This is a genomic window from Roseicyclus salinarum (assembly GCF_029624655.1).
Lineage (GTDB): Bacteria > Pseudomonadota > Alphaproteobacteria > Rhodobacterales > Rhodobacteraceae > Roseibacterium > Roseibacterium salinarum.
Window position 1 is genome coordinate 1 of the sequence record NZ_JARRSA010000009.1, and the last position, 55,514, is coordinate 55,514.

Annotated in this window: 53 protein-coding genes and 1 pseudogene; 15 read left to right on the forward strand and 39 right to left on the reverse strand. The window is 69.0% G+C overall.

All coding sequences use genetic code 11. The features are described 5' to 3' along the window. Positions 1 to 77 precede the first annotated feature (77 nt). The gene (locus P6F26_RS07790; RefSeq protein ID WP_278028108.1) at positions 78 to 299 is read left to right on the forward strand and encodes a ribbon-helix-helix domain-containing protein; all 222 of its coding nucleotides are present in this window, start codon (positions 78 to 80) and stop codon (positions 297 to 299) included. 8 nt (positions 300 to 307) lie between these two features. Here P6F26_RS07790 and P6F26_RS07795 read toward each other — a convergent pair whose 3' ends face one another. The 3 genes from P6F26_RS07795 to P6F26_RS07805 are packed head-to-tail and all read right to left on the reverse strand — an operon-like array spanning position 308 to position 3,705. Continuing rightward, positions 308 to 1,669: a cytochrome P450 gene (locus P6F26_RS07795; protein ID WP_278028109.1), complete on the reverse strand. Its 1,362-nt coding sequence runs from the start codon at positions 1,667 to 1,669 to the stop codon at positions 308 to 310. Then, positions 1,666 to 2,904 (reverse strand): hypothetical protein, encoded by a 1,239-nt coding sequence (locus P6F26_RS07800; RefSeq protein WP_278028110.1) that lies wholly within the window; start codon positions 2,902 to 2,904, stop codon positions 1,666 to 1,668. The genes P6F26_RS07795 and P6F26_RS07800 overlap by 4 nt, the downstream gene beginning before the upstream one ends. 45 nt (positions 2,905 to 2,949) lie before the next feature. Then, a complete protein-coding gene (locus P6F26_RS07805) occupies positions 2,950 to 3,705 on the reverse strand; it encodes a cytochrome c biogenesis CcdA family protein (RefSeq protein ID WP_278028111.1) in 756 nt (251 codons plus the stop codon). A gap of 120 nt (positions 3,706 to 3,825) precedes the next feature. Between P6F26_RS07805 and P6F26_RS07810 the strand changes: the two genes are divergently transcribed. Then, a complete protein-coding gene (locus P6F26_RS07810; RefSeq protein WP_278028112.1) occupies positions 3,826 to 4,056 on the forward strand; it encodes a sulfurtransferase TusA family protein in 231 nt (76 codons plus the stop codon). Between the two features lie 78 nt (positions 4,057 to 4,134). Here P6F26_RS07810 and P6F26_RS07815 read toward each other — a convergent pair whose 3' ends face one another. From P6F26_RS07815 to P6F26_RS07855, 9 genes and pseudogenes are all read right to left on the reverse strand, one after another. Then, positions 4,135 to 5,238, reverse strand: coding sequence for an ABC transporter ATP-binding protein (locus P6F26_RS07815; RefSeq protein ID WP_278028113.1), 1,104 nt, complete (start codon positions 5,236 to 5,238; stop codon positions 4,135 to 4,137). Then, positions 5,235 to 6,041, reverse strand: a complete 807-nt coding sequence (locus P6F26_RS07820) for an ABC transporter permease (RefSeq protein WP_278028114.1) — start codon at positions 6,039 to 6,041, stop codon at positions 5,235 to 5,237. The genes P6F26_RS07815 and P6F26_RS07820 overlap by 4 nt, the downstream gene beginning before the upstream one ends. A 197-nt stretch (positions 6,042 to 6,238) precedes the next feature. Continuing rightward, positions 6,239 to 7,096 (reverse strand): annotated as a pseudogene (locus P6F26_RS07825) (ABC transporter permease); the annotation flags it as partial. A 112-nt stretch (positions 7,097 to 7,208) separates the two neighbouring features. Further along, positions 7,209 to 7,526 carry a heme-degrading protein HmuQ gene (gene hmuQ, locus P6F26_RS07830; RefSeq protein ID WP_278028115.1) on the reverse strand — a complete coding sequence of 106 codons (318 nt, stop codon included), beginning with the start codon at positions 7,524 to 7,526 and terminating at the stop codon, positions 7,209 to 7,211. Between the two features lie 163 nt (positions 7,527 to 7,689). After that, the gene (gene rpsI / locus P6F26_RS07835; RefSeq protein WP_278028116.1) at positions 7,690 to 8,196 is read right to left on the reverse strand and encodes a 30S ribosomal protein S9; all 507 of its coding nucleotides are present in this window, start codon (positions 8,194 to 8,196) and stop codon (positions 7,690 to 7,692) included. A gap of 2 nt (positions 8,197 to 8,198) precedes the next feature. Beyond that, positions 8,199 to 8,660, reverse strand: coding sequence for a 50S ribosomal protein L13 (gene rplM / locus P6F26_RS07840; protein ID WP_278028117.1), 462 nt, complete (start codon positions 8,658 to 8,660; stop codon positions 8,199 to 8,201). A 265-nt stretch (positions 8,661 to 8,925) separates the two neighbouring features. Then, positions 8,926 to 10,053 (reverse strand): AI-2E family transporter, encoded by a 1,128-nt coding sequence (locus P6F26_RS07845; protein ID WP_278028118.1) that lies wholly within the window; start codon positions 10,051 to 10,053, stop codon positions 8,926 to 8,928. Between the two features lie 78 nt (positions 10,054 to 10,131). Then, positions 10,132 to 11,127: an SLAC1 anion channel family protein gene (locus P6F26_RS07850; RefSeq protein WP_278028119.1), complete on the reverse strand. Its 996-nt coding sequence runs from the start codon at positions 11,125 to 11,127 to the stop codon at positions 10,132 to 10,134. Positions 11,128 to 11,222: 95 nt separating this feature from the next. Beyond that, complete coding sequence (locus tag P6F26_RS07855) at positions 11,223 to 11,645, reverse strand: PaaI family thioesterase (protein ID WP_278028120.1); 423 nt, start codon at positions 11,643 to 11,645, stop codon at positions 11,223 to 11,225. A gap of 77 nt (positions 11,646 to 11,722) precedes the next feature. On the opposite strand from P6F26_RS07855, the gene P6F26_RS07860 reads away from it, so the two are divergent. Further along, entirely contained in the window at positions 11,723 to 12,520 is a 798-nt protein-coding gene (locus P6F26_RS07860; protein WP_278028121.1) for an enoyl-CoA hydratase, read from the forward strand. 19 nt (positions 12,521 to 12,539) lie between these two features. Here P6F26_RS07860 and P6F26_RS07865 read toward each other — a convergent pair whose 3' ends face one another. The 3 genes from P6F26_RS07865 to P6F26_RS07875 all read right to left on the reverse strand — a co-directional run bounded on the left by P6F26_RS07865 (position 12,540) and on the right by P6F26_RS07875 (position 16,090). Further along, positions 12,540 to 14,012, reverse strand: coding sequence for a carboxypeptidase M32 (locus P6F26_RS07865; protein ID WP_278028122.1), 1,473 nt, complete (start codon positions 14,010 to 14,012; stop codon positions 12,540 to 12,542). Continuing rightward, positions 14,009 to 15,148, reverse strand: coding sequence for a heme A synthase (ctaA, locus tag P6F26_RS07870; RefSeq protein ID WP_278028123.1), 1,140 nt, complete (start codon positions 15,146 to 15,148; stop codon positions 14,009 to 14,011). Before ctaA ends, P6F26_RS07865 begins: the two co-directional genes overlap by 4 nt. Positions 15,149 to 15,346: 198 nt before the next feature. After that, positions 15,347 to 16,090 (reverse strand): RNA methyltransferase, encoded by a 744-nt coding sequence (locus tag P6F26_RS07875; RefSeq protein WP_347403034.1) that lies wholly within the window; start codon positions 16,088 to 16,090, stop codon positions 15,347 to 15,349. Positions 16,091 to 16,238: 148 nt separating this feature from the next. On the opposite strand from P6F26_RS07875, the gene P6F26_RS07880 reads away from it, so the two are divergent. Then, positions 16,239 to 16,859, forward strand: a complete 621-nt coding sequence (locus P6F26_RS07880) for a thiamine phosphate synthase (protein WP_278028125.1) — start codon at positions 16,239 to 16,241, stop codon at positions 16,857 to 16,859. On the opposite strand, the gene olsA is transcribed toward P6F26_RS07880, so the two are convergent. From olsA to P6F26_RS07895, 3 genes are all read right to left on the reverse strand, one after another. Continuing rightward, positions 16,856 to 17,692 carry a lyso-ornithine lipid O-acyltransferase gene (gene olsA, locus P6F26_RS07885; protein ID WP_278028126.1) on the reverse strand — a complete coding sequence of 279 codons (837 nt, stop codon included), beginning with the start codon at positions 17,690 to 17,692 and terminating at the stop codon, positions 16,856 to 16,858. The two genes, P6F26_RS07880 and olsA, sit on opposite strands and share 4 nt — an antisense overlap. Beyond that, positions 17,689 to 18,480: an L-ornithine N(alpha)-acyltransferase gene (gene olsB / locus P6F26_RS07890; RefSeq protein WP_278028127.1), complete on the reverse strand. Its 792-nt coding sequence runs from the start codon at positions 18,478 to 18,480 to the stop codon at positions 17,689 to 17,691. Before olsB ends, olsA begins: the two co-directional genes overlap by 4 nt. A gap of 228 nt (positions 18,481 to 18,708) precedes the next feature. Next, positions 18,709 to 18,873 (reverse strand): DUF3553 domain-containing protein, encoded by a 165-nt coding sequence (locus P6F26_RS07895; RefSeq protein WP_278028259.1) that lies wholly within the window; start codon positions 18,871 to 18,873, stop codon positions 18,709 to 18,711. A 48-nt stretch (positions 18,874 to 18,921) separates the two neighbouring features. Between P6F26_RS07895 and P6F26_RS07900 the strand changes: the two genes are divergently transcribed. Then, on the forward strand, positions 18,922 to 19,545 hold the full coding sequence (locus P6F26_RS07900) for a histidine phosphotransferase family protein (RefSeq protein WP_278028128.1): 624 nt from the start codon (positions 18,922 to 18,924) through the stop codon (positions 19,543 to 19,545). A 10-nt stretch (positions 19,546 to 19,555) separates the two neighbouring features. Here P6F26_RS07900 and P6F26_RS07905 read toward each other — a convergent pair whose 3' ends face one another. The 3 genes from P6F26_RS07905 to P6F26_RS07915 are packed head-to-tail and all read right to left on the reverse strand — an operon-like array spanning position 19,556 to position 21,650. Then, positions 19,556 to 20,077 (reverse strand): gamma carbonic anhydrase family protein, encoded by a 522-nt coding sequence (locus P6F26_RS07905; protein ID WP_278028129.1) that lies wholly within the window; start codon positions 20,075 to 20,077, stop codon positions 19,556 to 19,558. Next, complete coding sequence (gmk, locus tag P6F26_RS07910; protein ID WP_278028130.1) at positions 20,074 to 20,745, reverse strand: guanylate kinase; 672 nt, start codon at positions 20,743 to 20,745, stop codon at positions 20,074 to 20,076. The genes P6F26_RS07905 and gmk overlap by 4 nt, the downstream gene beginning before the upstream one ends. Beyond that, a complete protein-coding gene (locus P6F26_RS07915) occupies positions 20,742 to 21,650 on the reverse strand; it encodes a YicC/YloC family endoribonuclease (protein WP_347403035.1) in 909 nt (302 codons plus the stop codon). Before P6F26_RS07915 ends, gmk begins: the two co-directional genes overlap by 4 nt. Positions 21,651 to 21,790: 140 nt before the next feature. Between P6F26_RS07915 and P6F26_RS07920 the strand changes: the two genes are divergently transcribed. Then, the gene (locus P6F26_RS07920) at positions 21,791 to 22,516 is read left to right on the forward strand and encodes a PAS domain-containing protein (protein ID WP_278028131.1); all 726 of its coding nucleotides are present in this window, start codon (positions 21,791 to 21,793) and stop codon (positions 22,514 to 22,516) included. Between the two features lie 18 nt (positions 22,517 to 22,534). Here the strand turns inward: P6F26_RS07920 and P6F26_RS07925 are convergent, their stop codons facing one another. Then, positions 22,535 to 23,938, reverse strand: coding sequence for a class II 3-deoxy-7-phosphoheptulonate synthase (locus tag P6F26_RS07925; protein ID WP_278028132.1), 1,404 nt, complete (start codon positions 23,936 to 23,938; stop codon positions 22,535 to 22,537). Between the two features lie 178 nt (positions 23,939 to 24,116). Here P6F26_RS07925 and P6F26_RS07930 point away from each other — a divergent pair, with 178 nt between their 5' ends. Next, a complete protein-coding gene (locus tag P6F26_RS07930; protein WP_278028133.1) occupies positions 24,117 to 25,112 on the forward strand; it encodes a GlxA family transcriptional regulator in 996 nt (331 codons plus the stop codon). A 12-nt stretch (positions 25,113 to 25,124) separates the two neighbouring features. Here the strand turns inward: P6F26_RS07930 and P6F26_RS07935 are convergent, their stop codons facing one another. After that, a complete protein-coding gene (locus tag P6F26_RS07935; protein ID WP_278028134.1) occupies positions 25,125 to 25,400 on the reverse strand; it encodes a hypothetical protein in 276 nt (91 codons plus the stop codon). Then, a complete protein-coding gene (glnE, locus tag P6F26_RS07940; RefSeq protein WP_278028135.1) occupies positions 25,384 to 28,200 on the reverse strand; it encodes a bifunctional [glutamate--ammonia ligase]-adenylyl-L-tyrosine phosphorylase/[glutamate--ammonia-ligase] adenylyltransferase in 2,817 nt (938 codons plus the stop codon). The genes P6F26_RS07935 and glnE overlap by 17 nt, the downstream gene beginning before the upstream one ends. A 120-nt stretch (positions 28,201 to 28,320) precedes the next feature. Here glnE and P6F26_RS07945 point away from each other — a divergent pair, with 120 nt between their 5' ends. Beyond that, the gene (locus P6F26_RS07945) at positions 28,321 to 28,794 is read left to right on the forward strand and encodes a YbaK/EbsC family protein (protein ID WP_278028261.1); all 474 of its coding nucleotides are present in this window, start codon (positions 28,321 to 28,323) and stop codon (positions 28,792 to 28,794) included. A gap of 6 nt (positions 28,795 to 28,800) precedes the next feature. Here the strand turns inward: P6F26_RS07945 and lpxB are convergent, their stop codons facing one another. From lpxB to pyrH, 13 genes are all read right to left on the reverse strand, one after another. Continuing rightward, positions 28,801 to 29,970, reverse strand: coding sequence for a lipid-A-disaccharide synthase (lpxB, locus tag P6F26_RS07950; RefSeq protein ID WP_278028262.1), 1,170 nt, complete (start codon positions 29,968 to 29,970; stop codon positions 28,801 to 28,803). A gap of 2 nt (positions 29,971 to 29,972) precedes the next feature. Next, entirely contained in the window at positions 29,973 to 30,764 is a 792-nt protein-coding gene (locus P6F26_RS07955; protein ID WP_278028136.1) for an LpxI family protein, read from the reverse strand. Positions 30,765 to 30,768: 4 nt separating this feature from the next. Beyond that, a complete protein-coding gene (gene lpxA / locus P6F26_RS07960; RefSeq protein ID WP_278028137.1) occupies positions 30,769 to 31,572 on the reverse strand; it encodes an acyl-ACP--UDP-N-acetylglucosamine O-acyltransferase in 804 nt (267 codons plus the stop codon). Continuing rightward, the gene (gene fabZ / locus P6F26_RS07965; protein ID WP_278028138.1) at positions 31,569 to 32,072 is read right to left on the reverse strand and encodes a 3-hydroxyacyl-ACP dehydratase FabZ; all 504 of its coding nucleotides are present in this window, start codon (positions 32,070 to 32,072) and stop codon (positions 31,569 to 31,571) included. Before fabZ ends, lpxA begins: the two co-directional genes overlap by 4 nt. Positions 32,073 to 32,178: 106 nt before the next feature. Beyond that, positions 32,179 to 32,826 (reverse strand): OmpH/Skp family outer membrane protein, encoded by a 648-nt coding sequence (locus P6F26_RS07970; protein ID WP_278028139.1) that lies wholly within the window; start codon positions 32,824 to 32,826, stop codon positions 32,179 to 32,181. Positions 32,827 to 32,833: 7 nt separating this feature from the next. Next, positions 32,834 to 35,182 (reverse strand): outer membrane protein assembly factor BamA, encoded by a 2,349-nt coding sequence (bamA, locus tag P6F26_RS07975; protein ID WP_278028140.1) that lies wholly within the window; start codon positions 35,180 to 35,182, stop codon positions 32,834 to 32,836. 267 nt (positions 35,183 to 35,449) lie between these two features. Further along, positions 35,450 to 35,587, reverse strand: coding sequence for a hypothetical protein (locus P6F26_RS07980; protein WP_278028141.1), 138 nt, complete (start codon positions 35,585 to 35,587; stop codon positions 35,450 to 35,452). A gap of 136 nt (positions 35,588 to 35,723) precedes the next feature. Further along, the gene (gene rseP, locus P6F26_RS07985) at positions 35,724 to 37,052 is read right to left on the reverse strand and encodes an RIP metalloprotease RseP (RefSeq protein WP_278028142.1); all 1,329 of its coding nucleotides are present in this window, start codon (positions 37,050 to 37,052) and stop codon (positions 35,724 to 35,726) included. A 3-nt stretch (positions 37,053 to 37,055) separates the two neighbouring features. Further along, positions 37,056 to 38,231, reverse strand: coding sequence for a 1-deoxy-D-xylulose-5-phosphate reductoisomerase (gene dxr / locus P6F26_RS07990; RefSeq protein WP_278028143.1), 1,176 nt, complete (start codon positions 38,229 to 38,231; stop codon positions 37,056 to 37,058). Between the two features lie 10 nt (positions 38,232 to 38,241). Then, positions 38,242 to 39,033, reverse strand: coding sequence for a phosphatidate cytidylyltransferase (locus tag P6F26_RS07995; RefSeq protein WP_278028144.1), 792 nt, complete (start codon positions 39,031 to 39,033; stop codon positions 38,242 to 38,244). A 5-nt stretch (positions 39,034 to 39,038) separates the two neighbouring features. After that, complete coding sequence (gene uppS / locus P6F26_RS08000; RefSeq protein ID WP_278028145.1) at positions 39,039 to 39,749, reverse strand: polyprenyl diphosphate synthase; 711 nt, start codon at positions 39,747 to 39,749, stop codon at positions 39,039 to 39,041. A gap of 114 nt (positions 39,750 to 39,863) precedes the next feature. After that, positions 39,864 to 40,433, reverse strand: coding sequence for a ribosome recycling factor (frr, locus tag P6F26_RS08005; RefSeq protein WP_278028146.1), 570 nt, complete (start codon positions 40,431 to 40,433; stop codon positions 39,864 to 39,866). 116 nt (positions 40,434 to 40,549) lie between these two features. Beyond that, positions 40,550 to 41,236: a UMP kinase gene (pyrH, locus tag P6F26_RS08010; protein WP_278028263.1), complete on the reverse strand. Its 687-nt coding sequence runs from the start codon at positions 41,234 to 41,236 to the stop codon at positions 40,550 to 40,552. Positions 41,237 to 41,454: 218 nt separating this feature from the next. Between pyrH and miaA the strand changes: the two genes are divergently transcribed. From miaA to P6F26_RS08045, 7 genes are all read left to right on the forward strand, one after another. Then, positions 41,455 to 42,327 (forward strand): tRNA (adenosine(37)-N6)-dimethylallyltransferase MiaA, encoded by an 873-nt coding sequence (gene miaA / locus P6F26_RS08015; protein ID WP_278028264.1) that lies wholly within the window; start codon positions 41,455 to 41,457, stop codon positions 42,325 to 42,327. Between the two features lie 80 nt (positions 42,328 to 42,407). After that, positions 42,408 to 43,214: an AraC family transcriptional regulator gene (locus tag P6F26_RS08020; protein ID WP_278028147.1), complete on the forward strand. Its 807-nt coding sequence runs from the start codon at positions 42,408 to 42,410 to the stop codon at positions 43,212 to 43,214. 311 nt (positions 43,215 to 43,525) lie between these two features. Further along, positions 43,526 to 45,193: an ABC transporter substrate-binding protein gene (locus P6F26_RS08025; protein WP_278028148.1), complete on the forward strand. Its 1,668-nt coding sequence runs from the start codon at positions 43,526 to 43,528 to the stop codon at positions 45,191 to 45,193. A 116-nt stretch (positions 45,194 to 45,309) separates the two neighbouring features. Then, entirely contained in the window at positions 45,310 to 46,398 is a 1,089-nt protein-coding gene (locus P6F26_RS08030) for an ABC transporter permease (protein ID WP_278028149.1), read from the forward strand. A 19-nt stretch (positions 46,399 to 46,417) separates the two neighbouring features. Further along, positions 46,418 to 47,842 carry an ABC transporter permease gene (locus P6F26_RS08035; protein WP_278028150.1) on the forward strand — a complete coding sequence of 475 codons (1,425 nt, stop codon included), beginning with the start codon at positions 46,418 to 46,420 and terminating at the stop codon, positions 47,840 to 47,842. Continuing rightward, entirely contained in the window at positions 47,842 to 48,333 is a 492-nt protein-coding gene (locus tag P6F26_RS08040) for a hypothetical protein (protein WP_278028151.1), read from the forward strand. Before P6F26_RS08035 ends, P6F26_RS08040 begins: the two co-directional genes overlap by 1 nt. Positions 48,334 to 48,390: 57 nt before the next feature. Beyond that, positions 48,391 to 50,508: a dipeptide ABC transporter ATP-binding protein gene (locus tag P6F26_RS08045; protein WP_278028152.1), complete on the forward strand. Its 2,118-nt coding sequence runs from the start codon at positions 48,391 to 48,393 to the stop codon at positions 50,506 to 50,508. Positions 50,509 to 50,554: 46 nt separating this feature from the next. On the opposite strand, the gene P6F26_RS08050 is transcribed toward P6F26_RS08045, so the two are convergent. Further along, on the reverse strand, positions 50,555 to 51,094 hold the full coding sequence (locus P6F26_RS08050) for a hypothetical protein (protein ID WP_278028153.1): 540 nt from the start codon (positions 51,092 to 51,094) through the stop codon (positions 50,555 to 50,557). 329 nt (positions 51,095 to 51,423) lie between these two features. Then, positions 51,424 to 55,092: a vitamin B12-dependent ribonucleotide reductase gene (locus P6F26_RS08055; RefSeq protein WP_278028154.1), complete on the reverse strand. Its 3,669-nt coding sequence runs from the start codon at positions 55,090 to 55,092 to the stop codon at positions 51,424 to 51,426. Positions 55,093 to 55,514: the final 422 nt, after the last annotated feature.

Sequence of the window (55,514 nt, forward strand, 5' to 3'; positions counted from 1 at the left end):
AGGGCCGAGCGCGAGGCCGAGGCCACGCGCGCCGCGAAGGAGGACGCGCGCCTCGAAGGCCACAAGCGGGACGAGGAATGAGCGGCCGGCCGGCAAAGCGGTCCCTGACCCTGCGCGGCCACCGCACCAGCGTCTCGCTGGAGGATCCGTTCTGGGACGAGTTCCGCCGTCTGGCCGACGCGCGCGGCCAGTCCGTCAACGACCTCGCCGCCGAGATCGACGCGGGCCGGGGCCTGACCTCGGGGCTTGCCTCGGCGATCCGCGTCTTCGTGCTCGCGGAGGTGAAGGCCGGCCGCTGACGCCCGCCTCAGCGCCGCGACACGCGCAAGCGGATGCCGTCCCGCGCGCGCACGGTCAGGTGCGCCACCGGCACCGGATCGTCGCCCGCCACCCTCTCGAAGCGGAACGCGCGCACAAGCAGCGCAAGCAGAAGCGGTCCCTCGACCATCGCGAAGCCCGCGCCGGTGCAGGCGCGCGCGCCGGCCGAGAACGGGATGAACGCCTCGCGCAGGCACGCCTTGCCGTTCTCCGTCCCGAAGCGGCCCGGATCGAAGGCGTCGGGCCGATCCCAAAGGCGGGTGTGCCGGTGCAGATGCCACGGCGAGACCACGATCTGCGCAGCCCTGGGGATGTCGCGGTCGCGGAACCGTTCGGGGCATGTCGTTTCGCGGACCATCATCGGCACGGGCGGATACAGCCGCAACGCCTCGCGGAACACGTCGCGCGCGACCCGCAAGGCCGCGATGTCGCCAAAGGCGGGCCGCGCGCCCAAGGCCCCGGCCTCCGCGGCGACGCGGTCCTGCCATTCGGGATAGCGCGCAAGTAGATAGAGCGCCCAGCTTGCGGCGCTGGCGCTGGTCTCGTGGCCCGCGAGAAAGAAGATCGCGACCTGGTCGACCATCTCCGAGGCCGAAAGGCGCGCGCCCGTCTGGGGGTCGCTGGCCGTCAGGATCTTGGTGGCGAGGTCGTCGGGCGCCCCGCCCTGCGCGATGGCCTCCGCGCGGGCCGACACGAGATCGGCAAGGGCCGCACGGATCCGCCGCGCCGAGGCGCGCGTGGCGGCGCGGTGGCCGCGCGGAAACCAGCGCGGCAGCGGCAGGAACGCCCCGAGGTTCAGGATCGGCTGCGTTCGCTGAAAGATGCGGAACTCGCGATAGACGCGCGCGGCCATCCCGTCCTCGATCGGGATCGAAAAAAGCGTGCGGAAGATGACGTCGGCGGCGGCATGGCTCATCGCCTCCTCCATCTCCTGAACGCCCTCGCCCATGCGCGCGACGGCGGCCTCGGCGGCCTCGAGCATCGCGGGATAGGTCTCGCGCAGGCGGCCGCCCTCGAAGGCGGGGTCGATGATCCGCCGCTGCCGCGCCCATTCCTCGCCGTTCGTCACGAAGACCGAATTGCCCAGGAGCGGCCGAAGCCCCTCGCCCACGCGGTCCGACTTGGGAAAGTCCATCGGCCGCGCCCTCAGGACTTCTTCTACAAGATCAGGCTGGTTCAAGAGGAAGGAGCGAAAGAACGGCGTGCGGAATTCGGCCATCCACGCGCCATAGAGCCGTTCCGGCTGCGCCGAGAGGATATCCTGCCGGAACAGACGCATGTACCGCCAGAGCGAAACGCGCGCCGCGCGGGCCATCGGTTTCGGGGGAAGGTCGTTCCCGCCGCCCGTCATGCGGCCCGGTCGGTGTGGCGGCTGAGCGCGCGCTCGATCCGGCTTTTCGACGGACGGCGGGCGGCGAAGCGGTCGGACAGGGTGCGCGGTCCCGCGGTGATGGCGAAGTAATCGTATTCGCCCGGATCGCCCGAGAGGTTGTCGAAAGCGTTTAGATACTGGAAGTGCCGTTCGAGAAAGCGCCAGCGCAGGGCCGATTGCGCATCGGCCGACAGGGTCCGGCTGAAGGCCGCCGAGATCACGAGGGGCCAGCGCTTGTCGGGCGGCGCGACGCCCGAAACCGCCACGGGATCACAGAGCGCGAAGGTGCATCCGTCGCCCGGCGCGGAGACGTCGATCCATGTCAGGCGCGCGCTTGCCGACAGGAGCGCGAGGTCCGCCCGCAGCCGCCGCGCACCAGGCAGGAAGCTGACCATCGGGATGACCTGCCCCAGCGTGAGAAGACCGAGCGCCGGCCCGTCGCAGGGCACGCGGCCCGCACGGATCAGGTCGGCGATCACCGAGACGGCGAGATAGGCGCCCGAGGAATGGCCCACGACGAGAACCTCGTCGGCCTCGCCCCCGAGCGCTCCGGCGATGCGCTCGGCGAATTCGGCCATCCGCGCCTCCTGCGCGGCGGGATAGGCACCGTCGTGGCGGGCCGAGAAGGCGTAATCGTGCATCAGGTACCACGCAAGCAGGTGGTCGCGCCGGCGGAACCAGCGCACGAGCCCGTATCCCGCACCGGACGCGGGCACGAGCCCCAGAAGGCCGTAGCCCGCCGGCAGGACGGCCGCGGTCCCCGCGGCGACCCCGAGGAAAACACCCGCGGCGGCCAGAAGCTGCAGCAGAAGGACCGCCAGGGGGAAAAGCGCCGCGATCACCGGCCCCTTCCTCAGCCGGGCGAGGCGGAACAGCGTGCCCGACCTGAGGTAAATCCACGCCGTGCGCAGAAGCTGGCCATAGGTCGCGGCGATGCCCCCGCCCATGGAGGACCTGACGATATCGGCCCAGTGCAGCACTTCGACCTCGGTCTGCGTGGCCGCGCCCTCGATGCGCGCGCTGACGCGCCAGCCAAAGCGCGCATCGCCGCACGGGGGCGACAGGGCGATCTCGTGGCCCGAAAACCCGGCCTGACGCGCGGCCTCGCGCCGGTAGCGTTCGCGATACTTGCGCGGCGGCACGGGATCGTATCCCGGCACATAGAGCACGATGCGCCGGCGGACGGGTCGCGCGTCTTGGCCGGGTCCGCTCATGCGGGCACGATACAAGGCAGGTCCCGGCCGCGGCCAGCGCTCAATTCAGCCCAGAAGCGCAAGGGCGGGGAACGTTTCGAGCAGCCAGAAGGCGAAGGCCGAGAAGGCGCCGGTGATCAGCGCCGTGCCGACACCGATCAGAAGGATGCCCATCGCCCGCTCGATCGCCTTCATGTGCCGCTTGAGCCGTCCCAGGACCGCCATCGCCCGGTCGATGAAGGCGGCGGCAAGCAGGAACGGGATGCCGAGGCCGATCGCGTAGATCCCCAGAAGCGCCGTGCCGCGCTCGACGCTCGCCTCGGTCGCCGCGATCGACAGGATCGCGCCCAGCTGCGGGCCGATGCAGGGCGTCCAGCCGAAGGCGAAGGCGAGCCCCAGGATGTAGGCCCCAAGCGCGGATCCGCCCCGGTCGCCCGCATCGAGCCGCGCCTCGCGGTTGAGGATCGGGATATTGATGATGCCGAGGAAATGCAGCCCGAAGACCACGATCACGACGCCCGCGACACGGCCGAGCAGGATCTGGTTCTGCAAGAAGAACTGCCCGAAGATCGACGCGGTGAAGCCGAGGAAGACGAAGACCGTGGACAGCCCCAGCACGAAGAACAGCGCCGCGAGGAGCGCCTTGCGACGGGCCGCGCGCGGCGATGCGCCCATCTCCTCGATGGTGATGCCGCCCATGTAGGCGAGGTAGGGCGGCACGATCGGCAGGACGCAGGGGCTGAGAAAACTCAGCGCGCCTGCGGCCAGCGCAACCAGCATCGCGGGCAGAAGCGACGCGTCGAAGAGATCGATCCCGAACATCGTGTCACAGGTAGACGCTTTTGGAGGCGCCGTCACGAGGGCGCTGCGTCACATTCACTCGATACGGCCGCACGACGAGGGGCGTGGACACCGCGCGTCACCCGCCTTAGGCCATGACGCATGCAATTGGATCTCGAGATCGACGCAACGGGCCTGAAATGCCCCCTGCCCGTCCTGCGCCTGCAAAAGCGCCTCGGCGAAGCCGCGCCGGGACAGGTCGTGCGCCTTCTGGCGAGCGATCCGATGGCGGCGATCGACGTCCCGCATTTCTGCGCCGAAGCGGGCCACGCGTTTCTCGGGACCGAGGACGGCGGCCCCGTTCCAGCGTTCCTCGTCCGGAAGGGCGGCTGAAAGCGCGCCCCCCGAGGCGGCGCCGCCGCCGCCCGCGCCCGCGCGACGCGTATTTGGAGAAAGATGAAGGACGCCCCGTCAGCGAAACAGCGTCAGCGCCCTTGGATCCCAGGCCAGCATGGTGCGCTCGCCCCGGTCGAGAACCCTTCGGCCCGGCATGTTGCGCGCCGAGACCGAAACCGTGGAGGGTGCGCCCTCGAGCGCGATGTCGTAGTAGGTCATGTCGCCGTAATAGGTGACCTCGTCCACGCGGCCCTCGATGCGGCGTGCGCCCGCGCCGTCGCCCTCGAAGAGGACCGTCAGGCTTTCGGGGCGGAGGCCGACGGCGGCAGGGCCCGGAGCCGCGCCGCCGGGCGCCTGGATCCGGTCGATCTCGGCCCGGCCGAGACCGGCGATGTCGGCCTCGACCCTGTCGCCATGGACCGCGACGACCTGGGCGGGCAGGAAGTTCATCATGCCGATGAACTCCGCCACGCGCCGCGAGGCGGGACGGCGGTAGAGCGTCTCGGGATCGTCGAGCTGGGCGATGCTGCCCTCGAACATGACCGCGATGCGGTCGGACATCACCAGCGCTTCCTCCTGGTCGTGGGTGACGAGGATGAAGGTGATGCCGACCTCCCGCTGGAGCTTGATCAGCTCGACCTGCATGACCTGGCGCATCTTCTTGTCGAGCGCCGAGAGCGGCTCGTCGAGCAGGAGCACGCGCGGCTTCAGGATGAGCGCGCGCGCGAGCGCGACGCGCTGGCGCTGGCCGCCCGACAGCGCATGTGCGGCGCGCGCGCCGAAGTCCGACAGACCCACCATCTCGAGGGCCTCGCCGACAGCGCGGCGCTTTTCCTCGGGCGACTTCCCTGACCTGCGCAGCCCGAAGCCCACGTTCTGGGCCACGGTCAGGTGCGGGAAGATCGCGTAGGACTGGAACACCAGGTTGGTGGGGCGGCGGTTCGGGGGCACGCCTTCCATGTCGCGGCCATCGAGGCGGATCGTGCCCGACGAGATGTCCTCGAAGCCCGCGATGGCGCGCAGGAGCGTGGTCTTGCCGCAGCCCGAGGGGCCGAGGAGCGAGAAGAACTCGCCCGAGCGGATCTCGGCGGTGATGCCGCGCAGCGCATGGTAGTCGCCGTAATACTTCTCGACATGGTCGAGCGTCACGATCTCGGGCGGGGGTGTGGTGTCTCTCACAGGAAACCTCCTGAATCCTTGACGCCGGCGCGGCGCAGGCCACGGCGGCGGAAGGTCTCGGCGATGACGAGGAGCGCGATGGACAGGATCACGAGGATCGTGCCGAGCGCCATGATCATGGGCAGGCGGGCCGGAAAGCGAAGCTGGCCCCAGAGGTAGACCGGCAGGGTCGGCGCGTTGCCGGAGAGGAAGAAGGCGATGATGAACTCGTCGAGCGAGATCGTGAAGCAGATCAGGAGCGAGGCCACGATGCCGGGCGCCACGAGCGGCAGGGTGACGAGGCGGAAGGTCGACCAGGGCGTCTCGCCGAGGTCGATCGAGGCCTCCTCGAGGCTTTGATCCATGTTGGCGAAGCTGCCCTGCAGGATCGCGATGGCGAAGGGCATGCACAGGAGCGTGTGACCGAGCACGATCGACCACAGCCCGCTTTCGAGGCCGAGCTGCATCAGCACCACGAGCAGCGAGATCGCGACGATCACCTCGGGCAGCACGAGGGGCAGCATGATGAACCCCATGATCCCCGTCTTCGCCGGAAAGCGGTAGCGCGTGGCGGCGCGCGCGGCGAAGAGCCCCAGGCACGTGGCGAGGATCGCGACGGAGACCGCGATGACCAGCGAGTTCCGCGTGGCCTGGTGCAGCGCCGGCGTCTCGAGGAGCAGGCCGAACCATTGCGTCGTGAAGCCCTGCAGCGGGAAGGCGATGATCGTGCCGTCGTTGAAGGCGAAGATCGGCAGAAGCAGGATCGGCGCGTAGAGGACGACGAGATAGAGGAGGGTGAACAGGACGAGGGGACGCGCCTTCATATGCCCGCCCTTCCCTTCGGCACCTTCGCGAAGACGAGGACCGAGCCCGCGGTGGCAAGGCCGAGAAGGCCAAGCACCGTCGCGGCGGCGCCAACGAGGCCGGGCCCGAGGGTGAAGATCGCGCGGATCACGATGATCTCGGCCACTGCGAGCCCGAGCGCCACCCAGAGGCCGCGCGTCTCTGCCAGCCACAGCCAGAAGCGGAGGCGGCTGACGAGCCAGAGCAGCGACAGCGCCACGATGGCCATGGCAAGCACCGCGAGCGTGGCCCCCATCGGCCGGTCGTTGAGGTCGAAGATCTGAGCATAGATCATGTTGGCGATCATGGTGCCGCCCGAGCCGCCGACGAGGCGCGGGGTGACGTAGTCGCCGACCGTTGGGATCGAGACGATGAGCACGGCAGCCAGCACGCCCGGCATCGCGAGGGGCAGCGTGACGCGCAGGAAGGTCATGGTCTTGCTCTCGCCCAGATCGCGCGCCGCCTCGAGCAGCGAGCGGTCTATCTTCTCCAGGCTGACGAAGATCGGCAGGATCGCGAAGGGCGCAAAGGCATGGGCGAGCGTGATGATGACCGCGTTGGCGTTGTAGAGGATGAAGGAAAGGGGCTCGTCTATGACGCCGAGCGCCAGAAGCGAGCCGTTGACCGGCCCGTCATAGGCCAGGATCACGCGCCACAGGAACACGCGGATCAGGTAGCTCGTCCAGAACGGGATCGTGATGAGGAACAGCCAGAGCGATTTGCGGTCGGGCGTGACGTGGAACGAGATGAAGTACGCGACCGGGAACGCCAGCACGACCGTGACCGCCGTGACCATCGCCGAGATGCGCAGCGAACGCAGCATCAGTTCGCGGTAGAGCGGGTCGGTCAGCGCCTCGGCGTAGTTGCCGAGCGTGAAGGTGCGGTCGATGGTCAGGAAATTCTGCGTCCAGAAGGAAAACAGCACGATCGTGGCCAGCGGGGCCGCAAGCAGAAGAATCGCGTAGGCCAGCGGAGGGCCGACGATCACAATGCCCTTGCCGTTTTCGCTTCTGAGCGCGCGCGAGATGGCGTTCATGCAACTCCCCCGGACCCTGACCCGGTCCCTCCGGACGGGGCCCAATCTGCGCCCGCGGGAACCGACAGTGCAACCGATGCGGCGCTGCCGCAAGAGGTGTTCGCGCCCGCATTCAGGTCGCGACGATCTCCTGCACGCTTTCGAAGCATTCGAGAACGGGCGGGCCGTCATACATGGCGCCCGAGGATTTCGCCCCCTTGTGCGCGGCACGGAACGCCTCGGACCTCGTCCAGGCCTCGAAGGCATCGCGGCCCGACCACAGCGTGTGCGAGACATAGAGGCGCGCACCCTCCTCCGCCGCGCCGCGCATCAGGTGGAAGCTGACGAAGCCGGGGACGGATTTCAGATGGCTGTCGCGGCTGTTCCACATGGCCTCGAAGGCCTGTTCCTGGCCAAGGTTCACGCGAAAACGGTTCATGGTGAGGTACATGGAGGTGGCTCCTTCGGACGAATGGGGCGGCCTTGCGGCCGGAGCACCGCGGCCGCGGCCGCGCTGCGAATGCGCGTTGCGGATCCTTTCGCGGGGACTGGCAGATGCCAAGCAAGAAAAAGGCCGCCCGAAGGCGGCCTTTTCCCGAAGATCGTCGCGCCGATCAGCGCTTGGAGAACTGGAAGCTCCGGCGCGCCTTGCGCTTGCCGTACTTCTTGCGCTCCACCACGCGGCTGTCGCGGGTGAGGAAGCCTGCCGCCTTGAGCGCGCCGCGGAACGACGGTTCGTAAAGCTGCAGCGCCTTGGAGATGCCGTGCTTGACCGCGCCGGCCTGCCCCGAGAGGCCGCCGCCCTTCACGGTCGCCATCACGTCGAACTCGCCCTCGACGCCGGTGATCTGGAAGGGCTGGCGCAGGATCATCTGCAGCACGGGACGCGCGAAGTACGTGTCGATCGGCTTGCCGTTCACGGTCACGACGCCCGAACCCGGCTTGATCCAGACGCGGGCGACCGCGTCCTTCCGCTTGCCGGTGGCGTAGGAGCGCCCGAGCGCGTCGCGCACGGGTTCACGCGGGATTTCCTCGAAGGCGGACGCGGCAGGCGCGCCGGTCGCCGGGGTGCCATCGACGGCGCCCTTGAGCTCGTCGAGCGAAGAAAGGGTCTCGGCCATGGTTATGCCTGCCTCGTGTTCTTGGGGTTCATCGAACGGACGTCCAGCACCTTGGGCTGCTGCGCCTCGTGCGGGTGCTCCGCGCCGGCATAGACGCGCAGGTTGGTCATCTGCTGGCGCGACAGGCGGTTGCCGGGCAGCATCCGCTTCACGGCCTGGAAGACGACGCGCTCGGGGTGCGGCCCCTCGAGGATCTCGCCGGTCGTGCGCGACTTGATACCGCCCGGATAGCCGGTGTGGCGGTAGTTTGGCTTGTCGCGCTTGTCGCCCGTCACCTGCACCTTTTCGGCGTTGATGACGATGACGTTGTCGCCCATGTCCATGGACGGCGTGAAGCTCGGCTTGTGCTTGCCGCGCAGCCGCATGGCGATGATCGAGGCGAGACGGCCCAGAACGACGCCCTCGGCGTCGATCAGGATCCATTCCTTCTCGATATCCGCCGGAGTGGCAGAGAAGGTTTTCATCACTTAACCCTTTTCGGTCCTGTTCGGGGGCCTCGGCGAACACCTCGGCCGGAAACGCGAGGGGACACGCGCCAGATTGATGGCTTGCATCCCCGTTCGGATTGCGCCCTTCTAAGCTATTCCGCGCCAGCGTCAAGCCTGTCGAAGCCGCGGGAATCGTTATATAACAATGGCTTGCAGTTAGGGTATCATTTTACCCCACACCTGATCGCCGCCAATGGCGACGCAGATGGCCGCGACCGCCGGGCGCGACCGCCGCGCACAGTTAGGACCGGGCCGCCACGGGCTTGGGCCCCTCGCTCGACAGGAACGCGGCGATGGGCGACAGGGCGGGCACGGTTTCGCAGATGACGCGCGCGGCGATCATCATCGGAACGGCGAGGAACATGCCGATGAACGACCATGCCCAGCCCCAGAACGCCACCGACAGGAACACCAGAAGCGGGTCGAGCTTGAGGTTCCGGCCCACCGCGTGGGGCGTCACGAAGTTTCCCTCGATCGTGGTCATGGCGAAATACGCGCCCGCCGCCAGCGCCGCCTGCCCCACCGTGTCGAAGGTCACGATGCCGATCGCCGCCGTCACGGTGATGCCCACGATGGCGCCGAGATAGGGCACGAAGTTCAGCACGGCCGCCATCACGCCGAACAGGACCGGGTTCGGCATTCCCGCCGCCCACAGGGCCATGCCGACGGCGAGTCCCAGAGTGACGTTGATGGCCGCGACCGTCAGGAAATACCGGCTGAGCGTGCTCTCGATGCTCTGCACGATCTCCACGGCGCGGCGCTTGTCCGTCCGGTTCGGCAGGACGGCAACGAGCTTGCGCTGCAGAAGGTCGCCGGAGGCGAGCAGGAAATACAGCAGCACGAGCGTGAACACGATCTGCCCCGCCACGAAGGGCGCCGTCATCGCCATGCGCGTCAGAAGGCCGGGGCCTGTGGAGACGACGACCTCCTCCCCCTCGCCCGTCACGGGCGCGCCGGGCGGAATGCCGCGCGGCTGGTCGTCGCCGGCCGCGACCCGGCTCAGTTCCTCTCCGGCGTCCGAGACCGTCTCGATCGCCTCGGAGACGCCGCGAAGCTTGCGCTCGACATCCGCCGCGATCGCCGGGGCATTCTCGAGGTAGGTCTGCACGGGGCCTGCAAGCACGAAGATGAGCACGCCGATCGCGACGAAAAGCGCAAGCACGAGCGCAATCGACGTGAGGGCCGCCGGCACGCCCCGGCGTGAGGCCCATTTGCGGATCGGCGCGAAGGTCAGGGCCAGCAGGATGGCCAGCATCACCGGCATGAGGAACGTGCGCGCAAGCACGACCACCGCCATGACGGCGAGGACCGCAAGGACGGCGAGGACCGCCGACGGTGCGACGATCGGGGAGGAACGCGACTCTGACACTGGGGCTGGGGATCCTGCAACTTCGAGCATGGACAACGCCGCATCCGCCGGGAAGTTTCCGGGCCTCGGCCCGCCGCCTCAGTCGGGCCGGCAGATCTCGCCCCTCAGCGCCGCCACCACCGTGCGCACGGCAAGGCCCGCCACGACCAGTACCAGCGCCGCCAGCACGACGAGGCCGATCGCCTCGTGAAGCGGGCTGGCGATCGCGCGGCCATAGGTGAACGAGGCGATGGACAGGGCGGCGAGCGGAAAGCTGAGCGCCCACCACGACAGCGCGAAGGGAAGCGTGCGCAGCTTCGGCACCTGCACGAGCACCAGCGCCGTGAAGGCATAGGCCATGCTGACCAGCATCTTCGCCGCAGGATCCACGCCGCCAGTAAGGCGGACATAGGCCACGAACGCCAAGGCGGGCGGGGCGATCAGGATGACCATGGTCGGAAACAGCCGCGCGGGGATCGGATCATGGAAGATCAGGCGGTTGAACACCAGCGTCAGCAGCACCACCCAGAAGATCATTCCCGCCGAGAAGAACAGCCACGAGGTCTCGGTCCAACCCAGCTCGACCCCGGCCAAAGGCACGATCACGTTGCCGACGGCGGGAATGAACCAGGCCGGCGTCAGGTGCCCCACCTGGAAGGCGCGGTGGCTGATCCAGCCCGAGATCACGGCGATCGTCAGCACCCCCTGCCCCGTCATGCCCACGATCCAGACCGGCTCGGCGATTGCGGGATAGGACGACGCGAAGGCCGTCGACATCAGCAGAAGCGAGATCGAGATCGTGGGGAAGAAGGCGATCTTGACGGGATGGCGCCATTCCGCGGCGACGGCGCCGGGATGGCGCAGCGTCTTGGCGACGTAGAGTGCTGCGATGAGCACGAATGTCGCGAGCCCGGCCCAGAGCATCGCAAGCGCAAGGGGCGCGGCGAAGGCGAAGCTCGCCGAGGCCGCGTGAAACGCGAGCGTCAGGCCGAACAATCCCATCAGGACCGCGAAGAATGTCACGGGAAGATGCTCCAGCCAGTGCCCCGCCGGCTCCATCGCCGCGTGGGTGGCCTCGCCTCCGGCTTCGGTCATCTGCTCGCCCCTACAAGTTGCACTTGTCAATCATCTACGCCCGCCACCGCCCGAATGCAGCGGCGCGTCCTGTCGCAGGGCGCGCGGCGCCCGCGTCAGCGCTCGGGCGGAATCGAGTAGGTCAGCGACGCCCGCGCGACGGGCGCCTCCATCCCCTCGGAGAACAGCTGGCACTCCCCCACCGCCAGCACACGGCCAAGCTTAAGCAGGCGGCACTCGCAGATCAGGTCCGCGCCCGCGGCGGGCTTGCGCATGAAGTCGATCGAACAATTCGTGGTCACCGCCAGCGCCTTGGGTCCGATCATGGTGAGGATCGCGAGATAGACCGCGACGTCGGCCAGCGCGAACATCGAGGGGCCCGATACCGTCCCGCCCGGCCTGAGATGGCGGTGCGCGACTGGCATCCGCACGCGAATGCGCATCTCGCCCGCCTCCTCGATCACGAAATCGCCGGCGGTCTGCGGAAACTCCGCCTCGAGAAACCGCGCCAGCGCGGCCTCGTTCATTTCCAGTCCCATGTCCCTGCCTGTTCCCCCCCGCCTCATTTCCCGCTAAGTTGCCGGCCGGTGGAACGACTGGCAAGGGAGAGACCGGGGTGGCCGACGACATTCTGCTGCGCGAGGATCGCGGCGCGGTGACATATCTCACGATGAACAGTCCGGGCAACCTGAACGCGCTGTCGGACGCCATGCTGGCCGAGCTGACGGGCGCATTCGGCGATCTCATGGCCTCGGACACGCAGCGGGTGATCGTCCTGCGCGGAGCGGGCAAGGCGTTCTGCGCCGGGCACGACCTCAAGGAGATGACCAACAAGCGCCAGGCCAACGACGACGGCGCTTCGGCGATGCGCGACCTGTTCGACCGCTGCTCGAACATGATGCAGATGATCTCGCGGCTGCCGCAGCCGGTCATCGCCGAGGTGCACGGCATCGCTACCGCCGCCGGCTGCCAGCTGGTCGCGTCTTGCGACCTCGCCGTTGCGGCCGAGGGCACGCGCTTCGGCGTCAACGGCGTGAACATCGGCCTGTTCTGCTCGACGCCCATGGTGGCGCTGTCGCGCAACGTGCCCCGAAAGCAGGTCTTCGAGATGCTGACGACGGGTGAATTCATCGATCCGCACCGCGCGCGCGAGCTTGGCCTCGTCAACCGCGTCGTCGCGCCCGAAGCCCTTTCGGAGGAGGCCGAGGCGCTCGCCACCAAGATCGCCTCGAAGCTCGGATCGGCCGTGCGGATCGGCAAGCGCGCCTTTTACGAGCAGATCGAACTGCCGCTCGACCAGGCCTACAGCCTCACGGGCGCCGTCATGGTCGAGAACATGCTGAACCGCGACACCGCGGAGGGCATCGCGGCCTTCCTCGACAAGCGCGCGCCAGACTGGTCGCAGGACGGCTGAGGCGCCGCGACAGGCGGGGTCAGACCCCGTAGATCGCCCCGAACTTGGCGTCGAGATAGTCGAGAAGCGGCGCCTCCGACACCTTGCGCCCCGCCGCGTGCTCGATCGTGTCGCGCGGCGGGCGCAGGCCGCCATGGCGCTGCAACCTCTCGCGCAGCCACGCGGTTGCGGGAGACGGATCGCCCTTGGCCAGCGACGCGTCCAGATCCGGCAGATCCGCGCGCAACGCCTCGTGCAGGACGCCCGCGTAGACGTTCCCCAAGCTGTAGGTGGGGAAATAGCCGAACAGACCGACGGACCAGTGCACGTCCTGCAGGACGCCGTGCCTGGGCTGATCGACCGACACGCCGAAATCGGCACGGAAGCGGTCGTTCCACGCGGCCTCCAGATCCCCGACCGCCAGATCGCCCGAGATCAGCGCGCGCTCGAGGTCGAAGCGCAGCATGACGTGGAGGTTGTAGTGCACCTCATCGGCCTCGGTCCGGATATAGCCCGAGGTCACGCGGTTCACGGTGGCGTGGAACGCCTCCGGCCCATCGACGCCGATGTCGCCGAACATGTCGCGCATCCGCCCGTAGAGCCACCCGGTGAAGGCGGCGGACCGGCCCAGCTGGTTCTCGTAGATGCGGCTCTGGCTTTCGTGCACGCCCATCGAGACACCCTGCCCGAGAGGCGTCAGCGCATAGTCGCGCGACACGTTCTGCTCATAGGCGGCGTGGCCGACCTCGTGGATCGTGGAATAGAAGCACCCCAGCGGCTCCATCTCGTCCACGCGCGTGGTGATCCGCACGTCCGCGCCCGAACCCGACGAGAACGGGTGCACGGCCAGGTCGATGCGCCCATGCTCGAAGTCGTAACCGAAGGCCCGCGCGATCTCGGCCGACAGCGCAAGCTGGATGTCCTTGGGAAACCGTCCCGCAAGCGCCGGCGGGGGCGCGCCCCCCGCAAGGATCCGCGCGCGCAGATCGACCAGCCGCGGGCGCATCCGCCCGAAAAGCGCGCCAAGCTCCGCCGCCGTCATCCCCGGCTCGAAATCGTCCACGAGCGCGTCGTAAAGGTCGCTCCCGCCGGCCAGCGCCTCGGCCTCGACACGCTTCAGCCGCACGACGTGCGACAGCGTCGGCAGGAAGGCGGCGAAATCGTCCGCCGCCCGCGCCCGCGCCCAGACGCCCTGCGCCACCGACGTCACCCGCGCCAGTTCGGCGGCCAGATCGGCGGGCACCTTCGTGGCGCGCCGATGGGCGCGCTCGATCAGTCTCAGCTGCGCGGCGTCGGCCTCGGTCCCCGGCTCGGCCAACGCCAGCATCTCGCCCACCCAAGGGTCCGAGCGGCGCGCGTGCAGGACGCTCTCGAGCGCCCCAACCTCCTCGCCACGCTGCTCCGCGGCGCCGGGCGGCATCATCGTCTCCTGGTCCCACCCCAGGCGGCCCATGACCTGCGCCAGCGCCTCGGTCTGGCGCTGATGGGCGAAAAGCTCGGACATGGCGCTCATGCGGTTCCCCTCACGGATTGGCGCAGCGGGTAGATCGAGACGAACCGCGCGCGCAGGATCAGGACGATCAGGACGACCGCCCCGAACTGGTGGGCGATGGCGAAATACCAGGGCGCCGAATAAAGCACGGTGACAATCCCCAGCGCGATCTGCAGAAGCATCATCGCCATCATGGCGTGGAAGGCCCCCCGCGTCGCGGTCCGCGCCGAACGGCGCCCCGCAAGCCATGCGGCGACCGCTACGGCCAGCAGCAGGTATCCGGCCATGCGGTGGATGAACTGCACCGTCCCGTCATTCTCGAACAGGTTGCGCCACCACGGGTCGAGCGCCCACATCGCGGGCGGCGTGAAGCCTCCCGCCATCAGCGGCCAGTCGGGATAGTTGCGGCCCGCGTCGATCCCGGCGACCAGCGCGCCGATCAGGATCTGTGCGAAACTCAGGTGCAGGACGCCCGTGGCCATCCCCTTCAGCCTGCGGTCTCCCTCGCGCCGCGCCGACATCAGGTCCGCCTCGTCCCGCCCGAGCCGCAGGACGAACCACGCGATCAGCGCCAGGATCAGGAATGCGAGGCCGAGGTGCACCGCAAGCCTGTAGGAGGCCACGTCGAGCCGCCCCTCCGTCAGCCCCGAGGACACCATCCACCAGCCGATCGCCCCCTGAGCGCCCCCGAGCGCCCCCAGAAGCAACGCGCGCCCCGTCCATCCCGGCGGCATCATTCGCGTCGCCAGAAGCCCCACGAAGCCAACGGCCCAGACCAGCCCGATGAACCGGCCCAGCTGCCGGTGGCCCCACTCCCACCAGTAGATGAACTTGAACTCCTCGAGGCTCATGCCCCGGTTCTGCAGCTGGTACTCGGGGATCTCGCGGTAGGCGTCGAACTCCGCCTGCCAATCCTCGGCCGATAGCGGCGGCACGGCGCCCGTCACCGGCGCCCATTCCGTGATCGAAAGCCCGCTGTCGGTCAGACGCGTCAGCCCACCGACCGCGATCATCACCACGACGAGCGCGAAAAGCGTCATGAGCCAGACGCGCAGGAAACGCCGCCCGCGGCCCCGGTCGCGGCTCACGCCGCCGGGGCTCGCCGCCTGCTTCCTCGTCTCGCCGACCTCTTCGAAGATGCTGCGCTTTCCGGCCATCGCCCGTCCCCCGTCGATCTCGCACCCTGACCTATCGCGGCGCCCCAGCCCCTTCAAGCGCCTGCGACCGCATGGACCCGCGCACACACCCCCGGGGCCATACCCGCGCGCGTCTCCTTCATCTTTCCGCAAATACGCAAACGCCCGCCGGGCGCCAGCGGCGGGGCGGGCTCGATGCCCGTCCCGGCGCTTCCCCCCTCAGGTCCGGTCGTCGCGTCCCGCCCACCGCACCATCTGGCGCATCATCCCGTGCAGGGTCTGAACGTCCGCCCGCGTCAGCGGGAGCCGCGACCAGAGGTTGCGCAGGTTCGTCTTCATGCCCGCCGCCTTGGCCTCAGGAAAGAAGAACCCGGCCGCCTCGAGCCGGTCCTCGAAATGATCGCCGAGCGCCGCGATCTCGGCGCCCGTGGCGAAATCCGTTCGCGCCATCTCCATCACGGCCTGCGGCGTCTCCACCGTCGCGCGGCGCCACTCGTAGGCGCACAGGAGCACGCATTGCGCGAGGTTCAGCGACGGAAACTCGGGGTTCACGGGCACCGACACGACCGCGTTCGCCCGCGCGATGTCGTGGTTCTCCAGCCCCGCGCGCTCGGGCCCGAACAGGACGGCGACGCGACCGCCCCGTGCGATCATCTCGCGCGCCTCGATCATGGCGCGCTCCGGCGTCACGACGGGCTTGGTCAGCCCCCGCTCGCGCGCCGTCGTCGCGTAGACGTAGGTGCAGTCCCCGATGGCCGAGGGCACGTCGTCGAACAGCCCCGCCCGGTCCAGGAGCCGCCCCGCCCCGCTGGCCAGCGCGACCGCGCGTTCGTTGGGCCAGCCGTCCCGCGGATGCACGACGCGCATCCGGTCGAGGCCGAAGTTCCACATCGCGCGCGCCGACGCGCCGATGTTCTCGCCCATCTGCGGGCGGACGAGGACGAAGGCGGGCTGGCTCGCCATGTGGGGGGATGTCTCCTGCATGGGCAGCCCGATACATCCCGCGCCTGCCTGCGGCAAGGCCGGGCTTGGGCGGCTCCGCCCGCGCGGGCCTTGCGGGGCGCCACGCGACGGCGTAGTGACGGGCCGCACCCCAGCCGAGGCACCCGGAATGGCCGAGACCGAAACGCCGCAGATCTACCTGATCACGCCCGCAGCCTTCGAGCCGGACGCCTTCGCGCCCATCCTCGCCCGCATCCTCGACGTGACCCTGGTCGCCTGCCTGCGCCTCGCGCTCGCCGACACCGATGCCGACGCGCTCGCGCGCGCCGCCGACGCCTGCCGCGAGATCGCTCATGCCCGCGACGTGCCGCTCGTGATCGAGCGTCATGCCGGCCTCGTCGAGCGCCTCGGCCTCGACGGCGTGCACCTGACCGACGCGGCGCGTTCGGTCCGGGCCACGCGCAAGGCGCTCGGCGCGGATGCGATCATCGGCGCGGGATGCGGCACGTCCCGGCACGACGGGATGAATGCGGGCGAGATCGGCGCCGATTACATCAGCTTCGGCCCGGTCGGCGAGACCGGTCTCGGCGAGGCCGAGCTTGCCCCGCGTGACCTCTTCGCGTGGTGGAGCGAGGTGATCGAGCTTCCCGTGGTGGCCGAGGGCGGGCTCGATCCCGCCCTCGTCGAAAGCTTCGCGCCGGTGACGGACTTCTTCGCGATCGGCCCCGAGATCTGGCGCACCGAGGATCCGCTGAAGGCGCTTCTCGCGCTCACGGCGCCCCTGCGCTAGGGACGGCGTTCCACGCCGCTCTCGAAGCCTGCGCGCACGGCCGCTTCCGCCGCCGCGGCAAGCGCCTTCCTGTCGCCGAAGTCCGCGACGCGCAGGGGGGCGTGGTAGACCACGCGCACCGATCCCTGACGCCGCACCGCCAGAACCGCAAGCAGGCTCGATCCGAAGCCAGCCCCGCCCCACCAGCCGTAGAAGGACGCAGGCTCTCCGTCCGGGGCCGCGTAGACGATGCTGACCGGCTGGATCTGCAGCGTCTCGCGCAGGCCCGGCGCGAAGAAGGCCGCGAAAAGCGTCGTGCGGAACGGCAGCACCCGCAAACCGTCGGTCGAGGTGCCCTCGGGGAAGAACAGAAGCCTGTGCCCCGCCTCCAGCCGCTCGGCGAGAAGCCTCGCCTGCCGCGCGGCGTCGGCCCTGTCGCGCCGGATGAAGACGGTCCCCGTCCCCCGCGCCAGCCAGCCGATCCCGCCCCAGCCCGCGACCTCGTCCTTCGCCACGAAGTAGAGGCGCTTGGAGGCATTCAGCACGAAGATGTCGAGCCAGCTCACATGGTTGGCCACGTAGGCGCCCATGCCGCGCATCGGCCGGCCCTCCACCCGGAGGGTCAGGCCGAAGAGGCGGCAGGCCGCGCGGCACACGCCTTGCGTGATCCACGGCGTCACCGGCCGCTCCGCGCCCCAGACCATGCGCTCGGCCGGACGCAGAAGCAGCAGAAGCGGAAAGCCCGTGGCCAGCAGGAGCAGCAGCGGCGCGGCCCGCCGCGCTGCCCTGAGCCTGTCGCGCAACGACAGCCGGGGCGGGTCCGGCGGCGGCGCGCCGTCCCATGTCATGCTCATGCGCGGCCCTCGCGCGCCAGCGCGCGGTCGCGCGCGTAGATCGCCCTGTGCCGGTCCGACATCCGCGCGACGTCCATCACGAGGCAGACGTCGATGCAGTTGAACGGAACGTCCACGAACGCGCCCTGCCCGACGAAGCCGCCGAGCCGCAGATAGGCCTTGATGAGCGCGGGCGTGGCACGGATCGCCGCGGGACGGTCGAGATCGGCCTCGGCGACCAGGTCCATGCGCTGGAAGCCCTCGGGGCGGGCGCGCGGCCGGATGTCCTGCGGCGCGAGATGCCGGTGATGCAGGAGCGACAGGGGGGCCGCAAGCGGCGCGGGATCGGTGCCGTGGAAGCTTGCCACGCCGAACATCACCTCGATCCCGTGCGTCGAGATGTAGTCCGCCAGCCCGTTCCAGAGATGCATCATCGCCGTCCCGCCCCGGTAGTGGGGATGCAGGCAGGACCGGCCAAGCTCCAGAAGCCTGCGCCCGGACGCACGCAGGGCCGAGAGGTCGTATTCGTCCTCGGAATAGAACTGGCCCGCGGCCTCGGCCTGCACGGCACGCATGAGGCGATAGACGCCCACCACGCGGTCGCCCTCGGCGCGGCGGGTGTCGCGCAGGAGCAGGTGGTCGAAATGGGGGTCGAAGCGGTCGGCCTCGAGGCGGGCGGCGTGATCGACGAGCGGCCCGTCGCCGCCAAGCTCCTCGACAAAGACGGCGTAGCGCAGTCGCTGGGCCTCGCGGACCTCGGCCTCGTCCGCGGCGAGGCGCAGCTCGAAATGGGAATCGTCGATGTGCATCCGCCAGCCCGTTGCCGCGCCCCTTCCAGCAGGTGGCGCAGATCGCCTCGCGATCGGGGTTAGCCGCGCGCCTGCCGCGATGCAAGCGGCGCCTCGGCCGATGCCGTGGACACGGCCGCCGACCGTTTTAAAGCCTTGTTAACCTTCCTCGCGGTAGGCAGGCTTTTCAAGGGGTCCGGCCGCCATCGCCGGGCACAGGGGAACCGGGCGCGGATCGCCCGCGACGCTTCAGGACAGGAATTCGATGATCAGAGTGACGCGCCTTCCGTCGAGGACGACCTTGCCCTCGTTCTCGAAATTAACCGTCAGCCTGCCGCCGACGTTGGACTGCACCTGTCCCAGCCCCCAGTCCGGCCGTGCGGGATGGCGCACGAACATGCCCGGCTCCAGCATCGCGTTCAGATCTTCGGACAATGGACCCCCGGCCGGTTGGAGCGCGTGATGGATGACAGGATGCATCCCGAACCGCAGAGCCTTGCGGACCTCGTGGGGTCGCGGCTCTGCCACGATCTAAGTAATCCCCTCGGCGCGATCGGCAACGGGGTGGAGCTGCTGGAAATGACCGGCGACGCGAAGGGCCCCGAGCTGGAGCTGATCGGCGACGCCGTCGCGGATGCGCTGGCGCGCGTCCGCTTCTTCCGCCTCGCCTTCGGCCATGCCGGCCCGGACCACATGACCAGCGCGCGCGAGGCGGCGGCGGCGCTCATGGACCTCTATCGCCGCGCGCGTGTCGCGCCGTCCTGGAAGCCGCAGAACGACCTTCCGCGGCGGCAGGTGAAGCTTGCCTTCCTCATGATGCTCTGCGCCGAGACCGCGCTGCCGATGGGGGGCGAGGTCGCGCTTACGATGCCCGCGGCCGGCCAATGGTCCCTCGTGGCCGAGGCCGACCGTATCGTGCTGGAGGAGGGATTGTGGGCTGTCCTGCGCTTCGGGCCCGGCGCGGCGGGCCGTCCGCTTCGCCCCTCCGAGGCGCAGTTCCTCGCCCTCTACGAGACCGCCGGGGTGATGGGCCTCACGGTGAACTTCGTCCAGGGCGACGGCGTCCTGCGCATCTCGACCGCCTGAGGGGCGCCGTCTAGCGCAGCGGCGTCAGGCCGTCGCGGAAGCGCCGCATCCGCTCGCGGTAATGCGCCGCCGAGGCCAGGAGCCCCGCCCGCGCCGCCTCATCGAGATCGCGCACGACCTTGCCAGGCATCCCCATCACGAGCGATCCGTCCGGGATCTCGCGCCCCTCGGGGATCAGCGCGCCCGCCCCCACGAGGCAGCCCGCCCCGATCCGCGCCCCGTTCAGCACCGTGGCGCCCATGCCGATCAGGCTTCCCTCGCCGATCGTGCAGCCATGCAGCATCGCCTTGTGGCCAATGGTGCAATTCGCGCCGATCGTCAGGGGATAGCCCATGTCGGTGTGGAAGACGCAGTTCTCCTGCACGTTGGAGCCCTCGCCCACGCGGATGTCCTCGTTGTCGCCCCGCAGCGTCGCGCCGAACCAGACCGAGGCTCCGGCTTCGAGGACGACGCGGCCGATGACGTTGGCGTCGGGCGCGACCCAGGTGTCGGGGTCGATCCGGGGGGCGATGCCGTCGAGCGCGTAGATCATGGCGTGGCGCCCTCCTCGAACTGGTCGTGAAGCGTGCGGACATGTGCGGCGAGGCCCGGTTGCTGCTCGCGCCGTAGCCGCTCGGCCGTGACGATGGTGCGCAGTTTCTCGAACGTCGCGTCGAGATCGTCGTTCACGAGGACGTAGTCGTAGCCGTCCCAATGGCTGATCTCGTCCCAGCTGCGCTGCATCCGCTTGGCGATCACGTCGGGCCCGTCCTGCCCGCGGCTGACCAGCCTTCGGTGCAGTTCGGGGATCGAGGGCGGCAGGATGAAGATCGACAGCGTATGACGCCCAAGGACCGAGTTGCGGATCTGCTGGGCGCCCTGCCAGTCGATGTCGAACAGCACGTCGCGCCCGGCCTCGATCGCGGCGCGCACGGGCGCAACGGGGGAGCCGTAGAAATTCCCGAAGACATGCGCGTGTTCCAGCATCGCGCCGTCCGCCACCAGCTTCTTGAACTCCGCCTCGCCGAGGAAATGGTAATGCTCGCCGTCGGCCTCTCCGGGACGCGGCGCGCGCGTGGTGGCCGAAACCGAGAACCTGAGCGAGGGGTCCCAGTCCATGAGCCGCCGCGCCAGCGTCGACTTGCCCGCGCCCGAGGGCGAGGACAGGATGATCAGAAGTCCCCGCCTCGGGGGGATGGGCGCGTCGACAGGCATGTTCATTCCACGTTCTGGACCTGTTCGCGGGTCTGGTCGATGGCGAGTTTCAGGTCAAGGCCGATGGCCGTCAGCGCCGCATCGCCCGACTTGGAGCACAGCGTGTTGGCCTCGCGGTTGAACTCCTGCATCAGGAAGTCGAGCTTCCGGCCCACGGGCCCGCCGGCCGCGAGCAGGTCGCGCACGGCGCCGACATGGGCGCGCAGGCGATCGAGTTCTTCCGTCACGTCCGATTTCACCGCAAGAAGCGCGAGCTCCTGCGCGACGCGTCCTTCGTCGAGATCGGCGGTGTCGAGGATCTTGCGGACGTTGGCGCGGAACGTCTCGGCCTGGCTGACCGCGCGCGCCTCGGCGGCGGTGCCGGCGGCCTCGGTCAGCGCCGCGATGCGCTCGATCTGTGCGGACAGGACCTGCGCGAGGGTGCGCCCCTCCGCCAGCCGCATCGCCGCGAAGGCGTCGATCAGGGCGTCGGCCTCGGCGAGAAGCGCCTCGGCCTCGGGCAGCTCGGGTGCGGCGGTGCTGTCGGCCATCCCGCGAAGCGCGAGAATGTCGGCCGGCGAAGGATGGGCCATCGCCATGCCCCGCGCCTCGGCGGCCGCGCGGATCTGCGTGAGCGCGGCCAGCGCGGCCTCCAGCGCCGCGGCATCGACGCCGGTGGCCGTGGCGTCCTCCGACCGCGTGGTCCGCAGGCTCACGCTGAGCGATCCGCGCGCGAGGCGGTCGGACAGCCGCTTGCGCAAGGGCGCTTCCAGCGCGCCCAGCCCATCGGGCAGCCGCAGCCGGATGTCGAGACCGCGCGCGTTGACCGAACGGATCTCCCATGTCCAGCGCAGGCCCGGCGCGGACCCCTCGGCGGTGGCGTATCCCGTCATGGAGGCGATGGCCCCGGCGCCCTCCGGTTCGTTAACCACTTGAAAACTCTCCCCCTGCCCGTCGCATTCGAACGACGTTATTAAGGATTGGGAAAGCAAAACCACGACAGGGTCAACCCGAGCCACGAGCCCCGAGCCTCTGGCCCGGCCCTGTCCCGATACCGAACGGAGGCCATGCCATGAACGGACCCATCTCGAACGCCCCGGCCGAATGCCGGCTCGACCGGATCGTGAACGATCTCGCGCTGCGCTCGGCGATCGCCTACTGGGACAGCCTCAGGGGCAAGCGGCTGGTCCCGGCGCGCATGGCGCTCGACCCGGCGGACCTGCGGCCGATCCTGCGGCAGTCCGCGATCCTGGAGAATCCGCGCCCCGGCACCCTGCGCATCCGACTGGGCGGCGCGCGGATCAGCGCGCTGATGGGGATGGAGGTGCGCGGCCTGCCGCTCAGGGCGCTGTTCGATCTCGCCGATCGCGGGCGTATCACCGCCGAGGTCGAGCGGGCGCTCGAGGAGCCCTCGATCCTTTTGCTCGACGTGGTGTCGCCCGCGCCCCGCCACCAGGGCCAGGAGGTCTTCGCCACCCAGATCGCGATCCTGCCGATGACGGACCGGGACTACTCGATCTCCCGCGCGCTCTACGTGATGGGGGCCCTGCGCGGCGCGGACGGCACCCAGGCGGAGGACATGGCCGAGATGCCGCAGCGCTGGAGCGTGGCGCGGGTGGAGCATGTGCCGGTGCGCGTCGGCGTGCCCGTCCTAACGCCCGGAGCGGCCGACCTGCGGCGCGCGGCGCCTGAACGCCCCCAAGAGACCCACGCGCAGGACGCCGACGAGGACGCCGTCGAGGCGCGCGGTCCGATGGCGCGCGCCCGTTTCCGGGTGATCGAGGGCGGGCTCGCCTGAGCCCGCCCGCGCGGGCCCTCAGCCCGCCGCCCGCAGCGCCTCGCGGCTTTTCTGAAGCTCCTCGGCCACGAGGAACGCCAGTTCCAGCGACTGCGAGGCGTTCAGGCGCGGGTCGCAGGCGGTGTGATAGCGCGAGGACAGATCCTCGTCCGTGAGCGCGCGCATCCCTCCGGTGCACTCGGTCACGTCCTTGCCCGTCATCTCGAAATGCACCCCGCCGGGCACGGTGCCCTCGGCGCGGTGGATCGCGAAGAATTCCTGCACTTCGCGCAGGATCGAATCGAAGGGCCGCGTCTTGTAGCCCGTGGACGACTTGATGACGTTGCCGTGCATCGGATCGCAGGACCAAAGCACCTTCGCGCCCTCCGCCTCGACCGTGCGGATCAGGCGCGGCAGGTGGTCGCCGACCTTGCCCGCGCCGAAACGGGCGATCAGCGTCAGGCGCCCTGCCTCGTTCGCAGGGTTCAGCTTTGCCATCAGGACCTTGAGGTCCTCCTCGGTGGTGGTCGGGCCGCATTTCAGGCCAATGGGGTTCTGCACGCCGCGGCAGAACTCGACATGCGCGCCGTCGGGCTGCCGCGTGCGGTCGCCGATCCAGATCATGTGCCCCGAGCCCGCCAGCCACTTGCCCGACGTGCTGTCGAGACGGCACAGCGCCTCCTCGTATTCCAGCAGAAGCGCCTCGTGGCTGGTGTAGAAATCCACCGTGGACAGCTCGTGGTTCGTCTCGCCGGTCAGCCCCGCCGCGGCCATGAAGTCGAGCGCGTCCTGGATGCGGTTCGCAATCTCGCGGTAGCGCTCGGCGTCGTCGCTGTCGGTGAAGCCGAGCGTCCAGGAATGCACCCGGTGGATGTCGGCGAAACCACCCGTCGAGAAGGCGCGCAGCAGGTTCAGCGAGGCCGCGGCCTGCGTGTAGGCCTGCAGCATCCGGCGCGGATCGGGCATCCGGGCCTCCAGCGTGGGCGCGATGTCGTTGATGATGTCGCCCTTGTAGGACGGCATCTCGACGCCGCCGACCATCTCCATCGGGGCCGAGCGCGGCTTGGCGAACTGCCCGGCCATGCGGCCGACCTTCACCACGGGCACCTTAGCGCCGTAGGTCAGGACCATCGCCATCTGCAGCATCACCTTGAAGGTGTCGCGAATCGTGTCGGCCGAGAACTCGGCAAAGCTTTCGGCGCAGTCGCCGCCCTGCAGCAGGAACGCCTCGCCCCGGCTGGCGGCCGCAAGCTCGGCCTTCAGGCGCCGCGCCTCGCCCGCGAAGACGAGCGGCGGATATTTCGAAAGCTGGGCCTCGGCCTCGGCCAGCGCCGCGGCGTCGGGATAGTCCGGCATCTGGATGCGCGGCTTCGCGCGCCAGTCCGTCTTGGTCCAGCTTCCGGTCGAGGTTCCGGTCGTTGTCCTTGCTGTTGCGGCGGTCATGGCAGGCCTCCTATGGCGTCTCGAGGAGCGTCTATACGCGAGCCGTCACGGCGGGCCAATCCCGCAATTCGGGAGCGACGGGGATTGCTCTCGCTTGGAAATGGTGCTTTCCGTGGAAAACCATTGGAAAGAACCAGTCCGCCACGGCGGTCGGGCCCCAAAGCACGGACGACACACCATGGCCGAACCGATGCGGCGAACCACCGGCGAAAGCCAACCGCGACGCTTCGTGTTCGTCCTGCTCGACCAGTTCACCATGCTGTGCTTCTCCAGCGCCGTCGAGGCGCTCAGGATCGCCAACCGCATGTCGGGACAGGAGCTTTATTCCTGGCGTCTCGTGGGCGAAGGCGGCGACGTCGCGTGGTGTTCGGCCGGGATCGGCTTCCGGCTCGATGGCGACCTCGAGGAGATATCGCGCGACGACACGGTGCTCGTGTGCGGCGGGATCGACGTCGGGGCGGCCACCACGCGCCGGGTCATAAGCTGGCTCCGGCGCGAGGCGCGCAAGGGGGCGGCGATGGGCGGGCTGTGCACGGCGGGCTATTCGCTGGCCAAGGCCGGGCTTCTCGACGGCAGGCGCGCGACCATCCACTGGGAAAACCAGGACAGTTTCTCCGAAGAGTTCCCGGACGTGATCCTGACGAAGTCGGTCTTCGTGATCGACGGCAACCGCATCACCACGGCGGGCGGCACCGCGTCAATCGACCTGATGCTGAAGATCATCGCGGACGAACATGGCGAGGACCTCGCCAATCTCGTCGCCGACCAGCTCATCTACACGTCCATCCGCACCGACCAGGACACCCAGCGGCTGTCGATCCCGACCCGCATCGGCGTCCGCCACCCAAAGCTCGGGCAGGTCATCCGCATGATGGAGCAGAACATCGAGGACCCGATCAGCCCCGCGCAGCTGGCCAAGGAAGTCTCGATGTCCACGCGCCAGCTGGAACGGCTGTTCCGGCGCTACCTCAACCGAAGCCCCAAGCGCTACTACATGGAGCTTCGGCTGGCCAAGGCGCGGAACCTGCTGATGCAGACCGACATGAGCGTCATCAACGTGGCGCTGGCCTGCGGCTTCGCGTCGCCGTCGCATTTCTCCAAGTGCTACAGGGCGCATTACGACACCACCCCCTACCGCGAACGCGGCAGCCACGCCGCGCGCGTGAAGGCCTGAGGCAAGCGGCCGTCAGCCGTCGGTCACGCGGGCGCGGCGTCCGCCCCGCCGCCGTCCCGGGGGCGGGGCGTCCATACCGCCCGCAAGCACCGCGCGCATCGGATGCCCGGCGGGCGCGTCCGCATGGCGCGCCAGAAGCGTCTCGATAAACGGGCGCGGATCGGCGGCCTCCACGCTCAGCGCCCAGTCCACGAAGATCGACCGGCATTCGGCCTCGGTGATGCCCTCGATGTTGAAGGCCTCCCGGATCAGGCCCTTGGGGTCGGCGGGGTCATGTGTCTGGGGCATCTTCGCTCTCCTTCGGCGGGGGCAGCGCGGCGTCGATGATCCGCGCGGCGTCGTCTCGGGCCGTATCCAGGCGCAGGGCCAGTGTCCCGGCATCGGGCGCGCCGGCCCGCTCGGCGAGAAACGCGCGCCCGCCAACCCCGACCTCGGCGGCATCGAGCGCGCCGTCGCTCAGAAGCCGCCCGGACTGGTTCACGCATGCGAAGAGGGCGTGCGCCTCGGCAAGCCTGCCCGCGTCCTCCTGCGAAAGCCAACCCGCCTCGGCGGCCGCGGCAAGCTGGCCCGCGCAACGCCGCTCGGGCACGCCCGCGACAAGCGCGCCGGCCTGCGAGACAAGCTCGATGTCCTGCATCCCGCCCGGCCCCTCCTTGACCGCCCAGGTCGCCCCGCCCCGCCCTGCCGAGGCGATGCGCGCGCGCATGACGGCCGCATCGGCCACGATCGCGTCGCGGTCCGGCACCTTGATGATCACGTCGCGGCGGATCGCCTCGATCTCCTCGGCCAGCGCCGGGTCGCCCGCCAGGACGCGCGCGCGGGTCAGGGCCATGTGCTCCCATGTCCAGGCCTCCTCGCGCTGGTAGCGGTCGAAGGACGACAGCGCGGTCGCCACCGGCCCCTGCCGCCCCGAGGGACGCAGGCGCATGTCCACCTCGTAGAGCTTGCCGGCCGCGGTTGGCGCCGACAGCGCCGTGACCAGCGCCTTCGTCGCCTTGGCGAACCAGTTCCTGGGGTCGATCGGCCTGCGGCCGTCGGTGAACTCCACCCCGCCGGCGTCGTATATCACGATGAGGTCCAGGTCCGAGGCCGCCGTCATCTGGCCCGCCCCGAGGCTGCCCATCGCGACCACGGCCCCGCCACGGCCCGGCGCCGGGCCGTGCTTCTGGGCGATCTGCGCGCAGACGGACGGCCAGAGGGCGGTGACCACCGCATCCGCGAGATCGGTGTAATGCGCCCCCGCCGTCTCGGGCGGGACGAGGCCGCGCAGCTGATGCACGCCGATGCGGAAATGCCATTCGTGCTGCCAGCGCCGCGCGGTGTCGAGCTGCGCCTCGTAGTCCTGACGTTCCATCGCCTCGGACAGCTCGCGCGCCAGTGCGTCCCGGCCCGGCCAGGGTGCGAAGAAGCGTCCGTCGAGGACGGCGTCCAGCACCTCGGAATGACGCGACAGGTAGCGCGACAGGCGCGGCGCGGTGGCCGAGATGTCAACGATCAGGTCCACGAGCGGCGGGTTCGCCTCGAACAGCGAGAAAAGCTGGACGCCGGCGGGAAGGCCGCGCAGGAACCCGTCGAAGTTCTGAAGCGCCTCCAGCGGCCGCGCGGCCCGGTCGAACCGCGCGAGAAATCCCGGCTTCAGCCGCTCGAAGATGGCCTGCCCGCGCGAGGACCGAAGCGCGGCATAACTGGGCCAGCGCGCGACGATGGCTGCGGCCTCCTCGCTGATCTCGGGGGCGGCGGCCTCGCGTTCCGTGGGGGCGAAGAACTCGCCCGTCAGCGCCTCCACACGCTCCAGCCGGTCCGACAGCGCGCGGCGGAACGCCTCCGTGTCGCCCTCGCCGCAGAAACGCGCGAGCCGGTCGAAACCCTCCTGCGACTTTGGCAGGGTGTGGGTCTGCGCGTCGTCGATCATCTGCAGGCGATGTTCGACCTCGCGGTGATGGGCATAGAGGTCGGCCAGTTCGCCCGCCTCCTCGCGCCCGATCCATCCGCCCCGCGCCAGCGCGGCAAGCGCCTTGACCGTGCGGCGGCGCCGCAGCGAGGGATGACGCCCCCCCGCCACCAGCTGCCGCGTCTGGGCGAAGAACTCGATCTCGCGGATGCCGCCCGCGCCGAGCTTGATGTTGTGCCCCTCCAGCGGGATGGCGCCGCCGACGCGCACGAGGCCCTTGTGCTCGCGGATGCGTTTTCGCATGTCCATCGTGTCCTGAACCATCGCGAAGTCGAGATGGCGCCGCCACACGAAGGGCGCGAGCGTCTCGAGAAAGCGCTCGCCGGCCGCGATGTCGCCCGCAGCCGCGCGCGCCTTGATGTAGGCCGACCGCTCCCACGAACGGCCCTCGGCCTCGTAGTAGCGCTCCGCGGCCTCCATCGAGATGCACACCGGCGTCACCGAGGCGTCGGGCCGCAGCCTGAGGTCGGTGCGGAAGACGTAGCCCTCCACGCCGGTCTCCGACAGCGTCGCGGTCATCTTGCGCGTGGCGCGGATGAAGCCCGCGCGCGCCTCCATCACGTCGGCGTCCTCGAAGCGCGTTTCGTCGAACAGGCAGATGAGGTCGATGTCGGAGGAATAATTCAACTCCCCCGCCCCGAGCTTGCCCATGGCCAGCGCCACCATCCCCGCCCCGTCGCGGAACGCGTCCTCCTCGGTCTGGCCGGGGATGCGCCCGCGCCGCGCCTCCTGCGCGACATGGTGGGCGAGCGCCGCCGACATGCAGGCATCGGCGAAGTCCGACCATGCCTGCGTGACCATGTTCAGCGCCCAGACCCCGCCCAGATCGGCAAGCGCCACGATCAGCGCCGCGCGCCGCTTCAGGCGCCGCAGCCCCGAGGCGAGGTCGGCGGCGTCGATCTCGCCCGTCTCGCGGATGATCGCGGCGATCGTGTCCTCTGGCGGCTCGGCCAGAGCGTGGGACAGCCACGGGCCTTCCTTGCGCACAAGTCCCGCAAGATAGGGCGCGCAGCCCGCCGCCCCCTCGACCAGGGCGCGGACCTCCGGCGCGAGGTCGTGGACATGCTCCAGCGCCTCCGCCGCGCGTTCGGGTGAATACGGAATGGGATGCCGCGTGATGCGGGCGGCGAAGCTCACGACGCGCCCGCCCCCGCCTTCGCTGATCGCGCCTGTCTCATGTGTCTCGCCTTTCGGCCTCCCTTGTCCGCCGCGCCGATCCTTGCAAGTGTCCGCCGTCGGGAACAAGGGGCGATGACCATGTCGAAAAACGTGAAGCGGGTGGCGCGGGTGCTGGAGGAGGCTGGGATAGGCGCGGACATCGTCGAGATGCCCGACAGCACCCGCACCGCCGCCGAGGCCGCAGCGGCCGTGGGATGCACGCTCGACCAGATCGCCAAGTCGATCATCTTCCGCGCCGAGGCGCATGGCACGGCGGTCCTGTTCATCACGGCGGGAGGCAACCGGGTGGACGCGGAAAAGGCCAGCGCGCTTGCCGGAGAGCCCCTCGGCAAGGCCGACGCGAGCCTGATCCGGGCCCAGACGGGCTTCGTCATCGGGGGCGTCGCACCCGTGGGCCATCTGAACCCGATCCGCGCGTGGTTCGATCCCCGCCTGCTTGCGTTCGGCACCGTATGGGCGGCGGCGGGCACGCCCCGCCACGTCTTCGCGATCCCGCCGGACGCGCTTCTGCGCCTGTCGGGAGCGGTCGAGGCCGACTTCACCGCCGCCTGAAGGGCGTCAGATCGCCCGCAGCACCGAGCGCGCCGCGCGCAGGCCCGGCGGCTCACCCCCGCGTCCAAGCCTCTGCATCGTCAGCGACATCGCCTCGAGCTGTGCGTCGCGCGCCCGCTCGTCCGAGATGAGGCGCCCGAGCGCATCGGCGATCGGCGCAGGACGGCAGTTCTGCCCGAGAAACTCGGGCACCGCGCGGGTCTCCGACACGAGGTTCACCAGCGTCACGGTATCGACCCGCAGAAGCGCGCCGATGATCCGCCGGCTCAGCCAGCTCATGTCATAGGCGACCACCATCGGCGTCGCGGACGCCGCCAGCTCGAGGCTGACGGTCCCCGAGGCCGCGAGCGCCACGTCTGCCGCCGCGAAGGCCGCGCGCTTTTCGGCGAGGAAGGCCTCGGCAGGCTGTCCGCGCGGATCGAGGACGATGGGCGGGGCGGGCCAGTCCTTCAGCTTGGCGGCAAGCTCGTCCACGACGTTCGCGGTCGCGGGCAGCACGAGGCGCGCGTCCGGGCGGGCGGCCAGCACTGGCCCCAGGGCAGCGCCGAAGACGGGCGCGAGGCGGCCCACCTCGGACCGGCGCGAGCCCGGCAGGACAAGGATCAGCGGATCCTGCGCGCCGATGCCGTGGCGGTCGCGGAACGCCGCCGCCTCCCGCGGGGTGGCCACGGGTTCCGTCGTCACCGGATGGCCGACGAAGTCGCAGCTCATCCCTTCGGCCTCCATGTAGGGCGGCTCGAACGGGAACAGGGCCAGGACGTGGTCGATCGTCCGCGCCATCTTGCGCGCGCGCCCCGGACGCCACGCCCAGACCGTCGGCGCGACGTAGTGGACCGTCGGCACCTGCTCGGCGCGGGCCTTGACCTTCGCCGCCACGCGCAGGGAAAACTCGGGGCTGTCGATGGTGATCAGGGCGTCGGGGTTCAGCCGCACGACGGCCTCCGCGGTCTGCGAGACCCGCGCCAGAAGGCTGCGCAGGCGCGGCAGGATCTCGGTCAGGCCCATCACCGAAAGCTCCTCCATCGGGAAAAGCGACGTCAGCCCCTCGGCCTGCATCAGCGGGCCGCCGATGCCGTGCAGCTCCAGCTCGTCCCCCGAGACCTCGCGCAGCCCCCGGATCAGCGCCGCCCCGAGCCTGTCGCCCGACGCCTCGCCGGCCACGAGGAACAACCGCAGCGTCACGGCGCGGCCCAGAGGGAGAGGCCGGTCTCGGCGCAGGCGGCGAGAACCTCGTCGGGGCCGAGCAGCAGGACCTCACCCGCCGAGATCTCGATCCCTCGAAGGCCCGCGCGCGCGGCGGCGCGGACTGTTTCGGGTCCGATCGCGGGCATGTCGAGGCGCAGGTCCTGCCCCGCCTTAGGACGCTTCACCAGAACCCCGCCGCTGTCGGGCGCGGTTTCGGCCACGAAGCGCAGCATGGCGTCCGTCCCTTGCAGCGTCTCGATGCCCAGAACCTGCCCGCGTGCCGCGACCGCGCCCTGCCCCACGTCGAGCGGCCCGAGCGCGTCGAGCACGGCGCGCGCGCGGGCGACGTCGGCCTCCGGCAGGGGCGCACCCGCAAGGCGGCCGGGCCTCGCCACGAGGTCTCCCCGCACCTCGCGCGCGCCAAGAACGGCAAGGCCGCGCTCCTCGAACAGCGCCGCGACATCGCGCAGGAGCGCGTCGTCCCCGCGTGACATCGCCTGCATCAGCCGGGGTACGAGCGCCTTCGTGACCTCGTCCATCGCCGCAGGGTCGAGGGGCGGGCGTGTCATCGCGCCGGCAAAGCACACGTCGCGCACGCCTGCAGCGGCGAGATCGGCGAATAGCTGCCCCAGACGTTCGAACCGCGCATCGATCCGGCCCGCGCCCTGCGCCGCGACCGGGACCCCGGCGAAGGCCACCACATAGGCAGGCCCCGCCTCCAGGAGGAGGTCGGGCAGGACGCCCCTGCCCGCGACGATCGCCCGTTCGGGTCCGCGAGGCGCCACGCCCTCAGCCCGGCGTCAGGTAGGAACGGTCGGAATCGCCCAGCACGAACTCGACGATCTCGCGGACGTAGTCCGACCGGCCCTCGTCGCTTTCGCCGAGGCGGCGGGCGCGGTCCTGGAAGGCGCCCTCGCCCTGCGCCAGCGCCTGGAAGGCGGCGCGCAGGGCGGTGATGTCGGCACGGTCCACGCCGCGCCGCTTCAGCCCCACGAGGTTCAACCCGTCGAGGACGCCGCGCGGCCCCTGCACGAGGCCGTAGGGGATCACGTCGTTCGTCACCATCGTGACCGCACCGATGATCGCGCCGCGCCCGATCCGCACGAACTGGTGCACGCCGGACAGGCCGCCCACGATCACGTCGTCGTCGATCACGCAATGCCCCGCGATCGCGGCGTTGTTCACGAGGATCACCCGGTCGCCGATGCGCACGTCATGGGCGACGTGCGCGCCGGCCATGAACAGCCCGTCGTCGCCCACCCGCGTCACGCCACCGCCGCCCGACGTGCCGGTGTTCATCGTCACGCCCTCGCGGATGCGGTTGCGCCGCCCAACGACCAGCCGCGACTTCTCGCCCGCGTATTTCAGGTCCTGCGGGATGTCGCCGATGTTGGCGAAGGGAAAGATCTGGGTCTCGTCGCCGATCTCGGTCCAGCCGGTGACGATGGCGTGCGACCTCATCATGACGCCGCGCCCAAGCGTGACGTCCGCGCCGACCACGCAGAACGGCCCGATCTCGCAGTCCGGGCCGACATGCGCCCCGTCCTCGATCACCGCCGAGGGATGTATGCGTGCCGAGGGATCGACGCTCATTCCGAGGCCCCGTCCCCGGCCGGCGCGTCCGCTGTCATGTCCATCATCGCGGTGAACTCGCATTCCGCCGCAAGCTCGCCCTCCACGGTGGCGCGGCCCTGGAACTTCCAGACCTTGCCGCCGGGCTTGCCGCGCGTGACCGAGATCGCCAATTCAAGCACGTCGCCCGGCACCACCTTGCGCCGGAACTTCGCGCGGTCGATCCCCATGAAGTAGACCAGAAGATCGCGGTCCGCGTAGTTCGAGGACACGCCCACCATCACCGCTGCGGTCTGGGCCATCGCCTCGACGATGGTCACGCCCGGCATGATCGGGACGCCGGGGAAGTGGCCCTGGAAATGCGGCTCGTTGCAGGTGACGTTCTTGATCCCCGTGGCCGAGACGAAGGGGACGATGTCGCGCACCTTGTCGATCATCAGGAACGGGTAGCGGTGCGGCAGAAGCCGCTGGATCATCTGGATGTCGGCGCTGGTCGGGACGGTCTCGGCGGCTTGGGTCATGCGGACGCTCTCTTTCGTGCTCGATCGGCCGGGATGCGCGGTCACGCGCCCCTGGGCTTCCCGCGGGATTATCAACAAGCCGACGCAGCGGCAAGGCGCGCACGGGTCAGTCCGCCGCGCCTTCCGTGTCCGGCAACGGGGAGGTCAGCGGAGCATCGGCCGACGCACCGCCCTCGACGGAAATGATCGGCTCGGCCCCGCCATCGCCTAGGGTCGCGTCGATCTCGGCGATGGCAGTCTCGGTGATGTCGACCCGGTCCGCGGACAGAAGCACGGCGCGGCTGTCCATCAGGACGGCGGCGCCGCGGTCGCGCACGATTTCGAGAAGCACGGGGGCTGCGCGCTCGAAGAACTGCACCTGCGCGGTGTCCGCCTGTTCCGAGATGTCGCGGGCCTTTGCCTCCTGCGCGGCGCGGATCGCCTCGACGCGGGCGTCGAACTCGTCGGCCAGCCTGCGGAATTCCTCGGGCGTGAGCGTGTCGCGCAACTCCGTCAGGTCCAGCTCCTCGGCCGTAAGCCGCGCCTCGATGCGGCGGTTCTCGGCGGAAAGCTCGGCCGAGGCAGCCTCCAGCTCGCGCTGGATGCGCTGGCCATAGAGGCTTTGGGCGATCAGCCGCTCCTGGTTGACGACAAGGACGCCTGCCCCGGGTTGCGCCGGATCCTGCGCCTGCGCGACGGATGCAGCAAGCGCAAGGGCCGCCGCGGCGAGGAGACGCCCGAGCCGTTTCGGGACGCTTGCGCCGGGGCGCGTCACGACCGGCTCAGAAGCGGGTTTCGACCGTGAAGTCGAAGTCGCGCGTCCGGTCATAGGGCTGCTTCTGAAGGGCGCGGCTGAAGTTGAAGCGGAGCGGGCCAAGCGCCGTGTCCCAGAACACCGAGAAGCCGACGGCCGAGCGCCAGTAAAGGTCGTCGTCCACGGTGTTGCCGCCGAAGCCCGCCGTGTTGTCGAGGCCCCAGACCGACCCGATGTCGTAGAAGACGCCGCCGGAAATTCCGTATTCCTCTGGCAGGCCGAGCGGGAAGGACGCCTCGAGCCGCGCCACGGCGAAGTAGTTGCCGCCAAGCGCATCGTCGTTCGGCGCACCGGTGTCGCGCGGGCCGAGGCCGAAGGAATCGAAGCCGCGCATCTGCCTGGAGTTCAGGAAGAAGCGGTCGTTGTAGTGGCTGTCGCCATTGAGCGATTCGACCATGCCGCCCTCGACGGTCGCGCGCAGAGTGACCTCTTCGCGCATCACCGCACGCTCCGCGATGGCGAGCGCGCGCGCCCGCAGATATTCAGCGTCGCCGCCGAGGCCCGCGTATTCGCCAGCCAGCTCGAGGCGGACACCGGCGTTGGGATTGAGGCCCGTATCGCGGTTGTCGAAGGCGTAGCGCAGCTCGACCGCCGAGGTGATGCGATCCCCAGCGTCGCCGGTGATGATCGGCGAGGAGTTAGCAAGCGCCTCGTCGCCGAAGATCAGCTCGCGGCGGTTGATGTTGTAGCTGAGGGCGAAGCGGCCATTCTCGCTTGCCGGGAAGCTGAACGTGGTGCCGAAGCCGTAATCCTCCGTGTCGAAGGACCGGTCCTGAGCCTGCGTCTGCTCGTAGAAGGCGTTGAAGCCGAGGCCAACGTCGCGCGCGAGGAAATTCGGCTCGTTGAAGGCGAAGGTGAAGCTCTGGCCACCCTCGACCGTGCTGAGCCCGAAGCGCAGGCTCTGCCCACGTCCGAGGAAGTTCCGCTCGGAGAAGTTGACGGCGAAACCGGCGCCTGCGTCGGTCGAGTAGTTGAGCGAGAAGCCGAGCGAACCGGTGGGCTGCTCCTCGACGTTGACGTCGACCACGACCTGGTCGGGCGAGGACCCGGGACGCCCTTCGACGGCCACGTCCGCGAAGAAGCCCGTGGCGCGGATGCGCTCGGCGGCCTGGCGCACGGCGCGCGGATCGAAGGGGTCGCCCTCGACGGTGTCGAACTGGCGGCGAATCACGCGGTCGAGCGTGGTCGCGTTGCCCTCGATGTCGATCCGCTCAACGAAGACGCGCTCGCCGGGGGTGATCACGAACTCGACGTCGAGCGTCAGGTCCTGCGGGTTCCGGGTGATGCGCGGCTCGATGCGGACGAAGCGCAGGCCCTCCTGCGTCGCGAGGTTCTCCATCCGGGTGATGGCGGTGTCGACGAGGCGGGGCGAGTAGGTCACGCCCTCGCGGATGCGCAGGGTCGCGGCATACTCCTCGGCCGGGGCCTCGAAGATCTCGGAGGTGACGGTGATGTCGCCGAAACTGAAGCTCTGGCCCTCGCGGATGTTGAAGGTCACGAAGTAGGCGTCGCGCGCGCGGCTGAGCTCGGGCGTGACGGACAGCACCTCGAAGTCGACATAGCCGCGGTCGAGGTAGAAATCGGTCAGCAGCTGCCGGTCGAGCGCGATGCGGTCCTCGATGAAGGTGTCCGAGCGGATCAGGATCGAGAACAGCCCGGCCTGCGTGCTTTCGAGGACGCGGCGCAGGCGGCGATCTGAATATTCGCGGTTGCCAACGAAAGCGATGCGCTGCGTCTCGACGACGCGCCCCTCGGTCACTTCGAAGACGAGGTCGACGCGATTCTCGCCGCGGCGGATGATGACGGGGTTAACCGTGGCTGTCAGGCGGCCCGACATGCGGTAGGCCTCGGCGATCGCTGCGGCGTCCTGCTCGGCGGTTGCGGGGGAGTAGACGCGGCGCGTCTGCGATTGCAGCGTCGCCATGAGGGCGTCGTCGTCGAGGCGGCGATTGCCTTCGATCGCGATGCGGTTGATCGTGGGATATTCGCGCACCTGGATCACGAGCGTATTGCCGCGCGGAATGACCTCGACCTGTTCGAAAAGTCCCGTGGCCTGAATGTTCTGCAGCGCGTCGTTGACCTGCGCGGCGGACACGGCGGTGCCGGGTGCGATGCCGGCGTAGGTCAGGATCGCCTCGTCGCTTATGCGCTGATTGCCCTCGACGAGGAAGCTGGAGAACCGGAAGGACTGCGCGTGCGCCGCCGGCGCGGTCGCGGTGAGGGTCATGGCCGTCAGCGAGGCGATGGCAGCACCTTGCAGAGGAACCATGAGCATGGCGGTCAGGACCGCCGACGATACGCGCACTTGTCGGATCATCGAATCCAACCCCTTGGTTTTCCCTGCAGACGCAATCTGCGTATCGGAGGGATATGGGGTTGTCAAAACGATGATGCACAGGATGTGGACACGGGCGCCCGTTTTTCGGGACCTGTGTCGAATCCGATACGTCGGCGGAGAATCGCGGACCGTATGAAAAAAGGATGAAGAAGTGAGCGGTTCCGGCAGGTGGAGGCCGTCGGCCGTGCCGCTGCGAGGGGCGCGGGCGGTCCGGTCAGCGCACTGAGCGGCGCCGCCCTGGCGCGCTCAGAACGCCTGGAGGAGCGACACGAGCCATGCCGCCAGCGTCAGGGACGCAACGATAAGGACCGGCATCAGGAAGCGGTCGGTGTTGATGGCCACGACGAGCGAAAGGCCACGGTAGCTTTCGTTGAGGAATTTCATCTCGCGCTCCCGCCTTCTTGGCATGGGCTCCATTTCAGTGGCGAGAAATGCCCTCCGATTGTGGCGCCTTTGGGACCGGGCGAAGGACTTTTTTGGGTGCGCGCCGGCCTTGCCCGCGCGACACCGCGCGCCGGGGTCAGGGGCAGAAGATGTCGTTTGTCAGCGCAAAGAGCATCAGCGACAGAAGCAGCGTGAGGCCCGCCGTCATGAACACCCGAAGCGCCTTTTCCGACGGGGGTTTGCCCGAGACCGCCTCGTAGGCGTGGAACAGCAGGTGTCCCCCGTCCAGGACCGGGATCGGGAACAGGTTCAGCAATCCCACCGCGGTCGACAGGACGGCGATGAACCAGATGAAGTCGTCGATGCCCTGGCTCGCGGCGGCCCCGCTCGTCTCGGCGATTCCGATCGGGCCCTGCAGGTTGCACGACGAAATCGCGCCGGTGATCATGTGCCACAGCCCCGACAGCGAGGACCGGATGATGAAGCCCGTCTGCTCCACCCCGGACCACAGCGCGTCGCCCGGCCCCACGCGCACCGTCTCGGGCGAGAAGATGAGGCCTCCGGTGATCCCGATGAGCCAGCGTGTCTCGAAGCCGCCATCTGCGGTCGGCAGGTCGGTGCGCCTCGGGCTGAGCGTGACGTCCACCACCTCCCCTTCGCGCCAGACCGACAGCGAAAGCGGGGCCCCTCCGCTTGCGTCGACCGCGTCGCGCAGCTGCGAAAACGCGTTGATGGCCGTGCCGTCGACGGCGCGGATCACGTCGCCCTCCTGCAGGCCCGCGGCCATGGCGGCCGATTGCGGTGCGACCGACTGCACGATCGGCAAGAGCGGGAAGGAGGCCGCGATCTCGGACGTGGCGCCGTCACGCTCGACGACATAGGCCACGGTCCGCGACGGCTCGAGGTCGCGGGCAACGGTGTAGACGTCGGCAAGCGTGTCGACGGGCCTCCCCTCGATCGAGGTGATGAGGTCGCCCGCCCGAAGCGTCGCCATCTCCGCCGGCAGCGCCGCGGGCTCGCCCACCACGGGCGCCTCGGCGGGGCGCCCCGCAAGCATCAGGACGGACGCGAAGATCAGGATCGACAGGATGAAGTTGAACACGGGGCCAGCAGCGACCGTCGCCGACCGCGCCCAGAGCGGCGCGCCGTGCATCGAGCGGCGGCGTTCGTCCATGTCGAGCGCATCGATGGCGGCGGCGTCAACGCCGCTTGCCGCGTCGGCGTCACCGAGGAACTTGACGTAGCCGCCGAAGGGAAGCGCCGCGATCTGCCAGCGCGTTCCGTGCCTGTCGGTGCGGGAGAACAGGACGGGGCCGAAGCCGATGGAAAACACCTCGGCGTGGATGCCGGACCAACGGCCGACGATGTAGTGGCCGTATTCGTGGATCGCCACGATGATCGAAAGCGCCGCGATGAAGGCGACGAGCGTAAAGGCCAGACCTCCGAAATCGGGAATGAATTCCATGTGTCAGGCCGTCTCCCGTGTTGCGATCACCGCCGTCGCGCGTTTCCGTGCCATTTGGTCCACCGCCAGCACTTCCTCAAGGTCGGATGGCGGAATTGTCAGGCCAAAATCCGACGACATTGCGTCAAGGGTCGCCTCGACCACGCCGGACATGTCCATGAAGCCGATGCGCCCCGCGAGAAACCCGTCGAGCGCGACCTCCTTGGCCGCGTTGAAGACGCAGCCCGCGCGCCCACCCGTCTCCATCACCGCGCGCGCGATGGCAAGGGCGGGATAGCGCCGCGGATCGGGGGCGCGGAATTCAAGCGTCGCGATCTGCGCGAGATCGATGCGCGCCACCGGCAGGTCGCGCCGGTCCGGCCAGTTCAGGGCGTAGCCGATCGCGTGGCGCATGTCCGGCGCGCCGAGATGCGCCATCAGCGCCCCGTCGCAGAAACCGACCAGCGCGTGCACGATGGATTGCGGATGGATCACGGCCTCGATCCGGTCGGGGTCCACGCCGAAGAACTCCCGCGTCTCGATCAGCTCCATCGCCTTGTTGAACATCGAGGCGCTGTCGATCGTGATGCGCTGGCCCATCTCCCAGTTGGGATGCGCGCCCGCATCGGCGACGCTCGCCGCGCTCAGCGCCTCGAGGGGCCAGTCGCGCAGGCCGCCGCCAGACGCGGTCACGATGATCTTCTCGACGCAGGAGATGTCCTCGCCCACGAGGCCCTGGAAGATCGCCGAATGCTCGCTGTCCACGGGCAGGATGGTTGCGCCGTGCCTGCGCGCCTCGGCCAGCAGGAGCGGCCCGGCGGTGACGAGGCTTTCCTTGTTGGCGAGCGCCAGCGTCGTGCCGTGGCGCAGTGCGCGGAAGCCCGGCGCAAGGCCGGCTGCGCCCACGATGGCCGACATGATCCAGTCGGCGGGGCGGTCCGCGGCCTCGACCAGCGCCTGCGGCCCGGCCGCGGCCTCGATGCCCGTGCCGGCGAGGGCCGCGCGCAGGTCGTCGAGCCGCTCGTCGAAGGCCGTCACCGCGACCTCCGCGCCAAGCCGCCTTGCGTCGCTGGCCAGCTGCGCGATGTTGGCGCCGCCGGTCAGCGCGACCACGCGGTAGTCCTGCGGCGCGCGCGCGATCAGGTCGAGCGTGTTCTGCCCGATCGACCCCGTCGCCCCGAAGACGCTGACCTTGCGCACGGCGTTCCTTTCAGACCGAACCGGACGGAAAGCTCGAGACGCTTTCCACCACAAGCAGGAGCAGCGAGGCGCCGAGCATCCCGTCGAAGCGGTCCCAGAGCCCGCCGTGCCCCGGCAGAAGGCGCGAGCTGTCCTTTACGCCCGCGCGCCGCTTCACCGCCGATTCCGCGATGTCGCCCATCTGGCTCGCCATGCTGAGCGCGACCGAGATCGCGATCAGCTCGGGCCCCATCCCGGTCACGGCCATGAAGGCCCAGCCCACCAGCCCCGCCGCGATCCAGCCCGCCACGGTCCCCGACCACGTCTTCTTGGGACTGACGCGCGGCCAGAATTTCGGCCCGCCCACGGCGCGCCCGGCGAAATAGCCGCCGATGTCGGTGACGGCCACGACGAGGATCAGCCAGAACATCCATGTCAGGCCGAACGTGTCGCGATGGGTGATGAGGCCGAAGCTCGCCAGCATGATGAGGGTCGTGATCACGAGGAAAAGCGTGCGGTTGCGCGTCAGCGCGCCGAAGCCCGCAAGCCCCGTCAGCGTCAGAAGCGGCAGACCGAGGCCCACGGGCACGAGCTTGGCCGCCAGAAGCAGCGCGCCCCCAAGGATGCCGAGCGCGAGGCTGGCCCGGCGGGATGCGCCCAGCATCCGCGACAGCTCCCACACCAGCACGCCCACGATGCACGCCACGAGGCCCGTGAACCACGGATAGCCCGCCCACACCGCCGCCAGCCCCACGGCCGCGACGGCGGCCCCGGTCGTGATGCGGGTGGCAAGATCGGAGAAGCTGCCTCGCGAGAGGGACATCTGCCTCAGACCGGCACCGCGCCGAAGCGACGCTCGCGCTTGCCGAAGCGTGCGAGGATGCGGGCCAGCTCGTCGGGCGTGAAGTCAGGCCAGAGGGTGTCCACGAACTCGTATTCCGAATATGCGGACTGCCACAGCAGGAAGTTCGAGATGCGCGCCTCGCCGCTGGTGCGGATCACGAGGTCGGGATCGGGCAGCACGTAGGTGTCGAGGTAGCGCGGGAAGGTCTCATCGGTGATCGACATCGGGTCGAGCTTGCCGGCCTGCACGTCCTGACCGAGCCTGCGCGCGGCGCGCGCCACCTCGTCGCGGCCGCCGTAGTTGATCGCGATGGTCAGGTTGACGCCGTCGTTGCCGGCCGTCATCAGTTCCAGCCCGTCCATCAGGTCGACCAGTGCCGGCTCGAGGCGGACGCGGTCGCCGATGAAGCGCACGCGCACGTTCTCCTCGAACAGCGAAGCCGCCTCGCGCCGGATGTAGCGCTTGAACAGCTTCATGAGGCCCGCCACCTCGGTCTGGGTCCGGCGCCAGTTCTCGGTCGAGAAGGCGAAGATCGTCAGGTATCCGACGCCGAGATCGGGACAGGCCCTGACGATGTCCTTGACCCGCCGCGCGCCCTCGTGGTGCCCGAAAAGCCGGGGACGGCCGCGCAGCTGGGCCCAGCGGCCGTTTCCGTCCATGATGATCGCCACGTGGGTCGGCGTCTGGTCTGTCATAGGCTGGGCAATCCTCGTTCCTGCAAGATACCGGTGCGCGCGGTGGCCGCGGGCGCTTCGGCCGGGAGCCTTGGCGCAGCAATGTGGCACGAGCACGACGGCCCGCGCCGGATCTCACACCTGCATGATCTCCGCCTGTTTCGACTCCAGCGCCTGATCGACCTTGGCGATATGCGCGTCGGTCATCTCCTGCACCTCGGCCTCCCAGAGCTTCTGGTCGTCCTCGGACATCCCCTGCCCCTTCGCCTTCTTGATCCGGTCCATCCCGTCGCGGCGGACATTGCGGATCGCGACGCGGGCGTGTTCGGCATACTGCGCGGCCACCTTCGTCAACTCGCGGCGCCGCTCCTCGTTCAGCTCGGGGATCGGCAGCATGATGATCGTGCCGTTGAGCTGCGGGTTGATGCCGAGGCCGCTTTCGCGGATCGCCTTCTCGACCTTGCCGACCATCGACTTGTCCCAGACGTTGATCGTGACCATCCGCGGCTCCGGCACGTTCACCGTTCCGACCTGGTTGATCGGCGTCGGCTGGCCGTAGGCATCCACCATCACAGGGTCCAGCATCTGAGCCGAGGCGCGCCCCGTGCGCAGCGACGCGAACTCGGTCCTGAGCGAGGTCAGCGCCCCGTCCATCCGCCTTTGAAGGTCGTCGACATCGATATCCAGCTCGTCGTCTTCCGCCATGTCAGCAGCCCGCTCTCTCTCGTTGTTTTGGTGGTGATACCCCGGCGGGGGCAAAGATTCCAGAACTCGATTGCCCGCGGCGGAACATGCCGATCCAGGCCCCGGGCGCCCTGCGCTCACTGCACCTTGGTGTAGGTGCCCATCCCCGCAAGGATACCGCGGAAACCGCCCGGCTCGTCGAGGCTGAAGACGATGATCGGCACGTCGTTCTCGCGCGCCAGCGCGATGGCGCTGGCGTCCATCACGCCCAGGTGCTGCGCCAGCACCTCGTCGTAGCTGACCGTGTCGTAGCGCCGGGCGTCGTCGTGCTTGTTGGGGTCCTTGTCGTAGACGCCGTCGACCTTCGTGCCCTTGAAGATCGCCTCGCACTTCATCTCGTTGGCGCGGAGCGTGGCGGCGGTGTCCGTCGTGAAGTAGGGATTGCCCGTGCCTGCCGCGAAGATCACCACGCGCCCCTTCTCGAGGTGGCGCACGGCGCGGCGGCGGATGTAGGGCTCGCAGACCTGGTCCATGGGAATGGCGCTGATCACGCGGGTGTAGACGCCCATGGATTCAAGCGCCGACTGCATGGCGAGCGCGTTCATCACCGTGGCGAGCATCCCCATGTAGTCCGCCGTGGTGCGCTCCATCCCCTGCGCGCTGCCCTGAAGGCCGCGGAAGATGTTGCCCCCGCCGATGACCATGCAGATCTCCACGCCGAGATCGCTCACCGACTTGACCTCGCGTGCGATGCGCTCGACCGTCGGCGGGTGCAGACCGAAGCCCTGGTCGCCCATCAGCGCCTCGCCCGAGATCTTCAGCATGACGCGTCCGTATTTCGGCTTGACCGACTGGGCCGTTTGCGGGGCCGGGCCCTCGGTGGTCTGCGGATCGGTGTCGGGCATGGGGCGCGGGGTCCTGTGGCTGGGGTGCGGCGGCGGGCAAGGCAGTTGCGGTGGCCGCAACATGAGCTAAAACCGGAGCCGGTTCAACGCCTGCGGCCGCCACACCGGCCGATGCCTGAAGAACGGGATGCAATACACTGTTTTCCTTGCGAGACATACCAAGGGACGCGCCCGTTCTCATCGCCGGGCCGACGGCTTCGGGCAAGTCGGCCCTCGCGCTGGAGATCGCCGCGAGCGGCGGCGGGGTCGTGGTGAACGCCGACGCGCTTCAGGTCTACGAGGGCTGGCGCGTCCTGACCGCGCGCCCCGGCGAAGCGGACGAGGCGCAAGCGCGCCATGCTCTCTATGGCCACGTGCCTTTCGAGGCGGACTATTCCGTGGGGGACTGGCTGCGCGCCGCCGCGCCGCTCCTCGAGGGGCCGGACCGGCCGATCTTCGTCGGCGGCACCGGCCTCTATTTCCGCGCTCTGACCGAGGGCCTCGCCGAGATCCCGCCGATCCCGCCCGAGATCCGCGCGGAGGCCGAGGCGCGCGACCATGCCGAGTTGCTGCACGACGTCGCGCACGGCGATCCTGCCCTGGCCGCACGCATGGACACGCGAAACCTCGCGCGGCTGCGCCGGGCGTGGGAGGTCCTGCGCGGCACCGGGCGCCCCCTGTCGGAGTGGCAGGCCGAGACCGCGCCGCCGCTGCTGCCCCTCGACGCGGCCCGCGCCATCGTCCTCGACGCGGACCGCGACTGGCTGAACGCCCGGATCGAGGCCCGTTTCGACAAGATGCTCGAGCACGGCGCGCTGGAGGAGGTGCGCGCCAACCTGCCGCGCTGGCCCCGCGCGGGGGGCGCGCGCAAGGCCATCGGCGCGCCCGAGCTTGTCGCCCACCTGCGCGGGGAGATGTCGCTGGGGGCCGCGCGCGAGGCGGCAATCGTCGCCTCGCGGCAATACGCCAAGCGACAGCGCACGTGGTTCCGCGCCCGGATGGGGGCGTGGCGGCCCCTGCCCCTGCCCTGAGAAGCGGCGGAAAGGGACCGCATTCCGGCATCTTCGACGTTACCGCTTGCCATCCCGGCGCGCGTGGCTAGCCTCGGCGCATGTTCGACACGTCGCGACGCCCCCTCGCCCATTCCGTCACCTCGCTGGGCAAGCTGCGGATGCAGGGCGCGTGGAAGTTCGAGCTCCTGCATTCCTCGACCCGGCACAGGCTTTACTGGATCACGCGCGGTCAGGGGCGGATCAGCGTCAAGTGCATCACGCGCGGCTACGGGCCCAACACGGCGATCTTCGTGCCCGCAGGCGCGACCATGGCGCTTGAACTGCAGTCGCAGACGCAGGGCCTCGAGCTGTGCCTGCCGCCCGACGATACGCTCGGCCTGCCGGACCAGCCCTTTCACCTGCGGGTCTCCAACATCGAGGCGCAGGCGAGCCTGACCAGCCACCTCGAGAAGATCGAGCGCGAGCTGGCCGCGCGCGCACCCGCGATGGAGCGCGCGCTGACCGCCTATTCGCTGCTCGTCTCGGCATGGATGACGCGCGAGCTTGCCCGTCAGGAAGGTGCGATCCTGCGCGAGCGGAGCCACCGTCTGGTCGAACTTTTCGCCGAGCGGATGGAGGCGCAGTTCCGCACCGGGCGCGGCGTGGCGGACTACGCAGGCCAGCTTCAGGTGACGCCGACCCACCTCAGCCGGGTCTGCCGCGAGGCCGCCGGACGGCCCGCGCACGCGCTTTTGAACGAGCGCATCATGTACGAGGCGCGGCGGCTGCTGCTGGAAACCGACATGCCCGCCCGCGAGATCGCCGATCACCTGGGCTTTTCCTCGGCCGCCTATTTCACGCGGGCCTTCGCGCAGGCGACAGGCAGGACGCCCTCGGATTTCCGCGCCCCCGCGCGCCGCGCCTGATGCGCCCCAGGGCGCGCGCGCCCGTGCAGTTCCCGTGCCGACGTACGGGCGACAGTGACGAAAAAACCTGTTGCGGTCGGGGGTGATGTCGTTTTTTGTTCGTGTCGATGTCGCAATTGGACAAATGATTTGCGCAACTTGCCGCTGACCTATGCAAGGCAGGCGTCCGCGCACCGGTGCGATCGCCACGCAGCGCGCCCGGCCGGGCCGCGGCGGAACCGCCGGACCTCGGGCGGATCACGATCACGTCACGGTCAGTCCGCATCACGGACGCGCGGGACGACACGATAGAACCACAGGGAGAACGACACATGAGCCATTCCACGAACAAGCGTCCGGCGAGCCATCCGGCCGCCGAGATGTACGCGCAGGAATACAGGGACGGTAAACTCAGCCGCCGCGAATTCCTCACCCGCTCCACCGCGCTCGGCGTCAGCGCCGCGGCCGCCTATTCTCTGATCGGCCTGCCGCAGCCCGCCGCAGCCCAGACCGAGATCGCCGAAGGCGGCGTGCTGCGCATCCAGCAGCTCGTGAAGGCCATGAAGGATCCGATGACCTACGACTGGTCCGAGCTTGGCAACCAGTCGCGCGGTTTCCTCGAATACCTCGCCGAATACCGTGCCGACGGCAGCTTCGTCCCGATGCTGCTGGAAGGCTGGGAGGCCAACGAGGACGCTTCGCAATACACGCTCCGCGTCCGGCAGGGCGTGACGTGGAACAACGGCGACGCCTTCACCGCCGAGGACGTGGCCCGCAACTTCGAGCGCTGGTGCGACGGGTCGGTCGAGGGCAACGCGATGGCCTCCCGGTTCAACGGCCTGCGCGACGCCGAGACCGAGCAGCTCCGCGAGGGGGCGATCGAGATCGTGGACAGCCACACCCTCCGGCTCAACTATTCCGAGCCCGACATCACGCTGATCGCGCAGGTGTCGGACTACCCCGCCGCCGTCGTCCATTCCTCCTTCACCGGCGGCAACCCTTACGACAACGGCATCGGCACCGGCCCCTATCGCCCCGTCAGCATCGAACCGGGCCTGCGCGCGGTGCTCGAGCGCGTGCCCGATTTCGAATGGTGGGGAACGGCCGTCTACGGCGGGCCCTATGTCGACCGCATCGAGTATATCGACTACGGCGTCGATCCCATCTCGTGGCTGTCGGCGGCCGAGGCGGGCGAAGTGAACCTGCTCTACGAATCCGTGGGCGAATACATCGACCTTCTGGATTCGATCGGCTGGACGCGGTCCGAGACGACGACGGCCGCAACGGTCGTGATCCGTCCCAACCACGCCTACGAGGTGGACGGGCGGCGCCCCTACGCCGACGAGCGCGTGCGCCGCGCGCTGACCATGGCGGTGGACAACGCCGTCCTGCTCGAGCTTGGCTACGCCGGCCTCGGCTCGGTCGCCGAGAACCACCACGCCTGCCCGATCCATCCCGAATACGCCGATATCGGCGCGCCCGCGCACGACCCCGCGGCCGCCGCCGAGCTGATGGCCGAAGCCGGCTTCGGCGACTTCGAGCACGAGCTGATCTCGCCCGACGAGGAATGGCTCTCGAACACGGGCAACGCGGTCGCGGCGCAGCTGCGCGACGCAGGCATCCCGGTGCGACGGACGATCACGCCGGGCGCGACGTTCTGGCAGGCCTGGGCGACGCACGGCTTCTCCACGACCTCGTGGAACGGCCGCCCGCTGGCCGTCCAGAACATGGCGCTCGCCTACACCTCGACGGGGTCGTGGAACGAGACGGCCTTCGCCAGCGAGGAGTTCGACGCCGCAATGGCCGAGGCGCTGGCCCTCGCCGACGCGGACGCACGTCGCGAGGTGATGGTGACGCTGGAAGGCATCCTCCAGTCGCAGGGCATCATCATCCAGCCCTACTGGAGGTCGCTCTTCAACCACCAGGACGGGTCGCTGGTGAACGCCGAGAAGCATCCGGCGCACGAGATCCACGTCCACAGGATCGGCTTCGCCGCCTGAGCGACGTCCAACAGGGGCGCGGGGGGCATTTCACGATGCCTCCCGCGCGCGCCCGACGTGTCCCCGCCGCCGATCATGGCGGCACGGACGCAATTCCCGAAAGACCGGAGGTCGCGTTGGCGAAGTTCATCCTGCGCAGGGTCCTGACGATGGCGCTCACGGCACTCTGCATGACGCTCATCGTCTTTCTGCTGACCAACCTGCAACCCAACCTCGAGAAGGTCGCGCGCTCGCTCGCCTCGGTCCGCATGACCGACGCCGAAATCGAGAGCTGGCTGGCCAACAGGGGCTACGACGCGCCCATCCTCGACCGCTACGGACAGTGGCTGGGCGTGATGCCCGGCTGGACGCGGGTCGCCGACGACGGCGGCGTGACCGGGCGCTGCATCGAGCGCGGCATGGCGCCCGAAGAGGCGCCCTTGCGCTGCGGGCTCCTGCAGGGCGATTTCGGTTATTCCACGGTCTTCGACAACGACGTGAAGCCGATCCTCGGACGCGCGCTGGGGCTGACGGGCGTGCTGATGTTCTGGGCCTTCGCCATCATGGTCCCGGCCGCGCTTCTGATCGGGATCCTCGCCGGGATGCGCGAGGGGTCGCGGCTCGACCGGTCGCTTTCCACGCTGTCCATCGCCTCGACCGCGACGCCGGAATATGTCTCGGGCGTGATCTTCATCGTGCTTCTGGCCTCCTCGACGACGGGCCTGTCGCCGTGGCTTTCCGAGATGGGCTGGATCGAGGGGCGCACGCTGTTCACCGGCACCGCGCGCTCGGCGATGGAGTCGGGCATCACGTTCATGAACTTCACCCTGCCCGTCATGACCATCGCGCTTTACGGCATGGGCTACATCGCGCGGATGACGCGCGCCTCGATGGCCGAGGTCATGACCGCGCAATACATCCGCACCGCGCGCCTTAAGGGCGTGAGCTTCCGCAACATCGTCATGCGACATGCGCTCAGGAACGCGCTGATCGCCCCCTTCACGGTGATCATGCTGCAGTTCCCATGGCTCCTGACCGGGGTGGTGATCGTCGAGACGCTGTTCAACTACAACGGCTTTGGCTGGACGCTGGTGCAGGCGGCCTCCAACAACGACATCGAGCTGCTGCTGGCCTGTTCGATCGTCGCGGTCCTCGTGGTGCTGGTGACGCAGCTGATCTCGGACATCGGCTACGTCTTCCTCAACCCGCGCATCCGCATTTCCTGACGCCCCGGAGGTCACGCCCATGGAACCACTTACCTGGACCGGCACCTTCGGGACGTTCCTCAACCCCTTGATGCTGGCCGCCGTCGTCGTCTTCGTCGCGGGCTTCGTCGCGAATTTCGCCATGAACCTCGCGGGCGTGCGGGCGGGCGAGGTGCTGGTCAATCCCGACCACACCCTCAGCGTGAACCGGACGCCCGTCGACTATGCCCTGATGGCGATGAAGGCCGCGGTGCTGCTGTTTCTCGCCTGCTGCATGCTGTTCGTCGTTGGCGGCATCGTGATGCCGGGGCTTGAGCAGAAGGGTATCGTCGGCGCAATGGGGCAGCGGCTCCTGCCGGTGTGGATCGCGCTCATCGTGCTCTTCTCGGCCTCGATCGCCTTCAAGCGCAGGCTCGGCCTTTATGGCAAGCTCTTCGACAGCCCCATCGGCATGGTGGGCTTCGGACTGGTGATGTTCTGGGCCTTCGCCGCCATCTTCGCCGACCTCGTCATCACCCATGGGCCGATCGACGTCCTCAGCCAGATGCGCAACGAGCTTCCCGGAAGCTTCGTGCCGGCCCCCGACGAGGGCGCCTATCCCGTCTACCTGCTGGGCGGCGACAACCTGGGGCGCGACGTCTTCAGCCGCATGGTCATGGGCGCGCGCGAGGTGCTGAAGATCGCGCCGGCCGCGACGCTCTTCGCGTTCATGGTGGGCATCACGCTGGGTCTTCCGGCGGGCTATTTCGGCGGGCGGCTCGACACCGTGCTGACCTTCTTCGCCAACCTCGTTCTCGCCTTCCCCGTGATCTTGCTGTTCTACCTTCTCGTCACGCCCGAGATCGTGGCGGCGGGCATCCCGACGGCGATGGCCGCGGTGCTGTTCCTGTTCCCGATCATCTTCCTCGTCGTCTTGTGGAATTCGCGCTACCACATGCAGGCGGGAAAGCGGGCGATCTACATTTCTGTCTCGCTCGTGCTGGGCTTCTGGCTCTATGCCGGCCTCGCCTTCGACGCCGATCCGCTCGGCATCATATCGATGCCCGGCAACATCCTGATCGTGTTCGTCTCGGTGGTGTTCGTGAACTCGCCCACCGTCTTCCGGATCGTCCGGGGGATCGTCCTCGACATCAAGACGCGGGACTACGTCGCGGCCGGCCAGACGCGCGGCGAGGGCCCGTGGTACATCATGCTCTGGGAGATCCTGCCGAACGCACGCGGGCCGCTCATCGTCGATTTCTGCCTGCGGATCGGCTACACCACGATCCTTCTGGGGACGCTCGGCTTCTTCGGCCTCGGCGTCTCGCCGGAAAGCCCGGACTGGGGATCGACGATCAACGAGGGGCGGCGTCTTCTGACCATCTACCCGCACCCCGCGCTGCCGCCAGCGCTCGCGCTGATGAGCCTCGTGCTGGGGCTGAACCTGCTGGCCGACGGCCTGCGCGAAGAGAGCCTGAAGGACTGATGGCGAGACTTCGCAAGAAACCCCGCGCCCGGCGCCGTCACGGCGCGACGCTCGCCGCCGCCGTCGCCCTGGCGCTGCCCGCAGCCCTGGGCGCGCAGGAGGAGGTATGGCAACCCGCGATCCATTGCGCGGCGCTCGACTTCACGCGCGCCGAGATGCTCGAGGCGCTGGGCGAGGATGCGCCGCCACGGGCCGGCACGCCTCAGGGCGCCGAGCTTGGCGGCCGGACCTACCTTCGGATCGCGGCCGAGGCGATGGGATGCCCCTCCACCGCGCAGCTCGAAACGATGCTCGCGGCGGTGAAAGTGGGCATCGCTCACCGCATCGAGCTTGCCGCGGACTACGGCCACGGACCCGAGGTGACGGTCCTGCCGCTCGCCTCCGAAAGCGAACTCGTCTGCCGTCTGCATGTCGACGCCGCGCTTCTCGCGACGGCGCGCGCGGCGGAGGAGGCGAGCCCGCCCGCCGCCCTTTGCCCCGGCTCGGGGTGAGGGACGGACGATGAACGCGAACCAACGCCCGAAGGCCGGGCGACAGGGAGATTGAAGATGCTGGACGAATCCCCCGATCCGACCTCGGTGATCCCCGAACGTCACGACGGCCCCATCCTCGAGATCGAGAACCTCTCGATCTCCTTCTTCACGCGCCTGCGCGAGATCCCGGCCGTCATGGACTTCTCCACGAAGGTCATGCCCGGCGAGGCGATGGGCCTCGTGGGGGAATCGGGCTGCGGCAAGTCCACCGTGGCGCTCGGCGTGATGCAGGACCTCGGCGTGAACGGGCGCGTCGTCGGCGGCTCGATAAAGTTCAAGGGCCGCGACCTGAACGAGATGTCCCAGGACGAGCTTCGCGCGATCCGTGGCCGCGAGATCGCGATGATCTACCAGGAGCCGATGGCCTCGCTGAATCCCGCGATGAAGATCGGCAGGCAACTCATGGAAGTGCCGATGATCCACGAGGGCGTCTCGGAAAAGGAGGCCTGGGCCCGCGCCCTGGAGGTGGTCACTGACGTGCGCCTGCCCGATCCCGAGCGGATGCTGCGCGCCTATCCGCACCAGCTTTCGGGCGGCCAGCAGCAGCGCATCGTGATCGCCATGGCGCTGATGGCGAACCCATCGCTCCTGATCCTCGACGAACCCACCACCGCGCTCGACGTGACGGTTGAAGCCGCGGTGGTCGACCTCGTGAAGGACCTCGGCCGCAAGTACGGCACTTCGATGCTGTTCATCTCCCACAACCTCGGCCTCGTGCTGGAGACCTGCGACCGCATCTGCGTGATGTATTCGGGCGAGGCGGTCGAGACGGGATCGATCGGGGACGTCTTCGACCAGATGCGCCACCCCTACACGCAGGCGCTGTTCCGCTCGATCCCGCTTCCGGGCGCGGACAAGAACGCGCGGCCGCTGAAGGCCATTCCCGGCAACTTCCCGCTGCCCCACGAGCGCCCGAGGGGATGCAACTTCGGACCGCGTTGCGACTATTTCGAAGCCGGACGCTGTGATGCGGGGGACATCCCGATGGCGCCCGTCCCCGGCGACGAGCGCCACAGGTCGCGCTGCCTGCGCTTCGAAGAGATCGACTGGAACGCGGCGATCGAGGCCTCGCAGTCCATCGACGCGCCCGCCAAGGGAGACGTCGTCCTGCGCGTCGAAAACCTCAAGAAATACTACGAGGTGGCCGCAAGCGCGATGTTCGGGGGCGGCGACCGGAAGGTGGTCAAGGCCAACGAGACGCTCAGCTTCGAGGCCCGCGAAAGCGAGACGCTGGCCATCGTGGGCGAATCCGGCTGCGGCAAGTCCACGCTGGCGAAGGTGCTCATGGGCCTCGAGACCGCGACGGACGGGCAGGTCTACCTCGACGGCGTGGCGATCGGCGATACCCCCATCGAAGACCGCGAGACGGCGACGGTGTCCTCCGTCCAGATGGTGTTCCAGAACCCCTTCGACACGCTCAACCCCTCGATGACCGTGGGCCGCCAGATCATCCGTGCGCTCGAGGTGTTCGGCATCGGCGCCAACGACGAGGCGCGGCGCCAGCGGATGCTGGAGCTTCTGGACCTCGTGAAGCTGCCGCGCGCCTTCGCCGACCGGATGCCGCGCCAGCTTTCGGGCGGTCAGAAGCAGCGCGTCGGCATCGCGCGCGCCTTCTCGGGCGGGGCGCGCATCGTGGTGGCGGACGAGCCCGTTTCGGCGCTCGACGTGTCGGTGCAGGCCGCCGTCACCGACCTCCTGATGGAGATCCAGCGCCGCGAGAAGACGACGCTCCTGTTCATCTCCCACGACCTGTCGATCGTGCGCTACCTCTCGGACCGTGTGATGGTCATGTATCTCGGCCACGTCGTCGAGATCGGCACCACGGACCAGGTCTTCAGCCCGCCCTATCACCCCTACACGGAGGCGCTCCTGTCGGCGGTGCCGATCGCGGACACCAGGGTGCACAAGCAGAACATCGTGCTGGAGGGCGACATCCCCTCGGCGATGGACCCGCCGCCGGGGTGCCCGTTCCAGACGCGCTGCCGCTGGAAGGACAAGGTTCCGGGCGACCTGTGCGAGACCGAAGTGCCGCCGATGCGCAGGATGGCGGAAGGCCACGAGGTCAAGTGCCACCTCGCCGACGAGATCCTCGAACGGATGGAGCCGGTGATCACGCTCGACGCCGCGGAGTAGGCGGGGACCGGCCGCCTGTCAGGGCGGGTTTGACGCAGCCCGCGCGTCAGTCCTTCTCGCGCAGCGTGCGGCGGCGTGTCGGCAGAAGCAGGCGCCGCGGAAGCGCGCGGCCTTCGGCGCAATGGGCGAGCGACACGACGAGCCTGTCCGCCCGGCGCAGCGCCACGAGGAACAGCACCGCCCCGAGCGCAAGGTCCAGCGGCTGGCCGAAGAAATCCGCCTTCGCCACCAGCGTCGCGCACATGCCGAGGAGCGCGCAGCCCCAGACCTGGATCTCGGCCCGCATGGCGGTGGCGAGCTGGTGGGGGGGAAGCGCGCTCGCGTCCTCGGCAGGCTCCATCCCGAACCACCGGCGCAGGAAATTGCCGCGCCGGATCGCGGTGTTGACGTAGTCGCCCGGAAGCCTGTCGCGGCCCACGAGGTCGTTGGTGATGTTGTCCTCGAGCCAGCAGATCCGCATGAGCGCGAAGACAGCGACGACGCCCATCAGGTTCGCAGGCGCCCATGCCCCCGCCAGCGCCGCGGCGGCGACGATGCCCGCCGCGATGCACAGATGTGCCTTTTCCGTGCGTCCTGACGTGTTCATGCGCGTCCCTCCGTTATGCCGAAACGCCGCCCGCTTCGCGACGGTTCCCCGCCCGCCCCCCCCGGCGCGGGACCGGCCACCCGAGCCTAGGCCAGTTTGCGGCGGAACGTTTACCATTTTCTGAAAACATGGCGGCGTGCACGGCCCGCGGGGCGGTTTTCGGCCGCGCAAAAGAAAAAGGGGACGCCGGTGGCGCCCCCAGTTTCGCTGATCAGGCTCGGATGTTAACTGCCCGAAGTGTTCTGCCTGCGGCCTGATCCGCGTCAGGGGCGAGCGCACCCGCCCCGGATGGCAGGCGCGCGGCGGTGAGGCCGCGCACCCGATTTCGTTCAGCTGCAGCCGCTCGTGCCGCCGCAGGTGTTGCACTTCATGCAGGTGCCGTTGCGCACCAGCGTGTAGTTGCCGCATTCGCCGCAGGCCTCGCCCTCGTAGCCCTGCATCCGCGCCTTGGTGGCCGCATCGACCGAGACCGATCCCTTGGCGACCGCCGCGGTGGCCGCCACGGCCGCGACCGTGCCCTTCACCTCCGGCACCAGCGTCGCGAGCGCCTCGACCGGGTCGGCGGCCCCGCCTTGCAGCACCACGAAGTCCTGCGGCAGGCGCTTGCGAAGATAGCCGGTCGAGCTGATCTGCTTCAGCACCTCGAGCGACTTGGTGGCCGCCGTCTCGGTGACGGGCCGGACGTTCGACACGCCCTCCTCCACACCGCGGCCGACATCGTCGAAGCTGGCCCCTTCCGGCGCGACATGCGCAAGGTCCGTGCGGTCGAGGTAGCTCACCGCCAGCTCGCGGAAGATGTAGTCGAGGATCGACGTCGCGTTCTTGATCGAGTCGTTGCCCTGCACCATGCCCGAGGGCTCGAACTTGGTGAAGGTGAAGGCGTCCACGAACTCCTCCAGCGGCACGCCGTATTGCAGGCCGACCGACACCGCGATGGCGAAGTTGTTCATCATCGCCCGGAAGCCAGCGCCTTCCTTGTGCATGTCGATGAAGATCTCGCCCAGCGAGCCGTCCTGGTATTCGCCGGTCCGCAGGTAGACCTTGTGTCCGCCCACGATCGCCTTCTGGGTATAGCCCTTGCGCCGCTCGGGAAGCTTCTCGCGGTGGGCGCGGACGATCTCCTTGACGATGACCTTCTCGACGATCTTCTCGGCGAGAACGGCCGCCTTCTCCTGGGCCGTGCCACTCTCGAGGATCTCGGCCGCCTCATCGTCGTCCTCGACCAGCGCGGAGGCCAGCGGCTGCGACAGCTTGGAGCCGTCACGGTAGAGCGCGTTGGCCTTCACCCCGAGGGACCACGACAGCTCGTAGGCCTTCTGGCAGTCCTCGATCGTGGCCGAGTTCGGCATGTTGATCGTCTTGGAGATCGCGCCCGAGATGAAGCTCTGGGCGGCCGCCATCATGTGGATGTGGCTGTCAACGCCGAGGAAGCGCTTGCCCTTCTTGCCGCAGGGGTTGGCGCAGTCGAAGACGTGGTAGTGCTCTTCCTTGAGGAAGGGCGCGCCTTCCAGCGTCATGGTCCCGCAGACATGGTCGTTGGCCGCCTCGATCTCGGCCTTCGAGAAGCCGAGATGCCGGAGCATGTCGAAGGTCGGGTCGTTCAGCTTCTCGGCGGGAATGCCGAGGGCCTGCGTGCAGAAGGCCTCGCCCAGCGTCCATTGGTTGAACACGAAGCGGATGTCGAAGGCCGAGGGAAGTGCTGCCTCGACCTTGGCGATCTCCTCGGCGCCGAAGCCGTGGCCGATCAGAGAGGTGTGGTTGATCCCCGGCGCCTGGCCGAGTGTGCCGTGGCCGACGGCGTAGGCGATGATCTCCTCGATCTGCGAGGAGGTGTAGCCAAGCGTCTCGAGCGCGCCCGGAACGGACTGGTTGATGATCTTGAAGTAGCCGCCGCCGGCCAGCTTCTTGAACTTCACCAGCGCGAAGTCGGGCTCGATGCCGGTGGTGTCGCAGTCCATCACGAGACCGATCGTGCCCGTGGGCGCGATGACGGTCGCCTGCGCGTTGCGGTAGCCATGCGTCTCGCCCAGCGTCAGCGTCTCGTCCCAGGCCTGCCGGGCAAGGTCGATGAGCCGAGCGTCGGGGCAGTTGGCATGATCGAGCGCGACGGGGTTCACGTTCACCGCCTCGTAGCCGTCGGTCTTGCCGTAGGCTGCGGCGCGGTGGTTGCGCATGACCCGCAGCATGTGCTCGCGGTTGCGCTGGAAGCCCGCGAAGGGACCCAGCTCCGAGGCGACCTCGGCGGAGGTGGCGTAGGCCACGCCCGTCATGATCGCGGTCAGCGCGCCGCACATCGCGCGGCCCTCGGGGCTGTCATAGCCGAGGCCCATGTTCATCAGGAGCCCGCCGATGTTGGCATAGCCGAGGCCGAGCGTCCGGAAGTCGTAGGACAGCTGCGCGATCTCCTTGGAGGGGAACTGCGCCATCGTCACCGAGATTTCCAGCGTCAGCGTCCACAGGCGCGTGGCGTGCATATAGCTTTCGGCGTCGAACTTGCCGTTCTTGTAGAAGGTCAGCAGGTTCATCGACGCCAGGTTGCAGGCCGTGTCGTCGAGGAACATGTATTCCGAGCACGGGTTCGAGCCCCGGATCGGCCCGTCCTCGGGGCAGGTGTGCCATGCGTTGACGGTGTCGTGGAACTGGATGCCGGGATCGGCACAGGCCCATGCGGCGTGGCCGACCTTCTCCCACAGCTCGCGCGCCTTGATCGTCTTGGCGACCTTGCCACCGACGCGGTTGATCAGGTTCCAGTCCGCGTCCTCCTCGACGGCCTTCAGGAAGGCGTCGGTGACACGGATCGAGTTGTTCGAGTTCTGGCCCGAGACGCTGGAATAGGCTTCGCTGTCCCAGTCGGTGTCGTAGGTCGGAAACTCGATCGAGGTGTAGCCCTGCTTGGCGTAGTCGAGCACGCGCTTGATGTAGGTCTCGGGCACGCTCGCCTGCTTGGCGGTGCGGATCGCCTTCTTCAGCGCGTCGTTCGCAGCCGGATCGACCGCGTCCTCGAGGGCGCCGTCCCAGGCCTGGATCGCCGCGAAAATGCCGTTCAGCGTGCGCTCATGCGCCTTGGACCCGGCGACGAGGCTCGCGACCTTCTGCTCCTCGACGACCTTCCATTCGATGAAGTCCTCGATGTCGGGATGGTCGGCATCGACGATGACCATCTTGGCCGCGCGACGCGTGGTGCCGCCCGACTTGATCGAGCCCGCCGCGCGATCGCCAATCTTCAGGAAGCCCATGAGGCCCGACGACTTGCCGCCGCCCGACAGCTTCTCGCCCTCGCCGCGAAGGTGCGAGAAGTTCGTGCCCGTGCCCGAGCCATACTTGAACAGGCGCGCCTCGCGGACCCACAGGTCCATGATCCCGCCCTCGTTCACGAGGTCGTCCTGCACGCCCTGGATGAAGCAGGCATGGGGCTGGGGGTGCTCGTAGGCGCTGCTCGACTTGGTCAGCTTGCCGGTCTTGTAGTCGACGTAGTGGTGGCCCTGGCTGGGCCCGTCGATGCCGTAGGCCCAGTGCAGGCCGGTGTTGAACCACTGCGGCGAGTTCGGCGCTGCCATCTGGCGCGCGAGCATCAGCTGCATTTCCTCGAAATAGGCGAGCGCGTCGCTTTCGTCGGTGAAATAGCCGCCCTTCCAGCCCCAGTAGGCCCAGGCGCCCGCGAGCCGGCGGAAGACCTGCCGCGCGCTCGTCTCGCCGACGATGCGGGCGTCCTCGGGCAGCTCCTCGAGCGCCTTCTCGTCGGCCACGTGCCGCCACAGGAACTCGGGCACGCCCTTTTCCTTGACCGGCTTCAGGCGGGCCGGAACCCCGGCCTTGCGGAAATACTTCTGGGCGATCACGTCGGAGGCGACCTGGCTCCAGCCCGCGGGCACCTCGACCTCGTCGAGACGGAACACCACGGTGCCGTTGGGGTTGCGGATCTCGGAGCTGGTCGTCGTGAATTCGACGTCCGCATAAGCGTCAGCACCGGCCCGTGTGAATCTGCGTTCGATCTTCATGTCTTGTGCCTCTCCGACCTTCTGTACCCTGGTTCCCTTCGCAGCCAGCCCGCACCCCTCGGGGATACGTGCCGGCCGGTCTTTTGCCTGTCGCGGGGCCCGCGGTCCGGCCACGAGTGTCCGGACATCGAACGCAGGGGACTGGCGCGCGCCGTCAGGCGCACGGGTCTCCGTGCTGATAATCGTAACGCGAGGTTGATCCTCTGCCCCTGCCAAGTTGCGCTACATATTGTGGCGCTTCACCCGACGGACACAAACTGACGTAGGCGCACCCATAGCGTCAATGTAATTTTAAGGCCTTCGATACAATTTTTTGGCTTGCCAAGAAGCGTATCGGGCGTTCCGTCCGGGACCGCCTCGATTCACCCACAGGGACGGTCGGGGAAGTTCCTCAGAAATTGTTGGACAAACCCGCGGATCGT

What these genes read in the sequence shown, in the direction of transcription:
- P6F26_RS07790 (WP_278028108.1), top strand. Translation starts at nt 78, where the DNA reads ATGAGCGGCCGGCCGGCAAAGCGGTCCCTGACCCTGCGCGGCCACCGC.
- P6F26_RS07795 (WP_278028109.1), bottom strand. Translation starts at nt 1,669, where the DNA reads ATGACGGGCGGCGGGAACGACCTTCCCCCGAAACCGATGGCCCGCGCG.
- P6F26_RS07800 (WP_278028110.1), bottom strand. Translation starts at nt 2,904, where the DNA reads ATGAGCGGACCCGGCCAAGACGCGCGACCCGTCCGCCGGCGCATCGTG.
- P6F26_RS07805 (WP_278028111.1), bottom strand. Translation starts at nt 3,705, where the DNA reads ATGTTCGGGATCGATCTCTTCGACGCGTCGCTTCTGCCCGCGATGCTG.
- P6F26_RS07810 (WP_278028112.1), top strand. Translation starts at nt 3,826, where the DNA reads ATGCAATTGGATCTCGAGATCGACGCAACGGGCCTGAAATGCCCCCTG.
- P6F26_RS07820 (WP_278028114.1), bottom strand. Translation starts at nt 6,041, where the DNA reads ATGAAGGCGCGTCCCCTCGTCCTGTTCACCCTCCTCTATCTCGTCGTC.
- hmuQ (WP_278028115.1), bottom strand. Translation starts at nt 7,526, where the DNA reads ATGTACCTCACCATGAACCGTTTTCGCGTGAACCTTGGCCAGGAACAG.
- rpsI (WP_278028116.1), bottom strand. Translation starts at nt 8,196, where the DNA reads ATGGCCGAGACCCTTTCTTCGCTCGACGAGCTCAAGGGCGCCGTCGAT.
- rplM (WP_278028117.1), bottom strand. Translation starts at nt 8,660, where the DNA reads ATGAAAACCTTCTCTGCCACTCCGGCGGATATCGAGAAGGAATGGATC.
- P6F26_RS07850 (WP_278028119.1), bottom strand. Translation starts at nt 11,127, where the DNA reads ATGACCGAAGCCGGAGGCGAGGCCACCCACGCGGCGATGGAGCCGGCG.
- P6F26_RS07855 (WP_278028120.1), bottom strand. Translation starts at nt 11,645, where the DNA reads ATGGGACTGGAAATGAACGAGGCCGCGCTGGCGCGGTTTCTCGAGGCG.
- P6F26_RS07865 (WP_278028122.1), bottom strand. Translation starts at nt 14,012, where the DNA reads ATGAGCGCCATGTCCGAGCTTTTCGCCCATCAGCGCCAGACCGAGGCG.
- ctaA (WP_278028123.1), bottom strand. Translation starts at nt 15,148, where the DNA reads ATGGCCGGAAAGCGCAGCATCTTCGAAGAGGTCGGCGAGACGAGGAAG.
- P6F26_RS07875 (WP_347403034.1), bottom strand. Translation starts at nt 16,090, where the DNA reads ATGGCGAGCCAGCCCGCCTTCGTCCTCGTCCGCCCGCAGATGGGCGAG.
- P6F26_RS07880 (WP_278028125.1), top strand. Translation starts at nt 16,239, where the DNA reads ATGGCCGAGACCGAAACGCCGCAGATCTACCTGATCACGCCCGCAGCC.
- olsA (WP_278028126.1), bottom strand. Translation starts at nt 17,692, where the DNA reads ATGAGCATGACATGGGACGGCGCGCCGCCGCCGGACCCGCCCCGGCTG.
- olsB (WP_278028127.1), bottom strand. Translation starts at nt 18,480, where the DNA reads ATGCACATCGACGATTCCCATTTCGAGCTGCGCCTCGCCGCGGACGAG.
- P6F26_RS07895 (WP_278028259.1), bottom strand. Translation starts at nt 18,873, where the DNA reads ATGCTGGAGCCGGGCATGTTCGTGCGCCATCCCGCACGGCCGGACTGG.
- P6F26_RS07900 (WP_278028128.1), top strand. Translation starts at nt 18,922, where the DNA reads ATGGATGACAGGATGCATCCCGAACCGCAGAGCCTTGCGGACCTCGTG.
- P6F26_RS07905 (WP_278028129.1), bottom strand. Translation starts at nt 20,077, where the DNA reads ATGATCTACGCGCTCGACGGCATCGCCCCCCGGATCGACCCCGACACC.
- gmk (WP_278028130.1), bottom strand. Translation starts at nt 20,745, where the DNA reads ATGAACATGCCTGTCGACGCGCCCATCCCCCCGAGGCGGGGACTTCTG.
- P6F26_RS07920 (WP_278028131.1), top strand. Translation starts at nt 21,791, where the DNA reads ATGAACGGACCCATCTCGAACGCCCCGGCCGAATGCCGGCTCGACCGG.
- P6F26_RS07925 (WP_278028132.1), bottom strand. Translation starts at nt 23,938, where the DNA reads ATGACCGCCGCAACAGCAAGGACAACGACCGGAACCTCGACCGGAAGC.
- P6F26_RS07930 (WP_278028133.1), top strand. Translation starts at nt 24,117, where the DNA reads ATGGCCGAACCGATGCGGCGAACCACCGGCGAAAGCCAACCGCGACGC.
- P6F26_RS07935 (WP_278028134.1), bottom strand. Translation starts at nt 25,400, where the DNA reads ATGCCCCAGACACATGACCCCGCCGACCCCAAGGGCCTGATCCGGGAG.
- P6F26_RS07945 (WP_278028261.1), top strand. Translation starts at nt 28,321, where the DNA reads ATGTCGAAAAACGTGAAGCGGGTGGCGCGGGTGCTGGAGGAGGCTGGG.
- lpxA (WP_278028137.1), bottom strand. Translation starts at nt 31,572, where the DNA reads ATGAGCGTCGATCCCTCGGCACGCATACATCCCTCGGCGGTGATCGAG.
- fabZ (WP_278028138.1), bottom strand. Translation starts at nt 32,072, where the DNA reads ATGACCCAAGCCGCCGAGACCGTCCCGACCAGCGCCGACATCCAGATG.
- bamA (WP_278028140.1), bottom strand. Translation starts at nt 35,182, where the DNA reads ATGATCCGACAAGTGCGCGTATCGTCGGCGGTCCTGACCGCCATGCTC.
- P6F26_RS07980 (WP_278028141.1), bottom strand. Translation starts at nt 35,587, where the DNA reads ATGAAATTCCTCAACGAAAGCTACCGTGGCCTTTCGCTCGTCGTGGCC.
- rseP (WP_278028142.1), bottom strand. Translation starts at nt 37,052, where the DNA reads ATGGAATTCATTCCCGATTTCGGAGGTCTGGCCTTTACGCTCGTCGCC.
- P6F26_RS07995 (WP_278028144.1), bottom strand. Translation starts at nt 39,033, where the DNA reads ATGTCCCTCTCGCGAGGCAGCTTCTCCGATCTTGCCACCCGCATCACG.
- uppS (WP_278028145.1), bottom strand. Translation starts at nt 39,749, where the DNA reads ATGACAGACCAGACGCCGACCCACGTGGCGATCATCATGGACGGAAAC.
- frr (WP_278028146.1), bottom strand. Translation starts at nt 40,433, where the DNA reads ATGGCGGAAGACGACGAGCTGGATATCGATGTCGACGACCTTCAAAGG.
- pyrH (WP_278028263.1), bottom strand. Translation starts at nt 41,236, where the DNA reads ATGCTGAAGATCTCGGGCGAGGCGCTGATGGGCGACCAGGGCTTCGGT.
- P6F26_RS08020 (WP_278028147.1), top strand. Translation starts at nt 42,408, where the DNA reads ATGTTCGACACGTCGCGACGCCCCCTCGCCCATTCCGTCACCTCGCTG.
- P6F26_RS08025 (WP_278028148.1), top strand. Translation starts at nt 43,526, where the DNA reads ATGAGCCATTCCACGAACAAGCGTCCGGCGAGCCATCCGGCCGCCGAG.
- P6F26_RS08035 (WP_278028150.1), top strand. Translation starts at nt 46,418, where the DNA reads ATGGAACCACTTACCTGGACCGGCACCTTCGGGACGTTCCTCAACCCC.
- P6F26_RS08040 (WP_278028151.1), top strand. Translation starts at nt 47,842, where the DNA reads ATGGCGAGACTTCGCAAGAAACCCCGCGCCCGGCGCCGTCACGGCGCG.
- P6F26_RS08045 (WP_278028152.1), top strand. Translation starts at nt 48,391, where the DNA reads ATGCTGGACGAATCCCCCGATCCGACCTCGGTGATCCCCGAACGTCAC.
- P6F26_RS08050 (WP_278028153.1), bottom strand. Translation starts at nt 51,094, where the DNA reads ATGAACACGTCAGGACGCACGGAAAAGGCACATCTGTGCATCGCGGCG.
- P6F26_RS08055 (WP_278028154.1), bottom strand. Translation starts at nt 55,092, where the DNA reads ATGAAGATCGAACGCAGATTCACACGGGCCGGTGCTGACGCTTATGCG.